Source organism: Nocardia sp. NPDC102475, from assembly GCF_055584605.1.
On the sequence record NZ_JBVJLS010000035.1, the window covers coordinates 1 to 57,671 of the forward strand.

At 63.2% G+C, this 57,671-nt stretch carries 52 protein-coding genes and 4 pseudogenes (1 of these 56 running past the window's edge); 24 read left to right on the plus strand and 32 right to left on the minus strand.

Translation table 11 applies throughout. The features are described from left to right. Positions 1 to 294: 294 nt before the first annotated feature. From ACZ60G_RS39650 to ACZ60G_RS39735, 18 genes are all read right to left on the minus strand, one after another. Positions 295 to 1,092 (minus strand): SDR family NAD(P)-dependent oxidoreductase, encoded by a 798-nt coding sequence (locus tag ACZ60G_RS39650; protein ID WP_465817105.1) that lies wholly within the window; start codon positions 1,090 to 1,092, stop codon positions 295 to 297. Between the two features lie 190 nt (positions 1,093 to 1,282). Next, a complete protein-coding gene (locus ACZ60G_RS39655) occupies positions 1,283 to 2,428 on the minus strand; it encodes an acyl-CoA dehydrogenase family protein (RefSeq protein ID WP_465817106.1) in 1,146 nt (381 codons plus the stop codon). Between the two features lie 48 nt (positions 2,429 to 2,476). Then, the gene (locus ACZ60G_RS39660) at positions 2,477 to 3,328 is read right to left on the minus strand and encodes a DUF6282 family protein (RefSeq protein ID WP_465817107.1); all 852 of its coding nucleotides are present in this window, start codon (positions 3,326 to 3,328) and stop codon (positions 2,477 to 2,479) included. Continuing rightward, complete coding sequence (locus ACZ60G_RS39665; RefSeq protein ID WP_465817108.1) at positions 3,310 to 4,761, minus strand: AMP-binding protein; 1,452 nt, start codon at positions 4,759 to 4,761, stop codon at positions 3,310 to 3,312. The genes ACZ60G_RS39660 and ACZ60G_RS39665 overlap by 19 nt, the downstream gene beginning before the upstream one ends. Positions 4,762 to 4,768: 7 nt before the next feature. After that, positions 4,769 to 5,917: an acyl-CoA dehydrogenase family protein gene (locus ACZ60G_RS39670; RefSeq protein ID WP_465817109.1), complete on the minus strand. Its 1,149-nt coding sequence runs from the start codon at positions 5,915 to 5,917 to the stop codon at positions 4,769 to 4,771. Further along, complete coding sequence (locus ACZ60G_RS39675; RefSeq protein WP_465817110.1) at positions 5,895 to 6,887, minus strand: sugar phosphate isomerase/epimerase family protein; 993 nt, start codon at positions 6,885 to 6,887, stop codon at positions 5,895 to 5,897. The genes ACZ60G_RS39670 and ACZ60G_RS39675 overlap by 23 nt, the downstream gene beginning before the upstream one ends. Then, positions 6,770 to 7,888, minus strand: coding sequence for an acyl-CoA dehydrogenase family protein (locus ACZ60G_RS39680; RefSeq protein WP_465817111.1), 1,119 nt, complete (start codon positions 7,886 to 7,888; stop codon positions 6,770 to 6,772). Before ACZ60G_RS39680 ends, ACZ60G_RS39675 begins: the two co-directional genes overlap by 118 nt. A gap of 34 nt (positions 7,889 to 7,922) precedes the next feature. Further along, positions 7,923 to 9,140 carry an acyl-CoA dehydrogenase family protein gene (locus ACZ60G_RS39685; RefSeq protein ID WP_465817112.1) on the minus strand — a complete coding sequence of 406 codons (1,218 nt, stop codon included), beginning with the start codon at positions 9,138 to 9,140 and terminating at the stop codon, positions 7,923 to 7,925. After that, positions 9,137 to 10,033 (minus strand): enoyl-CoA hydratase, encoded by an 897-nt coding sequence (locus tag ACZ60G_RS39690; protein ID WP_465817113.1) that lies wholly within the window; start codon positions 10,031 to 10,033, stop codon positions 9,137 to 9,139. The genes ACZ60G_RS39685 and ACZ60G_RS39690 overlap by 4 nt, the downstream gene beginning before the upstream one ends. A 13-nt stretch (positions 10,034 to 10,046) precedes the next feature. Then, on the minus strand, positions 10,047 to 10,739 hold the full coding sequence (locus ACZ60G_RS39695; RefSeq protein ID WP_465817114.1) for a VOC family protein: 693 nt from the start codon (positions 10,737 to 10,739) through the stop codon (positions 10,047 to 10,049). A 336-nt stretch (positions 10,740 to 11,075) separates the two neighbouring features. Continuing rightward, positions 11,076 to 11,819 (minus strand): SDR family NAD(P)-dependent oxidoreductase, encoded by a 744-nt coding sequence (locus tag ACZ60G_RS39700; RefSeq protein ID WP_465817115.1) that lies wholly within the window; start codon positions 11,817 to 11,819, stop codon positions 11,076 to 11,078. A gap of 94 nt (positions 11,820 to 11,913) precedes the next feature. Next, positions 11,914 to 12,690, minus strand: coding sequence for an SDR family NAD(P)-dependent oxidoreductase (locus tag ACZ60G_RS39705; protein ID WP_465817116.1), 777 nt, complete (start codon positions 12,688 to 12,690; stop codon positions 11,914 to 11,916). A 45-nt stretch (positions 12,691 to 12,735) separates the two neighbouring features. Further along, positions 12,736 to 13,683, minus strand: a complete 948-nt coding sequence (locus ACZ60G_RS39710; RefSeq protein ID WP_465817117.1) for a PDR/VanB family oxidoreductase — start codon at positions 13,681 to 13,683, stop codon at positions 12,736 to 12,738. Continuing rightward, positions 13,676 to 14,800: a Rieske 2Fe-2S domain-containing protein gene (locus ACZ60G_RS39715; RefSeq protein WP_465817118.1), complete on the minus strand. Its 1,125-nt coding sequence runs from the start codon at positions 14,798 to 14,800 to the stop codon at positions 13,676 to 13,678. Before ACZ60G_RS39715 ends, ACZ60G_RS39710 begins: the two co-directional genes overlap by 8 nt. A 383-nt stretch (positions 14,801 to 15,183) precedes the next feature. Continuing rightward, positions 15,184 to 15,849, minus strand: a complete 666-nt coding sequence (locus ACZ60G_RS39720) for a TetR/AcrR family transcriptional regulator (protein WP_465817119.1) — start codon at positions 15,847 to 15,849, stop codon at positions 15,184 to 15,186. Positions 15,850 to 15,890: 41 nt separating this feature from the next. After that, a complete protein-coding gene (locus ACZ60G_RS39725) occupies positions 15,891 to 17,105 on the minus strand; it encodes a thiolase family protein (protein ID WP_465817120.1) in 1,215 nt (404 codons plus the stop codon). Next, positions 17,102 to 18,784 carry an AMP-binding protein gene (locus ACZ60G_RS39730; protein ID WP_465817121.1) on the minus strand — a complete coding sequence of 561 codons (1,683 nt, stop codon included), beginning with the start codon at positions 18,782 to 18,784 and terminating at the stop codon, positions 17,102 to 17,104. Before ACZ60G_RS39730 ends, ACZ60G_RS39725 begins: the two co-directional genes overlap by 4 nt. A gap of 83 nt (positions 18,785 to 18,867) precedes the next feature. Beyond that, positions 18,868 to 20,049: a thiolase family protein gene (locus ACZ60G_RS39735; RefSeq protein WP_465817122.1), complete on the minus strand. Its 1,182-nt coding sequence runs from the start codon at positions 20,047 to 20,049 to the stop codon at positions 18,868 to 18,870. Positions 20,050 to 20,127: 78 nt separating this feature from the next. On the opposite strand from ACZ60G_RS39735, the pseudogene ACZ60G_RS39740 reads away from it, so the two are divergent. The 7 genes and pseudogenes from ACZ60G_RS39740 to ACZ60G_RS39770 all read left to right on the plus strand — a co-directional run. Beyond that, positions 20,128 to 20,274, plus strand: a pseudogene (locus tag ACZ60G_RS39740) (zinc ribbon domain-containing protein); the annotation flags it as partial. Between the two features lie 15 nt (positions 20,275 to 20,289). Beyond that, positions 20,290 to 20,574, plus strand: coding sequence for a Zn-ribbon domain-containing OB-fold protein (locus tag ACZ60G_RS39745; protein WP_465817183.1), 285 nt, complete (start codon positions 20,290 to 20,292; stop codon positions 20,572 to 20,574). Between the two features lie 35 nt (positions 20,575 to 20,609). Beyond that, positions 20,610 to 21,464, plus strand: coding sequence for an alpha/beta fold hydrolase (locus ACZ60G_RS39750; RefSeq protein WP_465817184.1), 855 nt, complete (start codon positions 20,610 to 20,612; stop codon positions 21,462 to 21,464). Positions 21,465 to 21,856: 392 nt separating this feature from the next. Next, positions 21,857 to 22,657, plus strand: coding sequence for an enoyl-CoA hydratase-related protein (locus tag ACZ60G_RS39755; RefSeq protein WP_465817123.1), 801 nt, complete (start codon positions 21,857 to 21,859; stop codon positions 22,655 to 22,657). Positions 22,658 to 23,196: 539 nt separating this feature from the next. After that, positions 23,197 to 23,361: pseudogene (locus ACZ60G_RS39760) on the plus strand (site-specific integrase); the annotation flags it as partial. A gap of 138 nt (positions 23,362 to 23,499) precedes the next feature. Next, positions 23,500 to 23,631, plus strand: a pseudogene (locus tag ACZ60G_RS39765) (IS110 family transposase); the annotation flags it as partial. A gap of 210 nt (positions 23,632 to 23,841) precedes the next feature. Further along, entirely contained in the window at positions 23,842 to 24,000 is a 159-nt protein-coding gene (locus tag ACZ60G_RS39770; RefSeq protein WP_465817124.1) for a VOC family protein, read from the plus strand. 1,111 nt (positions 24,001 to 25,111) lie between these two features. Here ACZ60G_RS39770 and ACZ60G_RS39775 read toward each other — a convergent pair. From ACZ60G_RS39775 to ACZ60G_RS39785, 3 genes are all read right to left on the minus strand, one after another. Next, complete coding sequence (locus ACZ60G_RS39775; RefSeq protein WP_465817125.1) at positions 25,112 to 26,122, minus strand: MaoC family dehydratase; 1,011 nt, start codon at positions 26,120 to 26,122, stop codon at positions 25,112 to 25,114. After that, positions 26,119 to 26,973, minus strand: coding sequence for an HpcH/HpaI aldolase/citrate lyase family protein (locus ACZ60G_RS39780; RefSeq protein WP_465817126.1), 855 nt, complete (start codon positions 26,971 to 26,973; stop codon positions 26,119 to 26,121). The genes ACZ60G_RS39775 and ACZ60G_RS39780 overlap by 4 nt, the downstream gene beginning before the upstream one ends. A gap of 73 nt (positions 26,974 to 27,046) precedes the next feature. Further along, positions 27,047 to 27,676, minus strand: a complete 630-nt coding sequence (locus ACZ60G_RS39785) for a DUF8020 domain-containing protein (RefSeq protein WP_465817127.1) — start codon at positions 27,674 to 27,676, stop codon at positions 27,047 to 27,049. Positions 27,677 to 28,058: 382 nt separating this feature from the next. Between ACZ60G_RS39785 and ACZ60G_RS39790 the strand changes: the two are divergent. After that, a pseudogene (locus ACZ60G_RS39790) lies at positions 28,059 to 28,247 on the plus strand (aldo/keto reductase); the annotation flags it as partial. 83 nt (positions 28,248 to 28,330) lie between these two features. Here ACZ60G_RS39790 and ACZ60G_RS39795 read toward each other — a convergent pair. Beyond that, a complete protein-coding gene (locus ACZ60G_RS39795; protein ID WP_465817128.1) occupies positions 28,331 to 31,546 on the minus strand; it encodes a protein kinase domain-containing protein in 3,216 nt (1,071 codons plus the stop codon). Between the two features lie 654 nt (positions 31,547 to 32,200). Between ACZ60G_RS39795 and ACZ60G_RS39800 the strand changes: the two genes are divergently transcribed. Next, positions 32,201 to 32,533, plus strand: a complete 333-nt coding sequence (locus tag ACZ60G_RS39800) for a hypothetical protein (protein ID WP_465817129.1) — start codon at positions 32,201 to 32,203, stop codon at positions 32,531 to 32,533. Here the strand turns inward: ACZ60G_RS39800 and ACZ60G_RS39805 are convergent. Beyond that, a complete protein-coding gene (locus ACZ60G_RS39805; protein WP_465817130.1) occupies positions 32,491 to 32,994 on the minus strand; it encodes a hypothetical protein in 504 nt (167 codons plus the stop codon). The two genes, ACZ60G_RS39800 and ACZ60G_RS39805, sit on opposite strands and share 43 nt — an antisense overlap. A gap of 468 nt (positions 32,995 to 33,462) precedes the next feature. Here ACZ60G_RS39805 and ACZ60G_RS39810 point away from each other — a divergent pair, with 468 nt between their 5' ends. The 11 genes from ACZ60G_RS39810 (at position 33,463) to mobF (ending at position 48,198) form a co-directional block, all read left to right on the plus strand. Further along, the gene (locus ACZ60G_RS39810; RefSeq protein WP_465817131.1) at positions 33,463 to 34,512 is read left to right on the plus strand and encodes a hypothetical protein; all 1,050 of its coding nucleotides are present in this window, start codon (positions 33,463 to 33,465) and stop codon (positions 34,510 to 34,512) included. Then, positions 34,500 to 35,285 (plus strand): class II glutamine amidotransferase domain-containing protein, encoded by a 786-nt coding sequence (locus tag ACZ60G_RS39815; protein WP_465817132.1) that lies wholly within the window; start codon positions 34,500 to 34,502, stop codon positions 35,283 to 35,285. Before ACZ60G_RS39810 ends, ACZ60G_RS39815 begins: the two co-directional genes overlap by 13 nt. Positions 35,286 to 35,381: 96 nt before the next feature. Further along, a complete protein-coding gene (locus tag ACZ60G_RS39820) occupies positions 35,382 to 36,587 on the plus strand; it encodes a hypothetical protein (protein WP_465817133.1) in 1,206 nt (401 codons plus the stop codon). Continuing rightward, positions 36,575 to 37,330, plus strand: coding sequence for a hypothetical protein (locus ACZ60G_RS39825; RefSeq protein WP_465817134.1), 756 nt, complete (start codon positions 36,575 to 36,577; stop codon positions 37,328 to 37,330). The genes ACZ60G_RS39820 and ACZ60G_RS39825 overlap by 13 nt, the downstream gene beginning before the upstream one ends. A gap of 79 nt (positions 37,331 to 37,409) precedes the next feature. Further along, entirely contained in the window at positions 37,410 to 37,544 is a 135-nt protein-coding gene (locus ACZ60G_RS39830) for a hypothetical protein (RefSeq protein ID WP_465817135.1), read from the plus strand. Beyond that, positions 37,541 to 37,795 carry a hypothetical protein gene (locus ACZ60G_RS39835; RefSeq protein WP_465817136.1) on the plus strand — a complete coding sequence of 85 codons (255 nt, stop codon included), beginning with the start codon at positions 37,541 to 37,543 and terminating at the stop codon, positions 37,793 to 37,795. The genes ACZ60G_RS39830 and ACZ60G_RS39835 overlap by 4 nt, the downstream gene beginning before the upstream one ends. Positions 37,796 to 38,237: 442 nt before the next feature. Then, positions 38,238 to 38,516, plus strand: coding sequence for a hypothetical protein (locus tag ACZ60G_RS39840; RefSeq protein WP_465817137.1), 279 nt, complete (start codon positions 38,238 to 38,240; stop codon positions 38,514 to 38,516). Between the two features lie 515 nt (positions 38,517 to 39,031). Next, a complete protein-coding gene (locus tag ACZ60G_RS39845; protein WP_465817138.1) occupies positions 39,032 to 40,216 on the plus strand; it encodes a DUF4192 domain-containing protein in 1,185 nt (394 codons plus the stop codon). 401 nt (positions 40,217 to 40,617) lie between these two features. Then, positions 40,618 to 41,106 carry a single-stranded DNA-binding protein gene (locus ACZ60G_RS39850; RefSeq protein ID WP_465817139.1) on the plus strand — a complete coding sequence of 163 codons (489 nt, stop codon included), beginning with the start codon at positions 40,618 to 40,620 and terminating at the stop codon, positions 41,104 to 41,106. A 351-nt stretch (positions 41,107 to 41,457) separates the two neighbouring features. Then, a complete protein-coding gene (locus tag ACZ60G_RS39855) occupies positions 41,458 to 42,663 on the plus strand; it encodes a hypothetical protein (RefSeq protein ID WP_465817140.1) in 1,206 nt (401 codons plus the stop codon). 843 nt (positions 42,664 to 43,506) lie between these two features. Then, a complete protein-coding gene (gene mobF, locus ACZ60G_RS39860; protein WP_465817141.1) occupies positions 43,507 to 48,198 on the plus strand; it encodes a MobF family relaxase in 4,692 nt (1,563 codons plus the stop codon). Positions 48,199 to 48,633: 435 nt separating this feature from the next. Here the strand turns inward: mobF and ACZ60G_RS39865 are convergent, their stop codons facing one another. Further along, complete coding sequence (locus tag ACZ60G_RS39865; RefSeq protein WP_465817142.1) at positions 48,634 to 49,515, minus strand: phosphotransferase enzyme family protein; 882 nt, start codon at positions 49,513 to 49,515, stop codon at positions 48,634 to 48,636. Then, positions 49,512 to 50,768, minus strand: a complete 1,257-nt coding sequence (locus tag ACZ60G_RS39870; protein WP_465817143.1) for an XRE family transcriptional regulator — start codon at positions 50,766 to 50,768, stop codon at positions 49,512 to 49,514. Before ACZ60G_RS39870 ends, ACZ60G_RS39865 begins: the two co-directional genes overlap by 4 nt. 228 nt (positions 50,769 to 50,996) lie before the next feature. Between ACZ60G_RS39870 and ACZ60G_RS39875 the strand changes: the two genes are divergently transcribed. The 3 genes from ACZ60G_RS39875 to ACZ60G_RS39885 are packed head-to-tail and all read left to right on the plus strand — an operon-like array spanning position 50,997 to position 53,800. Then, the gene (locus tag ACZ60G_RS39875) at positions 50,997 to 52,103 is read left to right on the plus strand and encodes a Gfo/Idh/MocA family protein (RefSeq protein WP_465817144.1); all 1,107 of its coding nucleotides are present in this window, start codon (positions 50,997 to 50,999) and stop codon (positions 52,101 to 52,103) included. After that, positions 52,100 to 53,353 carry a DegT/DnrJ/EryC1/StrS family aminotransferase gene (locus ACZ60G_RS39880; RefSeq protein WP_465817145.1) on the plus strand — a complete coding sequence of 418 codons (1,254 nt, stop codon included), beginning with the start codon at positions 52,100 to 52,102 and terminating at the stop codon, positions 53,351 to 53,353. The genes ACZ60G_RS39875 and ACZ60G_RS39880 overlap by 4 nt, the downstream gene beginning before the upstream one ends. A 6-nt stretch (positions 53,354 to 53,359) precedes the next feature. Continuing rightward, on the plus strand, positions 53,360 to 53,800 hold the full coding sequence (locus ACZ60G_RS39885; protein WP_465817146.1) for an NUDIX hydrolase: 441 nt from the start codon (positions 53,360 to 53,362) through the stop codon (positions 53,798 to 53,800). 108 nt (positions 53,801 to 53,908) lie between these two features. Here the strand turns inward: ACZ60G_RS39885 and ACZ60G_RS39890 are convergent, their stop codons facing one another. Genes ACZ60G_RS39890 through ACZ60G_RS39910 form a run of 5 tightly spaced genes read right to left on the minus strand, consistent with a single transcriptional unit; the run spans position 53,909 to position 55,501 of the window. After that, complete coding sequence (locus ACZ60G_RS39890) at positions 53,909 to 54,190, minus strand: hypothetical protein (protein WP_465817147.1); 282 nt, start codon at positions 54,188 to 54,190, stop codon at positions 53,909 to 53,911. 3 nt (positions 54,191 to 54,193) lie between these two features. Then, entirely contained in the window at positions 54,194 to 54,391 is a 198-nt protein-coding gene (locus ACZ60G_RS39895; RefSeq protein WP_465817148.1) for a hypothetical protein, read from the minus strand. Positions 54,392 to 54,406: 15 nt separating this feature from the next. After that, positions 54,407 to 55,027 (minus strand): hypothetical protein, encoded by a 621-nt coding sequence (locus tag ACZ60G_RS39900; RefSeq protein ID WP_465817149.1) that lies wholly within the window; start codon positions 55,025 to 55,027, stop codon positions 54,407 to 54,409. Positions 55,028 to 55,067: 40 nt separating this feature from the next. Continuing rightward, positions 55,068 to 55,280: a hypothetical protein gene (locus ACZ60G_RS39905; protein WP_465817150.1), complete on the minus strand. Its 213-nt coding sequence runs from the start codon at positions 55,278 to 55,280 to the stop codon at positions 55,068 to 55,070. A gap of 5 nt (positions 55,281 to 55,285) precedes the next feature. Continuing rightward, positions 55,286 to 55,501, minus strand: a complete 216-nt coding sequence (locus ACZ60G_RS39910; RefSeq protein ID WP_465817151.1) for a hypothetical protein — start codon at positions 55,499 to 55,501, stop codon at positions 55,286 to 55,288. Positions 55,502 to 55,798: 297 nt separating this feature from the next. Between ACZ60G_RS39910 and ACZ60G_RS39915 the strand changes: the two genes are divergently transcribed. Beyond that, a complete protein-coding gene (locus ACZ60G_RS39915; RefSeq protein ID WP_465817152.1) occupies positions 55,799 to 56,311 on the plus strand; it encodes a helix-turn-helix domain-containing protein in 513 nt (170 codons plus the stop codon). Here ACZ60G_RS39915 and ACZ60G_RS39920 read toward each other — a convergent pair. After that, on the minus strand, positions 56,224 to 57,354 hold the full coding sequence (locus ACZ60G_RS39920; RefSeq protein ID WP_465817153.1) for a CocE/NonD family hydrolase: 1,131 nt from the start codon (positions 57,352 to 57,354) through the stop codon (positions 56,224 to 56,226). The genes ACZ60G_RS39915 and ACZ60G_RS39920 overlap by 88 nt on opposite strands. Before the next feature lie 265 nt (positions 57,355 to 57,619). Next, positions 57,620 to 57,671, minus strand: the end of a protein-coding gene (locus ACZ60G_RS39925) for a hypothetical protein (RefSeq protein ID WP_465817154.1). 320 nt of this gene lie beyond the right edge of the window; the window shows 52 of its 372 coding nt (coding positions 321-372); the start codon falls outside the window, past its right edge; the stop codon is at positions 57,620 to 57,622.

A 57,671-nucleotide genomic window follows, 5' to 3' on the forward strand; every position in this document is an offset into this window, starting at 1 on the left:
GCACCCACCACCCGGTGGCCTGCGGGACCAACTGAACACGGAACGAAATCACCTGGGCTCAATTCCGGGTGGTCTCGTCATCGGGGACCGCTCACCACCATCCCTATGATTCAGAGCATCGGGTGCCAGGCCGTACGTGTGATGGCGTTGTGCGCATCAGCTCTTAAGCGGAAGTGAACTTTCGAAGCGCACGCCTCAGCAAGCCCGGGCCGCCAACCCGGACAGGCAGAACCTGCCGCACCCGAAGTGACGGCACATCGTCCCACTAACGAAGAAGTGTGGCGCGCAATGCAATTACGAGCACGCTTCGACTCTAGACCAGGTTCGTGGGCCGCCGCCGACATGGATCATTTCGCCTGTAATGAAGCTCGCTGCGCGGCTGGCGAGGAACAGGATCGTGTACGCGACTTCATGTGGGCGACCGGGACGCCCTAGCAGTACGCGGTCCCCTTGGTCTTCTGGGTCTCGGCCGAGCATTTCCATCCCTTTGACGAATCCTTCGGATGCCACAACGCCTAGCACGACACCATTTACCCGGATGTTTTCGGCTGCGTATTCCGCGGCAAGGTTCTCGGTGAGACTGTTGACACCGGCCTTGGCCGCGGCGTACGGAGCGTGATTTGGCATCGCACGCCAGCTTGCAGTGGATGACACGTTGACTATGGCGCCGGCGCCTTCACGAGCCATATGCGGAGCAGCGAGGCGAGACAGATTCCATACACTCGTGAGATTCAAGTCCAGCATGTTATGCCAGTCCTTTTCGCGCCAGACCCCGTCCTGCGCCGGCTTGCTACCGCCTGCGTTATTCACGAGAACATCGACGCGGCCGTACTCCTGCACTGCACGATCGATGAGCGCTTCGCAGTCCTCGACCCTCCGCACATCGGTTTTGACAGCCGTTGCACGTCCGCCGAGTCCTTCGATCTCGTTGACTGTCTCTTTGAGAGGCAGACTGCGGCGGCCAGCAACGACTACATTCGCCCCCCTGGCGCTGAGGATCGTGGCGGTGGCTTTTCCCACTCCCGTTCCGCCGCCAGTGATAACGGCCACGGTGCCCCTCATGTCGAACGGGTCAGCCGACGAACTCTGCACTGTATGGACTCCTCTATATCGGGGGCGCGTGAAAGTGAAGGCGCCGTGCAACAACGCTTGGGATCAAGCGACGGACGGCGAACACGTGACTCGAGCGAGACGTGATGACGCTGCTCTACAGACCAACTGTTCGTGCGGCCACCCTCGGACGGGTAGTGTTATTGTCACACTGCGAGTGACTTTGTGTCAATCAAGCAGCTGGCGATCGGGCTGCGCGTATGAGTCTCTTGGCGATTGTGTTCTTGAGGATTTCGTTCGATCCACCAGCGACCTCATACGCCTTGGCGTCGCGAAAGTAGCGGCCGAACGGAGACGTCTCCTGAGTGCCGCGCGCGCCGCAGACCTGAACGGCCATACCCGCTACTTGCGTCGCCAGCCGAGCAGCCACCAACTTCGCGGATGACGACGAACGTTGGTAGTCCGTGTTGTCATCTAGGTCGCGAGCGGCCTCGTAACACAGCAACCGTGCTGCGTCGATGTCGGCGGCCGCCTCGGCGAAGTACCACTGGATTCCCTGCAGGTCGAGGATCTTGCCGCCGAAAGCCTCTCGGGACCTGACGTGCTCGAAGGCGTCGTCGAAGGCGGCCCGGGCAATACCGAGCGAGATCCCGGCGGCGAGCGTCCTGCTGTTGGAAAGCGTCACCATTGCCTGCTTGAGTCCCTGACCTTCGACCCCGATCAGCGCGTCCTGAGGCACCTCGACCTCGTCGAGGATCAGATTCACGTGCGGGCCATTGCGCAGCCCAAAGGTCTCGGCCTCGCGCGTCTCCCGGGTCGAAACGCCGTGAGCATCTCGTTCGACAGCGAAGGCTGATACACCCACGGGGGTCTCCGCCAGTACGACGAAGAAATCGGCGGCCGAACCCGATGTGATGAATGCCTTTTCGCCCTTGATGACCCAGCCGCGGTCGGTCGGATGCGCCTTGGTGTCGAGCGATGTGATGTCGCTGCCGCGACCGCTTTCGGTTAGTGCATACGACGCCCGTAGTCCTTGGGCGTATCGGGGCAGGACGCGCTCCTTGAGGCTCTCGGTCCCGTACAGCTCGATGATCTTGCTGCTCTGCAGGATGGTGATCAGCGAGACGCCCAAACTGGCGCTCGCGGCTCCTAGTTCTTCGAATACTGCGAGAGCATCAACCATCGATGTACCACCGCCGCCGTAGCGAGCCGGCAGGGTCATGGTGTTCCATCCGCGCTTGGCTGTCGCTGCGACCAGTTCGATGGGATAGACATCGTCGTTGTCGATCTGGTCCGCAACTGGTCGCACGACTTCTTGGGCAAAGGTGCGAGCTGGAGCTGCAACCTCATGGGGGGCGAGGTATTTCCAGAAACTCATATGTCTTGACCTTTCGTGTGAGTGCTCAAAGGACCATGGCCAGGCCTCTCAGCCCAGCAACAACCGCCGACCGTTCTCGACCAGGATCTGACGGGCGATGCTCTCACCGGCAGCTTTCTCTAGAGATCGGAGCCATTTCGGCATCGCCTCTGCCGCACCCGGATGATCCGCATGTCCGAGATCGGCCCCGAAGGCAAGAAGCTCTGCCGGGTACTCCGAAACGAGCTGCTGGCTCGAGTCGGCGGGCGCCCCCAGGAGGTCCGGGAGGATGCCGAGCTCGAGGTATGCATCTACCTCCCGAAGTCGTTCTGCCGCATCGTCGTTCCAGCCCAAGAAGGACATCTTCGGGTGATTCACCAGCAATCTGCGTGCGCCTCGTCGATGGGCGATCTCGAAGAGTTCGGCAGTTTCCTGGGCCGACAGATGCCCACTGGCCAGGACCAGGTCGTGCTCAATCGCCACGTCGAGGACGTCGTACCATTCCGGTCTGAGTGCGCCCTCGCTGAACACTTGTACCAGTCCCAACTCAAAGCCCTTGTGAACACTGAGCTCAGGATTGGCGGCGCCCGCCTTGTGTGTGGCCGACGAGACGGTGGGCATCCACATCACTCGGCCGCCCAGTCGTGCTGCCACCTCGACGGCTTCGGGGTTTGCACCTCCCACAGGTGTGTTCAGGACAATCCCGCCGTAGACATCCGGGCCGGCCAGGCATGCGCGCTCGACAGTTGATCCTTCGTGTGCCTTCAGCACCACCACGCTGCACCCGAGCTCCTTCTCGAGCGCGACGGTAGAACGATCGTCGCCATGTCGGGGCAAGAGACTCGGAGAAGCATGAGCATGCAGATCTACCATTCCCTGCGCCCACGCAGGGACCTGCGCTTTCAGCTCATTTGTGTCCACGACGTCACCTCCTGCTGATGAAGCAACCGTCGCTGGGACTTGCCGGCTGCAGCGTCGCGAGGAATGGACGCCACCTGCGCGATCCAGCTAGGTCTCATGAAGGCCGGAAGGGTCGCCGACACGGTTCGAAGATGTTCCATCGGCAGCTCATCCGCCACGACAAATAGAACAAGCTCATCGTCCACGAGATCGCCCGGCCGCTTCCACAGTGCCAGATCTTCCAGCTGCGCGACCTTCCCGAACTGTTCTTCCACATACGGGATCGGAACGAATTCACCCTTGACCCGAATGCTTTCCGCTGCCCGCTCGAGAAAGACCAGATCACCGTTCGGCGTGCGACGGCCGAGGTCACCGGTCGCGAACCAGCCCTCGTTGTCCACCGCGACGCTGACGCGTCCCGCGCCGAAGTAGCCGGCGAACAACGTGTGCGGGGCGCGTTCGCGAACCTGGATCTCCCCCTCCTCCGTGATGCGGTCCTCCACGTCACCGCGCGGGGTACCTCCATGCCGTGACGCGTCGTCGGGAATGTCGTCACCAAGGCGCCACTGGTGCAGATGACTGACGCCCGCGGCTTCGGTGGAGCCGTAGCCCGAAACTGCTTGTCCGATGCCAAAGCGGGTCATGAACTCGCGGTCGGCATAGAACATCGTCCGGACTGCATGTCCGTCCGCGTCGGCGCCGGTGGTGGCCCGTTTGAGGATCTCGACGGGTGGCGCGTGCAGGGCGAGCGCGGTGATGGCGTGCTCTCGGACATCGGGCCAGAATCCGCGGGCGGAGAACTTCCGGACCGTTAGGGCATCGGCGCCAGCGGTGAGGGCGCCGACGATGCCGTATCCCAAGGGGTTGATGTGGAAGAGCGGGAGTGGGGCGAGCATTCGGTCTTTGGGAGTGAGGCCGAGGCTCTCCGACATTGCGCGCCCGAGCCGCAGGAAATACATATGTGTCTGCGCGCAGAACTTCGGCACGCCAGTAGTCCCGGAGGTGTGCATGAACGACGCGATCGCGCTCGGATCGACGGAGAGGCCGGGACAGTCGTCAGGGTCACCGTCCACCCAGGTAGTCACCTGTTTCAACGACCACACGTAACGGTTACCGGCGAAGCTGGTGTCCTCGGCATCGGTGATCACCAGGCGCGGGTCCAAGATCTCAATCATCTGGGCCAGCAATTCGGACGGATACGTGGGGTTGATCAACGCGACGGGGATACCGGCGAGAAGGCAGGCTTGCCAGACAACTAGGTAATCGGTGGACGAGGACGCCACTAGTGCTACTCGATCCGGCGCCGCTAGTCCGAGATCACGCATCTGTGCAGCTCCCCCAGCTGCACGCCGGAGAGCCACATCGAGGGTCACCTGGTCGTCAACGGTTCCCAGTCTCAGATCCGGGCGTTCCTGCGCGCGCCGCATCAACAGTGCGGCCAGATTCTCAGGCATAAGGTTCCTACCCCGTCAGTTTCATTGCGCGACCTACGATTTCGCGCATTACCTCGTTGGAGCCTGCGTAGATGCGTTGGACCCTGCCGTCGCGCCACAACCGCGCGATTTCGTACTCGTTCATGTATCCGTAGCCACCGAACAGCTGCAGGCATCGGTCCAGTACGTCGAACTGACGTTCCGTGACCCAAAACTTGACCGCCGCCGCGTCTTCGGCGGACAGGTGCCCAGCGTTGACTTCCAGGATCATTCGGTCCACCCACGCCTGAGCGGCCATTGTGTCGGCCAGCACGTCGGCCATGGTGAAGCGGGTGGCCTGAAGGTCGCCCAGTCCAGCGCCGAAGACCTTGCGATTGCGGACATGTTCTGTCGTCAGCTCGATCGCGCGGCGCATCGAAGCCACCGCGACGATGGCTGCGGTGAGGCGCTCCTCGGCGAGATTGGTCATCAAATGGTAGAAGCCGCGGTCGAGTTCGCCGAGCAAGTTCTCGGCTGGGACACGGACGTCGTCGAAGAACAGTTCTGCTGTATCGCGTGAACGGAGGCCGATCTTGTCCAACTTCCGTCCACATTCGAAGCCAGGATATGAGGCTTCGACCAGAAACAAACTGATTCCTCGATGACCGAGATCGGGTGACGTCTTGGCAGCGACGACAACGAGGTCGGCGAGGTATCCATTGGTGATGAACGTCTTGACACCGTTCAAGACGTATTCCTCCCCGTCCCGTTTCGCCGTGGTGCGAATGCGTGCAACGTCCGATCCGGCGTCGGGTTCCGAGATGGCTATCGCCGAGATGCAGGTTCCATCGACGAACCCGGGCAGGTACCGCTTTCGCTGGTCCTCGTTGGCCAAGCGCGTGAGGTAGGGCCCGACGACGTTATTGTGGGTGGTGAAGCCGACGCCGACCGCCCCGACGGCGTACATCTCCTCCGCCACAATGGCGTTGAAGCGGTAGTCACGGACGCCCAATCCGCCATACTGCTCGTCCGCTTCGAAGCCGAGCAGTCCCGCCGCGCCCGCTTTGCGCCACACCTCGCGCGTGACGTGTCCCTGTGCCTCCCACTCCTCGGCGTAAGGGACGCACTCCTTCTCGTAGAACGCCCGCGCGACTTCACGGAAAGACTCATGTACCTCATCGAAGATGTTGCGGTCCAACGGTCTCGACCTCCTGTGTCGTGGATGCTTGTTCGAGGGCCTGCTGCGCGGCGGTTGCAGCCGATAAGGCGGCTTCCGCGGCAGGAAGGTTTCGAAGCGTGTCGGAGAAGACCTCCACGGCCCACGGCGCTCGCACATCGGACCGGAGCAAGGCACGGAGCACGGGCAGGATGTCGACCGCATCCTTGTCGCCTGGGAGGTGCCGCCGGTGCAGGGTCTCGAAAATGGGATCGTCTGCAGGCTCCAGTGCAGGGGCAGAGATCTGTATCCCCAGGACCAGCTCCGGGTCCATGGCAGCGAGGTGTTCGAGCGTTCCGCCGGCCCGCAGGAAGTGCCAGACATCGATGATGATGCCCGCGTTCGATGCAGCCGCGCGCCGGGCCAGCTCCTCCGCTGCGGGGATGCTGTTGACACTGACCCACGGCAGGAACTCGACGCCGACGCCGACACCATGTCGGCGCGCTTCCGCACAGATCCACGTCAACCTGTCCGTGGTTTCGGAAGTGTTCGTGGTTGGAATCTCGGTGCACGCGAGGAGGTACTCGCCTCCCAACTCGTCCGCGATCGTGAACAATTGCTCGCAATGACGCTGGAGGGCGGTTCGCTCCGCGACGGCCCAGTCGACAACAGAGTCAAGCTCGACCACTCGTAGTCCGCAGGAGTCGAGCAGTGCACGCATGGACGACCAGTCCCACTTTCCCTCTCGTGCGCGCCGGGCGACCCCGACCGACATACCTATGCCGTGATAGCCTCCGGCAACCGCAGCCTCGACCCGTTCCCCGAAGTCGACATCACCGAGCGTGCCCACGGAGAGCACGAGGTCGCGCCGCGTTCCAGCGCTGCTCCGATCATTCATTTCGCGGGCACCGCCCGCGCGGCGAATGCCTGCCTGCGCGCATGGGCGGGCCGCTCCCCGATCGCCTGGCTCGTTCGAGCGCGACGAAGATAGTGGTGAATTGGCGCCTCCCATGTGAATCCCATGCCGCCGAAGACCTGCATGGCAGAGGACGCGGCTCGATTCGCCGCTTCGCATGCCTGGGCCCAGGCGAGCCGGGCGGCGCTAAGCAGCTCCGAGGCACTGAGGTCGTCCGCCGCTGTCGCGACGTACATCACCGCAGCATTCGCCAGATCGTTCTCGATTGCCACTTCTGCAAGTCGATGCTTGATCGCCTGAAACGAACCCACCGGACGACCGAACTGGTGCCGAGCGAGACCGTGTTCTGTGGCAAGCTCGAGCGACCTGTCGGCGACACCCACTAGATCCGCCGCGAGTAGCACCAGTGCCGTCGCATACACCGCTGCCACGTCATCGGTCGAATCGGTCGACTTGCCTCTTTCAGGGGCCAGCGTCTGGCACTCGGCGGCGTCGAACGACACGTCGGCACAGGGTCGCGTGAGATCAAGAGGCGGCGCGTCACCGATCCGAGCCGTTCCCGCGTCCGGTCGAATGAACACCACCTGAGGCGCGGACCCATCGCCCGGCTGCGCAAGTGCGATGACGCCATCTGCGCGGTGCGGGTCAATCACCGCTCGCGCCACGCCCGACACCTTCGCTACCCGACCGTCGGTATGCAGTCGCAGCGGAACGCCCGGGCGAGTCTGGAAGCTCGACAGCGCAACCGTCGCGCGCGCCTCACCCTCGGCGATCGCCGGCAGGAGCGTGGCTTTTTGTTGCTGGCTGCCCAGCCTCAGGATCGCCTCGGCGGCAATCGCCGTGGACAAGAACGTGCCGGCTGAGAGCTCACGTCCCAGTTCGGACGCCACAAGACACCAGTCGAACACGGTTCCGTCGGCGCCGCCGACATGCTCGGGCAGCCTGGCCGCGAAGGCCCCGAGCTGGCATGCCAGCTCATTCCACCCCGCCAACTCGTCAGCCCGATCGTCCGTCAGTACGTACCCTGGTCGGTTCTGGGCGAACTTACGCACCGCGCGTGCAAAGTCCACTCGTTCCGAGTCCATCCTCAGCTGCATTGGCGTTCCTTCCACTGTTCCGGCTCTGCCTTCGTCATGCCGGGCGTGGCTCCTTAGGCAGACCCAAGAGCTGCTGAGCGATGACGTCCCGCTGGATCTCCGAGGTTCCTGCGTAGATCGACGCCGCACGGGCGTAGAGGTACTCGTCAACCCATCTTCGTGCACTGTTCGGTGTGCCAGCTTCCGGAATCTGCAGTGCTACACCGTTACCCGGGCCATCCGGCGCAGCAGCGCGGTCACCGAGTATCTCGAAGGCCAGTTCCGTGTAGGACTGAAAGAACTCGGACCAGATCACCTTCGTCATTGCTGACGTTGCCGCGGTGGTCTGGCCGTCCAGAAGCTCAGCCAGAGATCGGTAGCCGCGCCAGCGCATCAACTCCACCCGAGAGCTGCACCAGGCCAATCGGTCCACGATGTCTGGGTCTTCGAGCATCCCGTGCTCGGTGGCCAGCTCGACCAGGCGAATGATGTCGGTACCGAATCGAATGGCGTCGGTCGTGACCCTACTGCCGCGCTCGAAGGACAACAGAGTCATTGCGACTGCCCACCCTGCACCCACTTCGCCGAGATAGTTCTCGGCGGAGGTTTCTGCCTCCGACAGGAACACCTCGTTGAAGCCATGGTAGCCAGCGGCATTGACGATCGGCCGCACCGTCACCCCGGGCTGGTCCATCGGTAGCAGCAGGAAGGTCAGCCCCCTATGGCGGGCTGATCCGGGCTCGGTTCGGGCAAGTAGAAACATCCAGTTGGCGGTCTCGGCTGCCGAGGTCCAGATCTTTTGACCGGTCACGTACCAGCGGTTCCCGCGAAGCTCCGCGCGCGTCGACATAGCAGCCAAGTCGGAGCCGGCTCCGGGCTCCGAGAAGCCTTGACACCATTTGTCCTCGCCAGAAAGGATCCTCGGCAAGAATCTCCGCTGTTGTTCGGCATTACCCAGTGCCAGGATTGTATTGCCTAGCAATCGGATACCGAAGGAGTCGTTCTCGCTGAGCTCTGGTACGCCAGCTTTGGCGAACTCCTCGGCCACGATCACCTGCTCAAGCAACGACAGGCCGGCGCCGCCGACCTCACGCGGCCACGACACAGCCAAAAGGCCACTCTCAGCTAGTGATTCGCGCCACGAACGTCGAACGCGGTCACGGCTCTCTGCGGGCAAGGCTCCTATTCCCGCCCAGTCCGGAGGCAACGCACCGTGCAGGAATTTTTGCACGTAGTCCCGGAAGTCGCGCTCCGGGCCCCCAGTGCTCATCATGGCCGGTCCTTCTCGGCCCAGCGCACGCCACCTCGGGTCCGCCAGTCGGGAACGCCGAACTCAGGAGTGCCGTTGTAGGTTTTCCCTCCGGACACCTCCGCCCAGTGGGCGTGGTTGAGCTCATGGAGCGCGAATGCGGTGTTCAGCGCCGTCGGGAACCCCATGGCGTCCACAGAGTGGTTGACGGAGTCCTTGACCAGTAACGAGGTCATAGTTGGCAGCTCGGCCAATCTGCGCGCGAAGGCGAGTGTCTGATCGTGCAGCGCATCCGCGGTGAAGACCTTGTTCACCATGCCCAAGGAGTACGCACGCTCTGCGTCGATAGCGTCACCCGTCAGGAGCAGTTCCTTGGCGAGTCGAGGACCGAATTCCCAAGGGTGAGCGAAGTACTCGACCCCGCACATACCGAGGCGAGTCGCAACGACATCGGCGAACCGTGTGTCGTCGGCGGCGACAATCAGATCGCAGGCCCACATCAGCATCAGGCCGGCCGAGAATACGTTACCGTGCACCTCGGCGACCGTGATCTTGCGCAGTTCGCGCCAGCGCTTAGTGTTCTGCCAGTAATAGTGCCACTCTTGACGGTGGCGGCTTTCAGCTCCGGGACACGTGGCACCATTGGTCCGGTAGCTAACGTGTTGCTCCGGGCCGGGCGTGGATTCGCGTTTGCGATCTTCGGAGCCCAGGTCGTGACCGGCCGAAAATGATGGGCCCGCGCCGGCGAGAATGACCACTCGCACCTGGTCGTCGTTCTCGGCGGCGAGGAATGCTTCGTCGAGTTCGATCAGCAGTCCTCTGTTCTGAGCATTGCGGGTTTCCGGCCTGTTGAGGACCACCCGGACAATCGCGTTGTCGTCGTAGGACTCGACCTTCAAATATCGGTAATCGCTCATGTCTGGTTGCTCATCACTTTCCGCGAACGGCCAGGCTGTTGGAGGTGCCGCCACGCTCTGTTTGGTTCCACTCGCGCCAATCCACCAGTCGGATCGGAGCCTCGCCGGTTTCTGCGCTGTTGACGTCGATGTAGCGGTGTCCGGCCTGCTCCCCGCGCCCGTACACACCGACACCGGAGGCGGTCAGGCGCGATTCCATCTCATCGATGTCCCGGACGGACAGGGTGATCAGGTACGGTCCCTGCCCCCAGGCGTGTAGCACTGCACCCTCGGCGCTGCCGCTCGCTGGCTCGACGACCTCGATGTCGGCAGAGTGGGCGAGGGTGAAACCAAAGATGGCGCTGCGCCCGGCTGGGCCGGTACGCACTTCTCGAGGCTCCCAGTCGAAGTTGCGCTTCAGTGTCGCCAGGATATGATCGAGGTCGCTGGTCAAAAACGACTTGCGTTCCACACGGACCAACATGCCGCTGGCCTGCAGATCGGGGTCCGCGGCAAGGACCGTGTCGGCCGGCAGCTGAAGTGCCGCGGTAGGGACAAGCTCCAAGTAGAGACCGCCGTCGGCGGCCGGGACGTACAACCCCGGTTGTTTGGGGTCGTGTCGGCCGGCCCATAGTCGTGGAAACGGCATGACGGCGTCGGGCGGGTCGACACGAAAGGGGACACCCTTTCTAGCCAACCGGTCGGCTATCGCGTCGATGTCCGCCACGCCCACCGGCGTGGAATGGGTTTTGACCGGACGGCCAGCCTGACTCCGATGGATTGCACCGATCCCTGGATGAGCCACATCCGGTGACGGTTCTCCCTTGGGGGAGATCACCTGCAGCCGGGTCGGGGCGGTAGCCAGATTGGGACTGACTCGGCACCAGTAGGCTTCGAAACCCCATCCCTCCCAGGCCTGTCCCCACGACGCGCGTGGCGCCGGCAGGAGAATAGACCGCTCCAACTGGCGGAGAACGGCAGTGGCGTCGTCTACAAATATGTCCGCCGACATGAGCAGGTCATACAACTTGTTCTACCTCCAATTCGAACTTCGCCCGATCGATCAATCGACCATCGTCATGCCGCCGCTGACACTGAGGACCTGACCGGTGACGAAAGACGCTCCGGGACCTGCCAGAAACGTCACGGCTGCGGCGATCTCGTCGGGGGTCGCCATCCTCCGGAGTGGCGTGGATCGGACGATGGCGTCACGGACATCGGGTTCGTGGCTTTGGAAGAGTGCGGTGTCGGTGGCCCCCGGAGATACGCAGTTCGCGCGTACTTCGTACCGGGCGAACTCGCGGGCGATCGATTTCGTAAAGCCGATGACCGCAGCTTTGCTCCCGGCGTACACTGACTCCGCCGCCCGCCCTGCGGGACCGCCGACTCGGGCCGCCTCGCTGGCAATGTTGACCACGGACCCTTTTGTGTCGATGACCTGGGGCAGGAAAGCATGCGTAACACGCACTGTGCCAAGAAAATTGGTCTCTACGATCTTTGTCCAAGTCGTCGGCTCGCTGTTGAGGAACGGCTCGATTTGGTCCCAGCCAGCGTTGTTCACCACCACGGACGCGGGCCCGTGCGTCGCTACGACGTCGTCCGCGGCCCGACGAGTAGATATCTGGTCGGTGACGTCGAGCAGCTGTGGGTGGGCCTTTCCGCCGGCAAGCGTCACGTGCCTGCACGTTTCGTTGAGGGCCTCAGGATCTCGGCCGGCGGCAACTACGGTGTACCCCGTCATCGCGAGGTTCACGGCGATTGCTCGTCCGATGCCTCGACCGGCACCGGTCACGACTGCAATGGTCATCCGATCATTCCTCCTCTACTGCGCCGATACTTCAGCGAATTCTGTCGCTCGTCAGCTCTGTCGTGGGCCGCGGTTGCGAAGTGGGTCAGGACTTTCACTTGGCAGGCATCCGGATTCCTCCATCGACGCGGATCACCTCCGCGTTGAGGTAGCGGTTGGTCAGGCACTCGATCACGACGCGTGCCAACTCATCAGGCGCGCCCAGACGGCGCGGGAACAGCACGCTGTCGCCGAGCCGCGCCTTCAAGGAGGTCGCCCGCTCACCTTCGCCGTAGATCGGTGTATCGATGAGTCCCGGAGCGACTGTGTTCAGACGGATGCCCGCTGCGGATAGGTCTCGCGCGATGGGCAGGGTCATCCCTACCACTCCGCCCTTTGATGCCGAGTACGATGCCTGCCCGATCTGTCCGTCGAAGGCTGCGACGCTGGCGAGATTGACAATTGCTCCGCGGCTCCCGTCTGCGTCAGGTTCGTTGCGGCTCATGGCGGTCGCGGCGAGGCGCGTCATATCGAAGGTCCCGATGAGGTTGATCTCGACGATTCGACGAAAGGCTTCGAGATCGTGGGCCGTCTCGAACGTGCCGTCGCGCCCGATGGTGCGTTGCGCTTTGCCGACGCCGGCCGAGTTCACACATGCCCACAGTGGCGCGATATCCGTTGCGGTGTTCACGGCGGCGGCAACCTGGGCAGTCTGAGTGACGTCCGTTCGGATAAAGGCGCCACCGATTTCCGCGGCCAGCGACTGCCCAGTGTCCGCTTGGAGATCGGCGATGACCACTGTCGCACCGAGCGCGGCTAGTCGACGAGCGACCGCCGCACCGATACCTGACGCACCACCTGTAACGATCGCGCTTGCACCTGAGATGTCCATGTCTAGTTTCCCTTGTTGATTGAGACGGGTTGCGAACAGTGAGTCTCAGAGATCGAGTTCGAGCGCGCCGCGCGCACGCGAAACGCAAATCATCATTACGTCACCGGAGGCTCGCTCCTCGTCGGTGAGGTAGTCGTCGCGGTGATCTATTTCTCCTGAGACAACCGGTGTCTCGCACGAGCCGCAGATGCCCTCGCGACATGAGGACATCACGAAGACTCCCTCACGCTCGACCGCATCGAGGATCGATTCGCCCGGTTGAATTTCCAGGGTGATGCCGGCGGAAGTGAGTGTCACCTCGAAAGGTTCGTCATCGGGACGATGCGCAACCTCGTTGTTGCCGGCGAAACGCTCGCAGTGAAATGACCAAGATGCTTCAGCTGCTAGTCCTTCCAGAGCCGACAGCATGCCCTCTGGCCCACAGGCATACACAGCGGTCTCGGTCGTCAGGTCCGCAACGATGCCGGCCAGATCGAGCAGGCCTTCACGGTCCTGGGGACACAGCGTTACGGAGGCGCCGTAACGCGTCGTTAACATCTCGGCGTAGGCCATGTGCTCCATCGAGCGTCCGCCATAGGTCAGATGCCATGGCACGCCATGTCTGGACACCGCCTCTATCATTGGTAGGAGCGGGGTGATTCCGATCCCACCAGCGACAAACTCATATCTCTCGGCTTTGATGAGCGGGAACCGATTGCGGGGCCCCTGCAGCACGATGCGCGATCCTAATTGCAGGTGATCAACGATTCGACGCGCGGCGCCGTCTTGGTTCGGTGACCGGAAGACCGCAATGGTCCACGTGTCGCAGTCGTTCGGGCTACCGCACAGAGAGTATTGGCGCACCGTGGCGTCAGCGAGAATCACGTCGACGTGGGCACCCGGCTCCCATGCTGGAAACTGACCAGTGTCGGGTTCGAACGTGAACTCCACTACGTCGGTGGCCACTTCCCGCCGCCCTGTCACCCGAACTGGCAGCGTTTGCTGTTCAGCCACCTTGCAGCGTCTCCGCGGTGGGGTGCACAGCCGGCGATTCGGATATCGAGCCAGACGCAGTGTCGAGATCGTCTGCGATCGTAGGCTGCGGGTATGGGGTGCCCTCAGGCACGGGAAGCGGAGGCGGAGTCGGGGGCGGGGTGTCGCTTCGGAAACGCTGGAACCACGCGCGATGTACGCCGATCGTTTTTCGCTCGTCGCCGACGAGTGCGGCGTTGTCGAGGTAGGCCATGTGGTCCCAGATGATCCGGTCGTTTCCCTCGGCGTTCAACGCTTGGCGTCGTTGTTCCTCGATCACTGCTTTGGCTCGACCGACGGGCACTTCTCCCTCACCAATCCTCTGTACCCATACAGACATGCTGTACGAAGAAGTCTCGTGGTCGATTGGGGTTGCCGCCGTGATCTGGCCAGTGGGATGCAACCCGTGAAGGCGGCTGTAGATCAATCCCGGCCCCCACTGCCAGTTTTCGTTTCGCACTGTGGCGCCGCCCGACCGGGTGGGGACAGTGCCTGTGAAGTCTGTGTGAAACATGTCTCCGTAGGCGCCGGCCCCGTTCAACTCGGGCACTTCTGCCCACCTGTGCACTGTCCGGAGATGGCTCAGGTCTGCAACGTTCTCAAATGCGAATTGCGGCGGGAAGGTCACTTCGACCTTGAGTGCTCCGTGCGGATAGACGGGATAGAAATCGGATCGGCCGGCTTCAATAACTTTTGGCGGGAAGTAGGTGGGCTCCTCTGAACCGGTGCGGGAAAACCAGAAGTAGATCAACCCATCCTGTTCGTGGACGAGCCATGTCTTCAGCTGCTTCTTGATGCAACGATCTAGATAGGGAATGTTCGAGTTCGCTCCGTCTGCGCCTCGCCACTGCCAGTTGTGAAACGGGCACATAAGGTCGTCTCCTACGACCTCGCCTCCGTAGCCGAGGTGAGCGCCCATGTGCAAGCAGTGGGCGTCGAGGATGAAAGCTTTGCCGGAATCGCCTCTAAAAGCGACGAGGTCCCGTCCGAAGTACTTGAGTGGGACGACGTCGCCTTCCGTAAGCTCGCCACTCCACAGCGCGAGGTACCACCCGGTTCCGTATTGCCGCGCCGTGGGAATGTTCTCTTCGACCTGCATCGGACCTCCTTCGGTATGGCACAAGATTACGATTTGTGTGCCTTTATGTCAATGAGTTGTTCGGTGCTGCGCTGTCGACGCGCGTCCATCGACGAGAGGCCACTCGGCGTACTTGAGAGCGCACAAATGGATCACCAGACCCGGGGTCCAGCGATGAACGGGACTGCTCGTCCGCGCGGGACAAGAGCGACGGGCAGGCTTACGCGCCTTCCCCTCATCCAAGTGCGCGTGTGAATTGACGCGATGCGCCAGACGGTCGGGGCCGACTAGTCGGCCCCGACCGTGTTGTCAGCTGACAACCCACCGCGAATTGCAGCTGTCTGGGCGCTCGTGCCGGCGTCTCGCGAATGACGAGCAATCAACACCCAAGGAACGCTGCCCGTCTAGCGTGTTGATGCGAGCGCCGACTGCGCTTCTTGCAAGTCTGGAACGTGCCCGGTCAGGCCTGGTAAGACGAAAGTCCGAAGCAGCTTGCGTACATGCTGCTCGTCGGTCATCCGAACCGCCGCGCTCGTACCCAAAAGCGAGAAGGCCACATGCGTCACCCACTCGACGGCGTCGTCGATGTCAAGCCCGGGACGCAGCTCGCCGCGCTCCTGAGCGGCGCGGATGTACACCGCCAAGTACTGGCGAACAAGATTTAGGAAGTCCTGTTCGCCGAACAGGACGTCAAGTGTCTCGCCGGCCATGCTGGCGGTGAACAGCCCCGCTAGCGTGGGACTCTCTGCGACGCGTCGATTCATGGTGAGTGTCGCTTCGACCAACGCGTCGGCGAATGGCAGCTCTTCGTATAGGTGCTTGCTCTCGCGACTGAGCTCCTCCAACTCGTGGGAGACCACCGCCGAGAAGAGCTCATTCTTGGTTTCGAAGTACCGGTAGATGGTCCGTCGCGAAATCCGAACCGCGGCTGCGACATCGTCGATTGTGGTCTTGGACACTCCGTACTTGAGGAAGCATGCAGTCGCGCCCTCGATGATGCGCAGGCGGCGTTCCTTCCCACGGCGGTCGGCAACCCGGGCCGGCGAGTCGTCAGTGTCGTGCTCGCTCATTTCGTACCTCCGTTGCCAAGGTTCCGCGGGTGACCGACAGATCACGAAACCCGCTCGACGATCATCGCATTGGCCATCCCGCCTGCCTCACACATTAGCTGGAGGCCGAATTGCTGGTCACAGTCCTCGAGGGCGTGAAGCATGGTAGTGGCGATTCGGGTTCCTGAGGCCCCAAGAGGATGGCCGAGTGCAATCGCACCACCCCGTGGATTGACTTTCGCTGGATCGATGGGATACTCCGCCATCCAGGACAGCGGAACAGATGCGAAAGCCTCATTGACCTCGACGTGGTCGATGTCGCGCATACTGAGTCCCGACCTGCTGAGTACCATCTCCGTGGCGGGAAGTATCGCAGTGAGCATCAGGACCGGATCATCCCCGCGGACCGCAGTCGTATGGATACGGGCGCGGGCAGTTAGGCCTAGAGCATCGCATGCAGCCCGGCTCATCATGAGTAGTCCACTCGCGCCATCGGTGATCTGCGACGAGTTGCCAGCTGTCACGGCGAATTCAAGCTGGGGGAATCGTGCCCGCGAGTCGTCCGACGCGAAGGCCGGCTGTAGAACACTCAACGTGTCCGCAGTGGTGTTGGGTCGGATCGTTTCGTCTCTGAGAAACACACCGCGCTCGGTATGGACGGGGACGATCTCTCGGTCGAACAGTCCACTGTCCTGGGCCGCTGCGGCTCGCCTATGGGACTCGGCGGAGTAGATGTCCAACTCTTCTCGGCCCAGCTTCCACTTCGCCGCCACAAGCTCGGCCGCTACACCTTGAGACACCAGACCGGGGGCATAACGCCTGGCAACCAGCGAACCGAATGGGTCTGCATCGCCTTTGGCGGAGCCCATGCGCACTCTACTCATGGATTCGACGCCGGCAGCGACTACGATGTCATAATCCCCTGATTTGATCCCCTGTGCGGCGAAGTGAACAGCTTGCTGGCTGGACCCGCATTTGCGATCGATCGTCGTGGCCGGGACCGAGTGTGGGAAACCGGCCCCCAGCCACGCCATCCTGCCGGGGGTTCCGGCCTGCTCGCCCACCTGTGAGACGCACCCAACCAGAACGTCGTCGACGGCCGCTGGATCGACGGATGTACTCGCTAGAAGGTGCGTGAACACCTGGGCGAGCATGTCGACAGGGTGGACGTCGGAGAGCCCCCCACCGGGTTTGCCGCGGCCACTCGCCGTCCGTGTGGCGGCAACGATGACCGGATCGCGAGAATTGTCCGTCGATGATACGCCTGCTCGTCTCACTCGAGCGGCCCAGCTACATCGGCGGTTTCGAGAGCACCGGCATCTCCGAGCAGCGTTTTCGACTCGGTATCCCAGGTAAGGGATGTCGTACCACGCTCGCGGAGGCGGAACTTCTCGATCTTGTTATTACTGTTGCGCGGAATCTCATCGACCGCTTCGAGGTACCGGGGCACCATGAACCGCGGCAACGCCTCAACGCAGTAGGCGTGCAGACTTTCATAGTCGGCCACAGCACCCTCGACCAACTCGAAGACGACAAAGATATCGTCTTCCAGCACGTCACTGGGAATTCCGATCGCGGCAACATCGAGCACACTCGGGTGTTCTCGGACGGCGCTCTCGAGTTCCACCGCAGAGACGTTTTCCCCACGCCGGCGAAGCGCATCCTTCTTGCGACCCTCGTAGAAGAGGAAGCCGTCCTCGTCGATTCGGCCCAAATCCCCGGTATGATACCAGAGATTCTTCATGCTCTCGCGAGTCGCCTCAGGGTTGCGCCAGTAACCCTCGAACATGACGTAGGGACGTTTAGGTCGAACCGCGATTTCTCCGACAGTGTCGGCCGGAACTTCTTCATCTCGATCGTCGACGATTGCCACCTCGAGAAGCTCGCTGTTCACGCGACCGGCCGAGTCCAACTTGATGTTGTCGTCGAGGCCACCACCAGTCACCGTGCAGACTTCGGTTTGCGCGTAAGCCGTCACGATCTTGCAACCGAACCGCTCTTCGAATGCGTGATGCAGCGAGCCTGGCACAGGGGCTGCGTAGAACGCCCGCATCGGCAGGTCGCGGTCCCGCGGCTCGGGGGGAAGATTCCAGAGCATCACCATCATCGAGCCGAGCATGTGCACCACCGTCGCGCCGGTGTCGCGCACCCGATCCCATGTCGTGCTGGTGGAGTACTTCGCGTCGATCACCGACTCGTACCCGGCCAGCAGAGCTCCGAGCACACCGGCTCCACGCGATGCGAGATGGAAGAGCGGCATTGAGCCGTAGTAGACGTCGTCCTCGCGTCCCTCGTACAAGCGAACCTGCTCATAGCTTGACGACAGCACGTAGTTGTGGCTGTATAGCACGCCTTTTGAAGGACCTGTCGTGCCCGACGTGTAAATGACGGATGCGGGATCACGATAGTCGTGAGACGCGTCGAATGTCAGGGCGTCGACAGAACCACCAGACAGCTCTTCCCACGGCAGAGCTCGGAATCCCGCTTTGGCCAGCTCCCTTCTGCCGTCTTCGCTACCACGAAAAACGACTGTCTCGATGCCCCCGTCGCGTCCAGCCGCCAGAACCTTCTCTAGGTATTGCTCGTCCAGAAGAAGAACACTCGCTCCCGTGTTGCTGAACGTCCGCCGCAGAAAATCAGCCGAGAACTGCGTGTTGACAGGGATGTCGACAGCGCCCAACCTCGAGGACCCAAACCAGCTATTCACCAGCGGCACTGTGTTATCCATCAGCATGACGACAGGGTCACCGCGGCGCACCCCAAGAGAATAAAGGCCGTTGGCGTACCCGATTGACTGGCTCGCCAAGTCACTGAAAGTGACTGTTTCCCCAGCCACGGTCAGGGCAGTTCGATCTCCAGAAACGTTGGCCCGACGCTCGATGAGATCGACCAGGGTGCAGTTGTCGCCCGGAGACCAAATCAGTTCAGTTCGCCGTTCGCTTACGGTGTTCGACATTCTAATCACCTTTCATTGTGATAGCTATCACAAACGACTTTCGGCATGACGGTAACGGCACACGACTGATGCCGTTGGTGGTTCTAGTCCCGACGCAGCATGATTGTCCCGGCCAACGGGCCTCCACCAGCCGCGACGAGTCCGACTCGCGCATCTGCGACCTGTCGTGCACCCGCCTGCCCACGAAGCTGAAGAGCTACTTCGTGCAGATGCCCGAACCCGTGTAGGCGACCGGCCGAGAGTTGTCCACCGCCCGTATTGATCGGGATGGCACCGTCCCGGGCTATCCGCGCGCCGTTCCCTAAGAAGTCTCCGGCCTCGCCACGCGCAAAAAAACCGAAGGCCTCGAGCCACAGCACGGTCAAGATGCTGAAGCCGTCGTATAGCCCCGCGACGTCAACGTCTTTCGGCCGTAGGTCCGTCCGGGACCAGAGGTGCGCCGCAGCGTCTGTGGCGGCCATGGTTGACAGCGATGACCGCTGGTCCCAGGAAGGCCGGTCCCGTAGGGCCGTTCCGATGGCCTCGATCGCCAGGGGTGCGGAACGGAGGTCGGGTGCGGATTCTGCGGCCGAGATGATGATGGCAGTGGAACCGTCAACTGGGACATCGCAGTCGAACAAACATAGCGGCGTGGAGATCATGCGCGCCGCGAGGTAGTCGTCCAACGTCAACGGCTCACGGAAGACCGCTTTGTCGTTGAGTGCCGCGTTGGCGCGAAGCGTCAAGGGCACCTGCGCTAGCTGTTCACGCGTGAGTCCGAACTCGTGCATATATCGCGAGGCGTACTGGGCAATCCAGGTAACCGACGAGATCGCACCGAAAGGCACCGACCACTGTTGATAAGTAGGTAGTCGCGGCACATCGACGCTCAGTACACCGGCTCGTCCGGCCCCGTCTTGGGCACTCGATTCGGTGACGGTCCGATAGACAAGCACGTGTCGGCACAGGCCGGTGGCCACCGCCATCATCGCATTGACGACAGCTCCCAGTTGGCCAGGCGTTTCTGGACCACCGGTGTACCAGGTGAGCTCGAGTCGCAACGCGTCCTGGATCTGGGAGATGCCTGGCCCACTGAAGCCCTCGGACACGAACACGTCCCCGGGCCATGCACTCAAGCCATCAATGTCTCCTGGGCCCAGCCCGGCGTCGTCAAGCGCATTGCAGCACGCCTCCAACGTGAGATCAAGACCGCTGCGTCCCAGCCGACGGCCAACATCGGACTGTCCAAGTCCCGACAAGATGGCGCGGTCCTCGAAACGGTCCACCTCACCCTCGCTTTCGTTGAAATGTCTCTACGTCACGGTTAGTATGCCATTGTGACTACCGCGACACAACGAGGAGATGTGGCCTCGGACGATTGGGAGGCCGGACTCGCGCCACGGCTGACCCCAGAGACATATGACTTCTTCACCGGCGGCGCCCGGGGAGAGCTGATGATCTACCGCTGCTCGGCGTGTATGCATTTCACCCACCCCCCGAGCCCGCGATGCCCGACGTGTCTGACCATGACCATGCGGCCGGTACCGGTGTCCGGCAGAGGCGTGGTCATCTCCTACTCGGTGAACCACTATCAATGGCACCCGGCGTTCCGCGCGCCGTATCCCATCGCCATCGTTGAACTCGACGAGCAACAAGGATTGCGATTGACGACGCGGATCGTCGGCCCTGATGCTCTAAATGTTCAGATCGGGGCGCGGGTGCGCGTGACATTCGAGGCTCACGACCAGGTCTGGCTACCGCTGTTCGAAGTCGAGAACCCCAGCACACCGGGAGCGAGCAGCATCCAATGAGTCGAGACACAGGCATCGCTATCACGTCCGCAACGATGCGGGGCGCAGATGACCTTCTGCTAACCGGAGACACGTGGGGCAAACCGCCTTGGGACGTAATCCTTTTGCACGGTAGTGGGCAGACTCGCCGAGCGTGGGGCAAGGCGCCCGATGCACTTGCCCGACTGGGCCTCTCGGTTCTGAACCTCGACCTGCGCGGGCATGGTGAAAGCTCGTGGGACCCCCAGGGACGTTACTCACACCGCGATCACGCACGAGATCTCGCCGCGATTCTTCAGCCCGGACACCGTACCGTTCTGATCGGCGCCTCCCTGAGGGGTGTCACGTCTCTGACGGCCTCGCACCGAGCTCGCGATAGCATCCGAGCAATCGTTCTCGTAGATATAGCGCCGACGACGCAGTCCCAAGGAATCAGGCACATCCTTGACTTCATGACTAGTAACCCAGGCGGCTTCTCCAGTATCGACGAAGCGGCCGACACAGTCGCAAAGTTCCTACCCCACCGCAAAGCCCGGCCATCCGCGCAGCTCGAACACAATCTTCGCTACTCCCCCGATACTGCGCGTTGGACCTGGCATTGGGACCCGAAGACTCTCGACTTCGCCACCGATACCTATCTGCGTCAACAGTCTTCGGATATGACGGCTGCTGTTCGCAACCTCGATGCGCCAATGGTCCTCGTCCGGGGACAGTTCAGCGATGTCATCGCATCCGACGATGTCAGACACTTCCTCGAGCTCAGTCCGCGCGCACGCGCCGCTGAGGTTCCAGGGGCCCGCCACATGGTTGCGGGCGATGCGAACGATGTCTTTCTGCAGCAGATACAGACCGAGCTGGAAACAGCGCTCCCAGGCTGGCCTCGCCGAGATGAAACAGCCAACAATGGCTAACCCCGAGTACATGTTTGATTGGCGTGCCGAGGCCGAGCGCGATGGATGGTTACTAGGCTCAGACGGCAACTGGCGCCACCGAGTTACTGATGAGGTTAAGTCTGACGCAGACTATGTTTACACCGGTGATGGGGTGTGGGCAGAGACCTGGCCGCACCCGCCAAACCGCACTACCGTCGGGCGCGCTCGCGACGCCGCGTTCGTCATATCGTGAAGCTGGGGAAGCTAGGCGTCGCCGGCCACTGAGCAGCTAGTGCCACCTGTTCGTGTTCATCGACGAGGCATCTATTGCGACCGATCAGCTCGGTCACGAATATCAGACCAGTTGATGACAAATGTGACCACCGCTGCGCCACTTTCATCTACTCGCCGATTCAGGGAGACATACTAAAATGACCACCAATGCCGCCGCTTCCCACTCTTCGGTGCAGGTCGCCGTAGCGAACGGGATCGCGACTCTCACGCTTGCCAACCCCAGCCGCAAGAACGCTATAACGCTCGAAATGGCGGACCGGATCAAGTCGTTCTGCCACGAAGTAGACGAGGACGAGTCTATTGGTGCGGTCATTGTGGACGCCCAAGGCGACTACTTTTGCAGTGGCGCAGATACTCGAGACTTGGCGGCCTCGTCTGCATCGCCAGCCTCCACGGATGCAGTTCAGCGCACTTCTGCGGTCTACGAAACGTTTGTCAGCATAGGGTCGCTCCCGGTTCCGTCTGTCTCAGTGGTGGTCGGGGGGGCAGTAGGCGCCGGCCTGAACCTAGCGCTTGCTACTGACGTGATGCTGGTGACGCCTGATGCCGTGCTCGATTCTGGATTCGCTGCGCGCAGAATTCACCCAGGCGGCGGCCACTTCTCCCTGTTGGGCCGAAACCTCAATCGACAACAGTCGATGGCCCTGGGTGTTCTAGGTGTACCTATCTCCGGCTCCGAGGCGGTACGTCTGGGCCTGGCATGGAAGGCAAGCCTTGAGAGCCATATCCGAGAGGATGCAACAAGACTGTTGGAACAGGCTCGGATCGACCCTGAGCTGACACGCCGAACGAAACGCAGCGCCCACCTGGAACTCGGCCCCAATGCCGTCTCCTGGTCTGCTGCTGTCGAACTCGAACGCGGAGTCCAGATGTGGTCGTTGGCCCGTAAGAGCGAATCGGGATGGAGCACCAATCCTCCACGTCCCTCTGTTAACTGAGCACCGGCACAGCCCTGCTTGCGCCTTGCACACGTCACAGAGCCGCCAACCAGTCGATAGACGGTCAGCATACTAGAGGGACTGCCGCAGTTCAGTTTCGAGCCGTCGAAATATAGCCTCCCGGACACTGAAAGAAAGTGAAAGAAAGTGTCTGAGTCGAGGACGAACCCGCGATTGGCCCTGTGCGAAGCATCTCTCCGCATCGCGACTCGGGCATACGCCCACTCGCATCATCTGCCCCCACGGTGAATAAAAGCAGCTATTTCGAACCTGCGTATTTCGCGCTGCTAGAAATGCCGATAATGATCGTTATGACATATTATATGACTTCTTGATGGAAGAAGGTTGGCGGGAATCCAATCCGGTGGGCCACGGTCGCTATACCCCGGGTCGACGGGCCGGCGCCACACAGCGAGGTATGGTGCCGCGGCTGGTGAAGCTGCCGTGGATTCCCAGCGAGGAGCAGTGGCTGCGGTTGTTGGAGGTCGCCCGGCTCGAGCCGATCCGCAATCGTGTGATGTTGGCATTGGCCGCTGTTCTTGTCGGATTCACGGCGCAACCACGGTCATCCCCTGAGTTTATGGACGTGGTCGAAAGTAGTGCGGCGCATCGCAATTGCTGCCGAGGTTCCGCAGTTTTCGACCCGTACCACTCGACATCTGTGCTTGACGGATCTGGCGCGGTCGGGATGGGAGGTGCATGCGATCGCGGCGTTGGCCGGCCATCGGCACACGGACTCGACGCTGCGCTACATCCACCTGTCGGGCCGGGATCTCGCCGACATACTCGCCCGCGGCATGCAGCACATCCATGCCTCATGCGTCGCGGCCCTGACCGGCGCCGATCATGTGTTGGCAGAGGGCAAGAAACACAACGCCGCCCTCATATGCCTGGCTCGACGACGCTGCGATGTCCTCTACGCGATGCTCAAAACCAAGCAGTCCTACAGATCTCCCGCACCGATTCCGGCTTGACGAAGAGCACCGAGAACCCGATTCGTTCATGCTGGTAGGCATGGAAATCGATGGGTTGGGATCACGATCGACTGTGCGAATCCCAAACCAGTGGCCTCGTTTTGGAGCGCGATCCTGAGTATCCCCGCTACCGCCGAACATGGCGATGATCCGGGATAGGCAACCGTCGGCTCGCGCTTTGATAGCAGGCCACGCTTAACCTTTCAACGAGTGGCCGAGCCCAAGATCGGAAAGGTCCGCATCCACCTTGGCATCGAGGTTGACGACATCGAAGCCGGTCGCCGTCAGGTACAGAGCTTGGGAGGCCGCTGGTCCGGCGAGCGGCACGACTACGACGAAGGAGTTGTCATGGTCATGCGTGAACCCTAGGAGCACGAGTTCTGCCTGGTCCAACACTTCCATTGAGACGCTGACTGGTCACTGCACGGTTTGACGAAACCCATAGGGACCCCCCAGCCCACGCCCCGTCCCCGCTCGACATTGCGGTGCGGGCCGTCTCACCGTCCACGATCGGCGTGACGGTTCCGCAGCGAGCAACTCAACCTCGGTAGCGAGGTTGTCGGCGACGCGCACGCCACGCCTTCGAACGGACGACGTGCGCGAACCCGCGTCGTCCACGCCGTCGCCCCTTGGTCATTAACCCGGGAAATCGGGAGCCAACTCGCCGGACGGGACCGGAGGCGACCACGGTAGTCGTCGGGCCGCCGCCTCGATGAGCATGGCGTATCTCTGGGCGAGACTAGCCGTTCTATCGCACAACACGAGGACCCGCTCGTCCGCACCACCTCGGTAGCGGAGGGCACGATGAAGTTCGACTGACGTTTGGGATATCCGCTCGATCATAACGCGGATCTCGCGCCGATCCGAATCGGTGATGTAGGGCAGTCCGGTCGCAAGGATCTTCTCGATGTAGTCGAGCAGCGACGCTCTAACCATAGGGATGCCGGGGTTTGTGGCACCGCGTTTTTCGGCGACGTGCAACTCGGCGAGGTCCCGTGCACACCTAGCGACCGTGTCGGCTACAGGCCGCCCCCCAGGGGGAACCGAGTGGCCACGGACCGCGCGCAATAATTCCCACTGTGTCGGTAAAACCGTTGTGACCGCAACGACATCGGCTGCTTCCCACCTCATGGCGCGTTCGCCGCAGCATCGAGATGCGGGGCCGCGCCCAGAACGCGAGCGAAACGTAACTCTACATCTTGGACCAAAGATGCCTCCAGGGCTTTCGTCATCGCTCGGGTGTTGGGTCGCAGTTGGACGATTCAAGATCGTCCAGCGATTGTTGCAGGAATAGGTATTCAAGAGCGCCGCGACGATCTGTTCGCGCGGTTGGTGCGTTACCGGAAACCACTGGTCAGCCACATCCTTTCCGTTATCAATGCAAGCCGTGCCGCTTAACTGCATCGATGATATCACATTATCAACCAACTAGATAGTTATCACGATCCGAGTTTAAGTGACGGGTGGGTTGCAGTTCCTGTCAGGCAAACAGTGCTGTGAACCGCCAGTCCAGCACCTGCACCGGCGACTCTTCCCGACGATGGGCAGAGACGATCGCGCGTAGGTCGAGGATTCCCCCGTCTGCAAGCGCAGTTGCGTTCTCGACGTGCACGTCGCTGGTCAGGATGTCTCCCTCGTACACGGCGGCCGTATGGTCACACGATCGCCAACCGAGCAACGTGACCATATTGGGTAGTGCGCGTGTCGATTGGGCGAGCGCGATGCCGATCGTGTGACCGCCGTACACCAGACGACCACCGGAACCGAGGCGTTCGTCGTGGTGGGTGGCGGCGATGTTGAGGGTGAGCCGCGCCAATTCCGGTGCGCTACTGACCACGTCGCCACTCGAGGTGAATCGAACCCCGGCCAGCGCGGGATCGAAATGTGTGCCGGGAACGGCGGATCGATAGGCGTCGAGGTCGATTCCTTCGGGCACAGCGTGATTCGGGCTACCCGTGTCGCCGATCGTGGACAGGTCGTCGGTGCGTATCACCTCGGCCGGATCCACGGCGGGATCGAGCGGCAGCATCGCGCACCGGTGGAAATCGAGCACGGTCCGCTCGTGCTGGTCCACTGTGCTGATGCGGAGTGCGGCCAGTCCTGTCGCCGGACGCCCGGCTCTGATCGCGTTGGTCTTCAGGCCGACGACCTCTGTGGTGGTCGAAAGGGTGTCGCCGATCAGGGGCAGGCGGTGTAGCCGCAGTCCACGGTAGAAGAGGTTGGCCTTCACGTGGTGGGTGGCCAGGGTCGATTGGCCGATCGCGATGTCGGTGACCAGTCCGGGATGTGCGAGTGGGCCGCCCGCGACCGCGGTCGACAATCGGGCATCGAGCGGCAGGCGCAGTCGGTCGCCGAGGATCGCCTGGTGGGCGGCGGCGAGCCCGTCGGTCAGGGTGACCGCGGGCGCGGTGTCGAAGATCTGCCCGACGGTCAGCTGGTCGAAGTACGGGCCGCCCACGGCGATGGTGCGGGTGTGGTCGCCGAGTGTCATGTCCGGGCTCCGCTTCTGCTCAGGGTTCGGCGCGCCGCGACGGCGACGGCTTCGTCGAGCATCCGGTCGTCGAGTTGCACGGCTCCCGCGCCGCGTTGCCGCGCCTGTTCGAGCGCGGCCAGCACCCGCCGGGCGAAATCGGCCTCTTCGCCGCTGGGCGTGAATACTTCTGTCGCGCAGTCGATATGCGCCGGGTGAATCACCCATTTGCCGTCGAACCCGAGATCGGCGGCCCACTGCGCCGCACGGCGAAATCCGGCGTCGTCGGCGATGTCGAGGAACGGCCCGTCGACGGCCTGGACGCCGGCCACCCGCGCCGCGTGCAGTACTCGATCCTGGACGTAGAGCCACTGTTCGGGCCGAGCCGCCGCCGATCGTCCGAGCGCGGCACCGAGATCGGCGTACCCGATGATCAGCGCCTCGATCCGAGGCTCCGCGGCGATCGCGTCGACATTGCGAATTCCGGAGGGTGTTTCCACCAGCGCCTGCACCCGGACAGCCGCGCCACCGCCGTCGCGCAGCATGCGATCGGCTTGCTCGAGGTCTGCGACGGTGTCGACCTTCGGAATCACGATGGAGGCCAAGGCATCCGCGATTCGGCAGAGAACAGTCAGGTCGGAGCCGAACCATCGGGTTTCCGGACCGTTGACCCGGACGGAGACCGGCCGTCGAGGTCCGTACTCGGCGGCCAGCGCGGCCACCAACTCGCGCGCTTCGTCTTTGCGGGTCACAGTCACGGCATCCTCGAGATCGAGCACGACCTCGTCGACCGTTGAGTCGAGTGCTTTACGCGCGGTGCGCTCGTCGGATCCGGGTGCGACGAGGGTTACACGTCGGCGGGTTGCGATCACTTCGGAGTCCTTCTCGGTGATCTCGCGGGTGCCGTTTCCGGGACCCGCATCGGAGTATAGGTACGGTCAGGTTTCATTTCGGTGCCGGGAACGGCTGATTGATCGTGGTGAAGTACTGGATCCCGGCCATGATCGCCACCGGGGCGGTGACCAGCAGCTGGCCGGCCAGCGTGCCCAGTGCACCGACCGCGACGATGCCGCCCAGGCAGCCCACCACAGCGGCCGGCACGAACGCCCCGAACAGGCCGACGATCGCCCCGGTCGCACCGGCGATGCCGCCCAGCAGACATCCCACCGCACCACCGGACAGCCCTCCGACCAGCGTGCCGACCGTGGCTCCGGCGGTGATGGTGGTGACCATCCGGTTCCAGGCAGCCTGCTCGCGGTCGTACGGCGTCTTGAACGGCGCCTGGTCCTCGAACGGCAGCGCGACGGGACGATACCGCGCGTGCGCGAGGTCGAACTGCGGCGTCAACGTCGCGGTGTGCCCGTTGATCTCGACGGTGATGGGGAAGACGAAATCATCGACCCGAAAGGACAATTCGGTCCCGGCCAATACGGTGCCGTCCGCAGCCTTGATCTTGAACGCGCCGCTTAGCGTCGTGACGCAAAGGACAAGTGCGATCATCAGGGGGATCCGGTGCACCAGGGCGTCGATGCTGTCCTTCTGAATAGCGGGCTGGCCGCCTACAAGTAGTGTCATGTTGTCCGGAATCGGCAGCGATCGCAGGTAGTCGACAGCCTGATCTGTCGTGGAGCTGGCCGTACGTATCCCGAAGTGTCGCCTGACTGGTCCATACGTTGGCCCTGTGCGGAGGTTGTGCTGGAACGTCGAATTCGCCGTTGAGCGCTGGGGCTTTGTTGGCCTGCTCCAGGAGCGCACCGATGTCGGTCGGGGTATCCGTCACGATGACCAGCTGCAGCGGATCGGTCTTGCGAAGTGGAAAGATCGAGTCGAATTGCTCCTGCGCGAGCCGTGTCGAATCTTCAGGTGGCAGGTAGGTTTCGCTGATGCCACCGAATGCGAGACTTCGTATGGGAAGGATGAGAAGAATCAGTAAACAGCATACCGGGACTCGTCGACCATGCGCGCGTGGGAGTTCGCTCAGGCCGTCTACCTTCAGCGACAGCACGGACGGGCTCAGTTCGTGTCTATGCAGAACTACTACAACCTGCTGTTCCGCGAGGAGGAGCGGGAGATGATCCCGTTCTCGGCCGCACACGGTGTGGAGGTTACGCCGTGGAGCCCGCTCGCGCGGGGTCGCCTGACCCGGCCGCGGGGGCAGACCAGCGCGCGTTCGGAGAACGATGTTTTCGGCCAAGTCCTCGTTGTTTCCGCCGGTGCGCCGCCTGCGATTCAGGACCTTTTCTGCCTGCTGGCCCATGCCGCGATCTGGGCGCGGGAGGTGAAGTCGAGTTTGGTCAGGATATGTTCGACGTGCCCCTCGGCGGTGCGTTGTGAGATCACCAGTCGAGCGGCGATTGCCTTGTTTGTCAGACCTTCGGCGACGAGGTCTGCGACCTGGAGCTCGCGCCTGGTCAATGTTGATGTTGGCATTGCCGATGCGGCGGCCGACGAGTTTTCGTCCAAGGCGAAGGCCACCGCGGTGTCGAAGTTCATCGCGGTACCTTCCTGGCGGGCGGCCTCGAATACTCGGATGCCCAGTGTCGTTCGGGCGGCTCGCTCGGCCTTTTCGCGATGGATCTGCAAATCGGGGAGTATGAAGGTGGAGATTCCGGCAGCGTAACCCAACATGTCGGCGACGCCCATCAAAACCGTCGCTCGGTGGTAATGGTGCTGCTGTGCGGCTGTCCAGGCCAGTGTCTCCGAGCACACCGCCGCGACGAGGGGGTTGTTCACCTGGCGGGCGGCTTGTACTCCTCTTCGGAGCATGCGCGTGGCCGTGTCGAGATCGCCTTCTCGCCACAGGGCGAAACCGGCAGGCCACAACGCCCAAGATCGGAGCATTACTTCGCCGGTTGATTCGGTGATAGCCAGTGCTTCCTCGAGGGGCGGGAGCGCTCGATCGTGGTCGCCGCGAAGGGCATAACACCATCCGAGCGAGACCTGGGCGTCGAGTTGCAAGCCGAGTTCACTGTGTCTGGTGTACAGGGCGATCGCTTCGGTCAGAAGGTCGATCGCATGCTGGAGCTCGCCGTGGCCGCCGGCAAGGTAGATATGGGCTTCGGCATGGGCGAGTAGTGCCTTGGTCAGCGGGTCTGCTGCGCTGTCGGCCAGGGTGGCGAGTTCTCGTAGCTTGTCGGAAGCAGTCGGCAGGTCTGCCTGTATTACTGCCGCCGCGCTCGCGGCGTAGAGCGCCTTCGGTCGGTAGGCCTGCGGGGAGCGAATCGGCTGGGCCAGTTCGCGTTCCAGCCAGCGGCGGCCTTCGCTGAGCCGGCCGCCCAGTGTCCAGAACTGATAGAGCGTGCTCGTGATCTGCACAGCGCTTTCGTTCGATTCGGAAAGGCCGAATTCCATTGCTTTCCGCAAGTTCGGTAACTCCCGCTCCAGGCGGGCTATCCAGGCCAGTTGATGCGGGCCGACCCACTCTTTCTCAGCTTGTCGGGCCATCTGCTCGCACCAATCGTGGTGGCGCTGCGCAGCTTCCGGATAGGTGCCGTGTGCTTCGGCCAACTGGCGGCCGTACTGCTGGACGGTGTCGAGCATCCGGAATCGGACACTGTGGTCGGTCTCGTCGCGGAGCAGGATCGACTTGTCCACCAGCGCGGCCACAGCGTCCAACAACTCCGCGTCGTCGAGGTCGCTCCCGCATACGTGTTCGGCGGCGTCGAGCTCGAATCCACCAGCGAAGACCGAAAGTTGCTCCCATAGGCGTTGTTCGGCCGTCGTGCAGAGGTCGTAGCTCCAGGCGATGCACCATTGCAGGGTTTGCTGCCGCTTCGGTGCGCCGCGGCTGCCGCGGGTCAGCAGCGCGAATCGGTCGTCGAGACGGGAGTCGATCTGTTCGAGCGACATGCTGCGCAGCCGTGCGGCGGCCAGTTCGATCGCCAACGGCAGGCCGTCGAGCCGGGCACAAATGCGGGTGACGATGGAGCGGTTGCGTTCGGTTACCGCGAAACCCGGTACGGCCGTGGCGGCTCGTTCGGCGAACAGGGTGACCGCGTCGTCGCGGGCGGCCCGTCTTCCGGACTGGCCGGGAATCCCGAGGGGCGGAACCGCAAATACCGATTCGGCGCCGATGCTCAGGGCCTCGCGGCTGGTCGCCAAGATTCTCACGCCACGGCAGGTTCGCAGCAGTGACTCGGTCAGTTTCGTGGCTTCGTCGACGACGTGTTCGCAGTTGTCGAGGACCAGTAGAAGGTCTTTGCCGGATAGGTACCGAATGAGGACATCGAGTGTCCTATCGGCACCGCGGTTCTGCAGGCCGAGGGTGGCGGCGACGTTTTCGACTACCAACGCCGGATCGCGGAGCTCGCTCAATTCGACCAGCCACACACCGTCAGTGAAATCCGATGTGAGTTTGTGGGCGACTCGCAGGGCGAGCCGGGATTTGCCGACTCCGCCGATCCCGGTCAGGGTGACAAGGCGTGAGCCTGCCAGCAGGTTCTTGACCTCGGCTACCTGGACGCGGCGATCGATGAAGCTGGTCAGTTCGAGAGGAAGATTTCCCGCGGTGGTTCCCGCTGCAGTCGGTGACGGCTTGGGCCCGGTGTCCGAGGCGTGCTGCAGGGGTATTTCGTCCACTGTGAAGCCGTGCTCGTGTTCGATGCGTCGGAGTTGTTCCCCGATCATCTCGGCAGTAGGCCGGTCGGAGGGATCACGGGACATCGCTGCCTCGATCACCGCGCACACGTCGTCGGGATAGCCTCGCTCCCGCAGGTCGGGGACGGGTTGCTCGGTGATGCGCAGGAACTGCGCGACGACCTGCTCGCCGCTGCGGCGTTCGAAGGCCGCATGTCCGGTCAGCGCGCAGAACAAGGTGGCGCCCAATCCGTAGACGTCGGAGGCCCGGCTCGCGGCGCCCGAACTGATCACCTCGGGTGCGGTGAACGCCGGAGACCCGGTGATCGTGCCGGCCGAGGTCTCGAATCCACCGGTGATATGGGCGATGCCGAAGTCGGTCAGCGCGGGTTCGTCGTAGTCGGTGATCAGGATGTTGCTCGGCTTGATATCGCGGTGCAGCACATCGGCTCGATGCGCGGTCGCAAGCGCACCGGCGATCTTCACGCCCAGACGCAGCACCTGCGGCAGCGGCAACGGGCCGTCCCGGCGGATGCGGGCATCGAGCGAACCGCGCGCGTAATAGGGCATCACCAGGTACGGGCGACCGGCGGAGGTCTCGCCGACTTCGAGCATCCCCGCGATATTGGGATGACCGGTCAGCCGCCCCATGGCCCGTTGCTCGCGAAGGAAGCGCTCCCGATTCTCGTCCAGTTCGGCGGTCAGCACCTTGACCGCGACCGTGCGGTCCACGGCGAGCTGAGTGCACCGGAACACCTGTCCGAAACCACCCCGCCCGATCTCCTTCGCGTCAGCGAAACCCGCAGCGTCCAGCTCCGTGACGACATCGACATCATCACGCTGAGTCTTGAACGGATCGCTCTCGACCATCGGCCACTCGTGAAATTTGCCAGCAGGTGAATCCAGACTATCGCCGCCGGTGGCTTCGCAGGGTGCCTTTCTTCCCTCGGTTTCTCTGCGGAACCGAGTTGGCAACGTGCACGGTTGGTCGAGTCTCGGGGCCATATCACCAAAACAAGGTTCTGAATACTGGGAATCTGGCACGGGTGGACTGCAGCGACAACTTCACTCACGGCTGTTCCATCGACAGCGGGTGAAGTTCGCCTTCGATCATCGTGTATATTTGGGGTTTATCGGAAGACTTGCGAATTAATAGTCGATATTGAAAGTGGTCGGAACTCGTGGAATAACTCTCTGCAAGTAGTCTCGACGACATAACCAGGTCATCGAGAGGTGAACGCCGGAACGTATGCGTAATAGGTGCCCTCCCTCGCGAATTTCACCCGTTACTTTCAGCGCGCAGACTCGCTTCATCAGAAATTTCTCTGTGGGAGGTTTCACGGTCTGTCAACGGCGTCGCCGCGCGCAGGCGAAGTGGTGCACCTCCGGTTGGTCGGGTACGTCAGAGGATCCGGAGGGGTACCAGTGCCCAGGTGCCGAGGGCGTGGCTGATGGTAAGGACGACCTGGTGGGCGCGGCGCCGTCTTCGAGATAGCTTTGCAACTTGTTGCTTCGATCCTCGCGTTGACCGCCGCTGTACTGGTCAACGCAGCCGGACCGGCCAGCGCAACGACCAGCATATGGATCGGGAGAGCGATCATAGCCGGACACAGCGAAGCCTGGGAGTCGGTCGCCGCCGAGATCACCTACGTCTGCGAACCCGGCCAGGCGAACGTCCTGTGGGTCAAGGTCGAGTCCGAATGGTTCAAAAGCCCGGAAGGCCAACCCCTCCGGATGAAAGACGAGGGTCTGGGTCAGGTGACCTGTGACGGCGAATCTCGGCAGACGAAGGTCAGCGTGCCCTTGGGCTACGACTACGGCGAGGGCGTGAATTCCGGACATGCTCTCGACGGGTGACTGCGCTCATCGAATCTTCGGCGAGCGCAGTCACCGGTTGGGCCGTGGACTGTTGCGCCTGTCTTTGCGGTGTCGTTGGCGGCAGCTATCAGCTGGCGGGCCTGCTTGGGCGTGATTTCGAGCAGTTCGGCGACTTCGTCGTCGGTGTTGCCTTGCTGGCGGATCGTGGCGGCGGCGAGCGCTTGCCGTTGTTGGTGCTCGGCTTTTTCGGTGGCTGCTCTCTCCTTCGCGGCTGTTATCTGCTGATGTAGCGCAGCGATTCTGTCATCACGCGCCCGCTCGATGTTCGTGATCTCTTGCCACGCGGTGATGTACTGCTTGACCGCTGCGGTAACAGCCTGTTCCCGTTTGCGAGCGGCATCACGGCGATCACGGATCAGCGCTCGAGAGCGTCGAAGTCGTTCAGCAGCTTCTGGTGACCGAGTGCCGCGGGCACGACGGGGCGCGATGTTGTCGTTCATGCCGATCCCTAACCGGCTGATCCGCGCGTCAATCCCCAACCAACAGAATACGCGCCGATCCGCCGGTGACGGATCTGGTCTTCTGCAATTCCGTTGCCCAATCGCTGCGCCCGATCGGTGCGGCTACACCGTCCAATTCAATTCTGATTCTGTGTCTTTCGATACACGCGGACACGGACACCGCCAGCGAGACATCTCGCCTTGTCCGCGACGTTCCACCATCTGCCAGCAAGTAGCTGAAATCTCCCGCTGATCCGAACGCCAGGCCGAGCACACGCGTGGGCCTGGCGTTCTTTCGTGTCCGGAAGGTGTTGAGCCATGCCCGAATCCCCTCCCCCTGCAGTGCGATGTGTCGTGTGCCGGTCGACCGATACCGGCGGCCGGTACCCGGTTCAGGATCAGTGGGTTTGCCAGCACTGTTTGTCGGATCTGCCTCGCTGTGACGGCTGCCGTCACCGGGTTGTCGCGGTGAACGACACCGCGGAGCAGTACCGGCTGTGCGCGCGGTGCACCGCCGGGTGGGTCGGTTGCGTGTCGTGTCAGCGCCTGACCGCGCCGTACCAGCGCACCGATTCCGGTGAGGTGGTGTGCGGGCGGTGCGCGGAGGTGTTCTTCGACCTGTGCACCCGTTGCAGCCGATACAGCGGTAGCAGCCGTTACCTCTCCGGTGGCGGGCGTGTATGTGGTCGATGTGCCGAGCATTACGCGAGCTGCCGTGGCTGCGGCACCTTGACCCGTGTCGGCGGTGATTGCGATACCTGCGATCACCCGCATCATGTGTGGAATTACAGCTACAAACCCGACCCCCGCTTCCACGGGACCGGCCCGCTGTATCTGGGGATGGAACTGGAAATCATTGTCCCCGAACACCACTACCGGCAATGCGTCACACTCGCCGGCGAGCACCTCGGGCTATTGGGGTATCTGAAGCGTGATTCCTCGATCGAGCCCGACGGGTTCGAGTTGGTGACCCATCCGATGTCGTACGAGTACGCGATCGGCGAGTTCCCGTGGCCGCTGCTGGGACAGCTCGCGGAGTTGGGCTGTGAGACCGACTCGAGTGTCGGTTTGCATATCCATGCCAGCCGTGCCGGATTCGCCTCGCCAGCGCACATCTATCGGTGGATGAAAATGCTGTACCGCAACGAGTCCGCGGTCACCACGATCGCGCGCCGCCGCTCGTACTACGCGCCGTTCGATCAGCACGCGCGAGCCAAGGTCAAAGACACCGCCAAGGACCCGCTGCACGCGTTGGAGTTGAGCCGATATCAAGCGATCAACCCCTACCCACGAAAAACCCTGGAACTCAGGGTATTCGCGTCCTCACTGGACGTTCAGCAGGTCCAGGCCGCGCTGGCGTTCACCGCCGCCTCCATCGACTACACCCGGCACCTGCGTGTCGCCGATGTGCGGGCGGGGGCGTGGGAATGGTCGCGCTTCGCCGCCTGGGTCACCGCACATCGCGGCCTGTATGGGCCGCTGTTGGCGGAGATGGAGGACCTGTCGTGTGCTTGCTGACCTACTTCCCGCCCGGCGCCCCACCGGATCCGGTCGCCTTGTCGGTCGGGGCGAGGGTGAACGCGCATGGTCACGGTTTCGCCGTCATCGCTGGGACCCGCATCATCACCGGCCACGGTATGGACGCCACCGCCGTGATCGACCACTTCACCGCGATGCGTCGACGCTATCCGCGGTGGGCGGCGCTGTTTCATTCCCGTTATGCCACCCACGGCGACCGCTGCGTGGACAACTGTCATCCATTCCGCCTCGGCGGTGACCCGCGAACCGTGTTGGCGCACAACGGCACTCTGCCCAAACGCGTCCATCCGCGCCCGTACGATCGCCGTTCGGACACCCGCATAGCCGCCGAGGAATACCTGGCTCGGCATCCGTTCGGGCTGATCGACACCCGCCGCGGCGCGGGCGGTCTGCGATCGTGGCTGGGCAGCAGCAAACTGGTCATCCTCACCGTCGATCCCGCCTACCACCACAGCGCCTACCTCTTCGGTGAACACGCAGGCCAATGGGATGGCGGCATCTGGTACTCCAACACCAGCTACCAGCCACGGCCGTGCCGTCCGGCGCGCCGCTACCTGTGCCGGTCGTGCCTAAACGTCGACTTCGACCGCACCAGCCGCTACTGCACTCGGTGCGGCTGGTGCTTCGACTGCGATGCCGTGTTCCCCGACTGCGAGTGCGCCGGGCACCACCGCACTGGCGGTCCCCCTCCCCGGCGTGGCCGGCTGGTCCTGGCTTCCTCCGCGTCGCATCGGCCGCCGAAGTCGCCGTGAGGCCTGTCCGACGCTGATTTGTCCCCCAAGAACCCCGCGCCCAGCGAATCCCGCTGGGCGCGGGGTTCTTTCCATTTCACCGAAAGGTCTCCCGTCATGCCCACATCCGTGGTCGCCGACTCCGCGTGCTCGCACTGTGCCGATCCCCTGCCGCCGGTGAACCTCACCACGACCCTCGACGGCGAATGCCTGTGCCGCTCATGTCTGCCCGATCTGTCGGTGTGCGTCGAATGCGACGGGCACACCCGCAGCCCGCACCTCACCAGCGACGACACGCTGCTGTGCGCGCGGTGCGTGTCCGGATGGACGCGGTGCGCGGACTGCCACACCTACACCCGCACCACGACGACCGCGCTCGGTGCCCGCGAGATCTGTGAGAACTGCGTAGGCGATTACCAAACCTGCGACGACTGCGCCCGGCTGTGCACCGACACCTACGGCGTCCACGGCGGAAACCGAGTCTGCGACGCGTGCCTCGATGAGGACTACCGCGAATGCGCCGAATGCTTCGACCTGATCCCCTACGGCGACACCTACTGCCAAGACTGCTGCCGCCCTGGTCATCCCGCGGTCTACGGCTACGACTACAAACCTCAGCCTCGCTTCCACGGTGAGGGCCCGCTGTTTCTCGGCCTGGAACTCGAAATCAAAACCCCCACAAACCATTTCAATGATGCGGTCGATACCGCCCTGACTCACCTCGGCGACCTGGCCTACTTGAAGGAGGATTCTTCGATCAGCCCGTGTGGGTTCGAGCTGGTCACCCACCCCATGTCGTATGAGTACGCGCGAACCGCGTTTCCGTGGGGTTTGCTGGCGCGGTTGCGGTTGCTGGGCTGCTACACCGACAGCGACGTCGGTATCCACGTCCACCTCTCCCGCGACGGGTTCGACTCCCCCACCCACGCCTACCGGTGGCTCAAATTCGTCTACCGCAACCAGACTCCGGTCACCCGGTTGGCGCGCCGGTCATCGAGCTGGGCTGAGTTCTCTCCGCAGGCGCGCTCGAATGTGCTGGCTTTCGCGAAGGGTGAGCGCGGCGCGGCGCGCTATCAGGCGATCAATGTGCGCCCCGAGCACACCTTCGAACTACGCATCTTCGCCAGCTCCCTGCAGCCACGACAGGTGCAAGCCGCACTGGCGTTCGCGGCGGCATCCGTGGAATACACGCGCGGTTTGACCGCGGCCGATATCGCGCGCCGCCGCGGCTGGGAATGGGCCGCCTTCGTCACCTGGCTACGCGCCCACCCGTCCTACTCACCGCTTCTGGCCGAACTGGAGGACCTGGCATGTGCATCCTGACCTTCGTCAAACCCGGTCACAACCCTGACCTCGACGCCCTGCGCGGTGGGGCGCTGGCCAACCCCCACGGTCACGGTTACGCCATCATCACCGGCACCACCATCACGGTCGGTCACGGCCTCGACGCTGAGGCGGTGATCCTCGAATTCGCCGCTGTCCGACAGCAGTACCCCGACGCGGCGGCGTTGTTCCACTCCCGCCTGGCCACCCACGGACCACGCACCCTCGACAACTGCCACCCCTTCCTCGTCGGTGGCGACGAACGAACAGTGCTCGCACACAACGGGATCCTGCCCGAGACCGTGCACCCCGCCCCCGGTGACCCACGCTCGGACACCCGCATCGCCGCCGAGGAATTCCTGCCGCAGCGCCCGTTCGGGTCCCTGGATTCCTGGACCGGACGCCAACAGCTCGAAGCTTGGCTCGGCATGGACAAGATGGTGCTGCTCACGGTCGACCCCGCCTACAAGCACAGCGCTTACATCTTCAACGAGCACCGCGGGCATTGGGACCAGGGCAGCTGGTACTCCAACCACACCTACCTGCCCGCGCTGTGGGCCAGCGACACCGATTACTGGGGCTACTGCAGCGAATGCGGCGAATTCAACGACGACCCCACCGGCCCGCACTGCCTAGTCTGCGGGTTCTGTTCTGAGTGCCTACAGGTGTTCCCGCAATGCGACTGCCCCTCCTACGACGGTGAGGAACGCTACGCCGACCTGTTCGACCTCGAAACCGCCTGAACCCCAACCCATCCACCCACCACCAACGGGCTCACGGTGGCGGCTCCCCCGCGGAAAGGCGCGAATTCGCATGAGACACATGCCCAATCCAGCAGAAGCCCTGAGGCGACTACGCGATATCGATGTTCACCCCATCACCGCCGCCACCACGATCGCCGTGGTTGATGTGCACGACCACGACCCGCATACCGGTCGGCACTGGATCTCGGTGTGATCGCCAGCGGCGCAGACCTGTTGGCCTGGATCGAAACCAACCTCCCCGACCTCGAGGAGGACCGGTTCGGGCCCTGGCGAGCCGAACCAGCGGCCACCCCCGGTGCGCGCACCGCCCACATCCATGTGCGCATCCACAGTCCCGAAACCGCTGACCGCATCACCACGATCGTCCTGTCCGCAGAACCCGATCCACCGGATGTCCGTCGCGCGCCGCGCAACCTCAATGCGCCACAAACAGATTCGAGGTGACCATGACCGATACCCCACCTCCCCGCCGCACACGTACACCCGCGCAGCCTGCGGTGCCGATGCGGTTGATGCACGCACCAACCTCGCATGGGCTCGTGGTTCCGTACATCACGCTGGCGCATCGCGATCGCAGCCACCCCGTGTGGGGAGCTCTCGATCCCGTCCGTCGACTGCACGCCTTGACCCGCAAACTGTGTCAGGTCTGCGGCGAACCCCTGCAGATCTACGGAGAACCGTTCGGCGACCGGGTCGTACTGCAACTGCGGCCAGTGACTACCTGCGAGGAATCGCGGTCGAGCCTGGCGTCCATCCCGAATGCGGGCACTATTCCCAGCGCGCGTGCCCCACGCTGGCTGGGCGCAGCAGCCGCTACAACCCGGCCTCCCTCGGCGAAGGCCTCAGCCGCTGTGAGGATCCCGAATGCGGCTGCGCCCGCTGGGCCGTGACCGAAACCCCGCCCACGACACCTTCGCGGGAAGGTCAGCCCGCCGAAGCCTGGTATCAGGCATGGCTGGCGCTATCGGACTACACCATCATCCCCGACCCCGGCAACGACAGCGTCGCACCCGCTCTCGGTGTCGACATCCGCAACGCCCGGCTGTTGAAACTGCGCAAGATCCGCAACGCCGCACCCACCGACACCGGTGAGCGGCCGACGGATCTACTCGCCGCACTCATCACCGCACGCGAACTCTTCAGCGACGCAAGCCATGTGTGGTGACCACACCGAAGCTGGGGCACACACCGTTCGCGGCTGCGTCAGAGCCGACAGCACCGAAACCACTGTGCCGGTGAACAACCAGCCACTCTCCCGCTGCTGGATGCGTTGACCCATCACCGGTAACCCCCCGCCCATCGCAAGAGCCGGGCGCAACGCTTCGGGGTCTTGCGCGCACTCGCTCGGCGGTCTCACCAGATCAGAAGCCTCGTGGTCGATCCGGATCACCCTGGCCGACACCGGACGCCGCCGCGAACAAGCCCGACCCCGCGGCCAAGAAACGATCGACACCCACCTCGGCACCGCAAAAGACCATGCCGTCGCGCCCGTGCACAGAAGTTGAGCGTCTCTGGTCGATGAGTCGTCGAGTCCCGGCGCAGCAGCAGCGGCCCTATCCCCTTCGGCCCCGCCCTCGGCGACGACATCACAGCCGTAACCGCGTCCTCCGCCGGTCAACGCACATCCATGACCACCAGCATCCGTGACCCACCGACACAGGAAGGCAGGGACTAAATCCCATGTCCGACAACACCGATGACGATGCCCGCTCCCAGTCCACCGGTCCTGGGCTCTCCGAGCCGGGTCAGCGTGCCGAGCAGCCTTTCTCGGCGGATGCGTTGCATGTCGACGATCCCGGCGAATTGATCGTGGCGATGCCCGCCATGGTCGGGTTCGTACCCGAACGCTCGCTCCTGGTCGCAGTCCTGCGGGACGCACCCGAACCCGACAGCGCTCCGATCATCGACGCGGTCGCGCGGTTCGACCTGTACCTCGACAGCGACGGCGACCAGCGACCGGGGTCGGCCGTCGCCTACGCCGATGCCGTCGCCCGGATCTGCGCCACGGACGGCGCGGGCGAGGTACTCGCGGTGATCATCGATGACCGGGCACTGCCACCACACCCGGACCGGCGCCACTCGAGTGCGGGAGGCCATGCTGGGTTGATCGAGGAGTTCGCGCAACTGCTCGCAGACCATCAGGTGCTGCTGGCCGGAGCGTGGGGGGTGCGATCGATCGAAGCGAACGAACCATGGTGGAGCCTGCTCGACACCGAACACGTTGGAACGTTGCCGGATCCGGCGGCCTCGATGGTGACCGTAGCGCACGTGTTCCACGGGCGAGCGATCCGAGCCGCACGCTCGCAACTGACCGATCTACTCACCCCCGACACCGAACTGACCGCCCAAGTCGCCGCGCACCTCGAACAGTCCATGGCGGCGGCGCATGACCGGTACGCGGCGGCGGTCCGCGCTGGCGATCCCGACTCCTATCACCGGCAAACGCTCGAGCGGGTGCTGTGGCATATCGCCGACACTGACTCCGGCACAAACCCCACTGCCCGCGAATACGCTGACCTGGCGGTAGCACTGCGGGATCGGGTGGTGCGTGACGCGTTGTTCGGCCTCGCCGACGGTGAGCACGCCGACGCCGCCGAACGCCTGTGGCTTTCGCTCTCGCACGCGACCGCGGGCACCGACCGGGCCGATGCCGCAACACTTCTCGGATTCAGCGCCTACACCCGCGGCGACGGCGTCCTCGCGGGGATCGCTATACAGGCCGCCCACCACGCCGACCCAACCCACTCCATGGCAATCCTGCTGGCGACCTGCCTGACCACCGGGATGCGACCCGAGACCGTGCGCCGCCTGGCTCACTGCGGGCATGACATCGCCACCGACCTGGGCATCGACCTCACACACTGACCTTCGGTTGCCGGAAGCCGATCCCGGACAGGCACTGCCTGCCCCGTGGCGGTCAATGCTCGCTCACCGAAGTTATCGGCTGCTGCACGATCGCGATCCGAACATGTTGCCGCAGCGGCTGATAGCTGCTCGCGTCGCCGGTCCCGTCGCCTTTCACACACCGCGCACCTGGCCGAATTGCGATCCCGACGCCTGGCTGCCGTACCCGCACTGACGTTCACGCCCGTTCCCGTGGATTCACCCATTCCGAAGGGCGTTCACGCGGAAGGCAACGGCGAACTGCGTCCGACAGCCCAACTGCACCCCGTGGGTTCGAGAAGCCTGCGGGTGTTCCTCAAATCTCCTGCTGCCTTGTGCATCCGGGAGCAAGCACTGTCCACTACTATCCTGGGAGGATCATCATGGCCGCAGAAACGGTCATTACCGTCATCGGAAATCTCACTGCCGCACCCGAACTGAGGTTTACGCCCGCGGGAGTCGCGGTCGTGAACTTCACGGTCGCCTCGACCCCACGCTACCTCGATCGCACCACCAACGAGTGGACCGACGGGGACCCGTTGTTCATGCCCTGCAGCATCTGGCGCGAGGCCGCAGAGAACGTGGCCGAGTCGTCGCTACCCCGTGGTGCACGGGTGATCGTGACCGGACGACTCAAGCAACGCAGCTACCAGACCCGCGAAGGTGACAAGCGCACCGTCGTCGAGCTCGACGCCGACGAGGTCGCCGTATCGTTGCGCTTCGCCACGGCCACGGTGACCAAGACCAGCCGGCGCACCACCCCTAGGACCGACACCACCATCGGCTCCAGAGCGAGTTCCGATGATCCGTGGGCGTCGGTCGGCTCGCGTGAACCGGCGTTCGCCGGTACCGGTGAGGAGCCTAGCTTCTGACCCGATGATGCTTCCGCTCACCTCTCGTAGGGAGGTGAGCGGGAGTTATCGGGTGGGCGGGGGATGCCCGTCTGGCCGTTCGTCCAGCCCGGACCGAGGGCTACCAGAGCGTCGCTCGACACGGCAGGGCCCGCGCCCGGCACCACCGAATTTCGCTTCCGCCACATAGCTACGCGGCGGTCGGTAGTTCGAAATTCGGTGGTGCACGCCCCGGCGCGTTCCCCACCACGCCGAACACCGCCCCGGTCGAAAACGCCCTCGGGCTGGCCACCCGGCCAGCCGACCATCCCTGTGGAATGTCACCTCCCCACGGGGAAGGGTCGTCACGCTCGCACGAAAGGGAAAACTCCGATGGCCAACACCGAATCCCCGTCGTTCCTCGACGCGATCACCCACATCAACTGGCAACTCGAAGCCGGTCTACACGACGAGGCCCGAGACGCGTTCGAGCACGCCCTCACCACTCTCGCCACCACCGAGGACCTCCACCGGCTCGTCCGACTCGCCGACACCTTCACCCACGCCCTCTACACCAGTGCGCGCGCGCAACTGCGTTCGTTGTGGCGACGTTCGGATCCCGACCTGCGGGCGTGGCTGGACGTGTTCGTCACCCGCACCGACCCCGGCCTCTATCGCCCCACCGAGCAGCAACCCCGATGGGTCACGACCGTGCCGCTCACCGCCATCGACTCGGATGTCCGGCGGGTCCTCGCCACCGACGACACCCCCGTGCTGAACCGCGAACCCTCTACCGCCACCGAGATCGCGGCCAAACGCGCGAGGCGGCGCGAGGAACACATCGAGGCGATCACGACAAAACGCCGTCGCGTGCACGAGGACCGGGTCGTCACCGACTACATCCGCACCCGCTTCCTGCTCGACACCGACCGACCCTACGAACCCTCAGCCTGGGATCGGCACTACGTGCGCCAGGTCGCCGAGCAGGTCCGCGCCGAACGCGACCGCGCCGGGGCACGCACCCACGAGGACTTCGACACCGACGCGATCGCCCGCACCCGAACCGGCCTCGACATCCGCGACGACGCTCGACCCGCCTTCCTACCCAACGGCAACGGCCTCGACTACGACCACACCACACTGCCGCCACTGCAAGGCTGGGTGTGTGTCCACTGCTTCGGCGAACGCGCCTGCAGCGACCACTTCCGCACCGACCCTGACGGTCGCCGCCTCAGCGACGACGGACTCTGCCAACACTGCCGCGACCACAACCGCACCGGAATCCCCGCCCTCCCGGCGGGTTTCACCCTCGCCGACGAAGTCGCCGCCTACTGCCAACACCTCACCGACCACTACCCCGCCGCCGCACCCGCACTGCTGCACGACTTGCAGCAACGCTCCACCCGGATCGTGGCCGGGCTGGTCATGGCCGTCCGCGACCGGGCCGCGCAACCATCGGCACCGAGCACGCCGATCACGACCTTGACTCCGGTGCAGTTGCGGACCGGACGGTGCTGCTCCTGCCACACCCCCGGCCGCGACATCGACATCGACGACCTGTGCGGCGACTGCCGCGACCTCTACCGCACCGCCGCCTGACCATCAGGTCGTCTCCACACCGGCCCACCCACAACGGGTCTCACAACCCCGGTCCGCCGCAGTGTCGCGCTCCTGCGGCGGACCGGACACCAACCACCGGACTTCCCTCAGTCCTAACCGCCTTGGCGGTACACGCCGTGCCTCACCCCTGGCTCGACTTACTCGCCGACCACTACTCCTCGATCTGGGTCCTGTGCTGGCTCGCCATCCTCGCGTACTGGGCGCGGCGCCTGACCGAAATCTCGGTGCCGCCGCCGGTGTTCCACCACCGCTGCAGAGCGCGGCGCGAGGTAGCCCAGAACCGCTCGCGCACAGCGATTCCCCGCCGCCCGGGATCATCGGCGCCTCGCGAGACCCGGTCCGTCGCGGTGCCCACTCCCCCGACGGACCGGCCACCACCAACCCGCACCGATCACCAACCCCACCCACACCCTCACGCCCACAACTAAACTCCCCTCCACGCGCAAACCGCCACCACACAACCCCACTCACCCCTGCTCCTCCTCACTTTCACCCTCACCACCCCACTCCCCCTCATTTTCACAAGCACACCTTTTGCATCCGAGGCACCACTACTTTCCGGACTGTAAGCGCAAATGCGACAAGCTAGCGGTCTCCCAGGTGGACTATCCGGAGCGGTTTCCGTGACACGCTTGCACCGACTAGGGGATCGTTGACACGACAAGCTTCATCGCTAGGAGCGAGGTTGCAGGGTCCGATTGCGCCGTCTTGTTAGCCTCCACCGTTGCGATTCGGTAACGACCAGGGGTTTTGTTTGATTTGACGAAAAAATAGTCAAATCCAACCCTGGCGTAAATGGCCGGTCGAGTGCTTGATGGATATATGACCGCGACGATTCATAAAGTCGTGGCAGGCAATGGGTATCAATATTATCTGCGCAATGTCGCCGCGAATGACGTGTCGGCTCGTGGCCGTTCCAGCCTCGCCGATTATTACTCCGCTCACGGGGAAGCTCCGGGCCGCTGGCACGGCACGGGCCTGGACACGCTAGGCCTGCAACCGGGCGACGAAGTCACCGAGGAACAGATGAAATCCCTGTTCGGACTGGGGCGTCATCCGAACGCGGAGGTGATCGAAGCCCGCGTCTACGACACCGAGATCGGCAAGGGGGCTACGCATAGAGACGCCGCGCGTGCTGCCGATCAGGCGTCGCGTTTAGGTAATCCGTTCCGGGTTTATGCCGAGGTTTCCGAGTTCCGTACACGGTGCGCGGACGCTTTCAAGCGACACAATATCGCGCACGGATTCGACCCTAATGACGCTATTAGCGACGACGAACGTTCACACATTCGGACCCGTATCGCGTTCGATATGTTCTGCGAAACCTACGATCGCGCGCCACTGAACGAGCGGGAATTATCGGGATGGGTGGCACAAAACTCGCGCCCGAACACCGTCGCGGTCGCCAGTTTCGACATCACTTTCTCCCCGGTTAAGTCGGTGTCGGCGTTGTGGGCGATCGCGCCACGGACTGTCGCGGAGAAGGTCGAACTCGCGCATCAACGTGCGGTGCGCGACGCCCTCGGCCGGCTCGAACAGCATGCGGTGTTCACGCGGTTGGGTCGCAATGGTGTGCGCCAAGTCGATGTGGAGGGCATCGTGGCAGCTCAGTTCACGCACCGCGACAGCCGGGCCGGGGATCCGGACCTGCACACCCACGTACTGATCGCCAACCGGGTCCGCACCGATGATGGGCGGTGGCGCACCCTCGACGGGACCGCGATCTACCGCGCGGTGGTCACCGTCTCCGAGATCTACAACACCCGCCTGGAACACCACCTCGAAGATCTGGTGGGTGTCGAGTTCGCCGAGCGCCCCACCACCGATCCGTCCAAGCGCCCGGTCCGCGAAATCGTTGGCATCCCAACACCGTTGATCGAGGCGTGGTCACGGCGCGAAGCCGCGATCAAGGAGCGTGTCGGGGACCTCGCGGCACGGTTCCAGCATCGGTTCGACCGCGAACCGACCCCCACCGAAATGTATGCCCTCGCCCAGCAGGCCGCCCTGGAAACCCGACCGCCCAAACACCAATTGCGGTCACTGGCCGAGCAGCGCAGCACCTGGCGCTCCCAAGCGATGGCACTGCTCGGCGGCCGCGAAGCACTCTCGTCGATGCTCGTCGCGGTCGTGAATCCGGTGCGGCTCCAGCGTGTTGCGGTGACGACGGCGTGGATCAACCGGACCGCGCAGCGGGTCATCGAGGTGGTTTCCGAGCACCGCTCCACCTGGACTGCCACCAACCTGCGGGCCGAAATCGAACGCCAAATCCGCGGCCACATACGCAGCCGGGACTGGCAACAGGCCACCGAAGCGGTCCTGGCCGAAACACTTTCACCCGAGCATGTGATCGCCCGCGGTGACCCCGATCTGACCGACGAACCCGAACTACACACCGTGCCAGAGCTGTTGCGTCGCCGCGACGGCACCAGCGTCTACACCACCTCCGGCGCACAGGTCTACACCTCGGCACGGATGCTGTCGATCGAGCAGCAGCTGATCGACCTGTCGGTGCAGCCGGGCGCACGACAATTACCGATGGACGCGGTCACCGCGGCGGTGCACTGCTATAACACCCGAAATCCCGAACGCCCGCTCAACGCCGGGCAGATCAGCGTGATCCGAGGATTCGCCTCCTCGAGTCTGCGGGTACGCACCACGAACGCGCCAGCGGGAACAGGCAAGACCACCGCGATGGCCGTGCTCACCGACGCCTGGCATTCCAGTGGCGGCCGGGTCCTCGGGTTGGCGCCGACCGCGTCGGCGGCCGCCCAGTTGGGTAAAGCGATTGGTGCGCGGGTGGAGACAGTGGACAAGGTCCTCGACGTCCTGGACCGGCACACCCCACGCTCGGACAACCCGGCGCTGGACCGGGATATACCGCCGTCGCTGCCGCAATGGATCCTCGACATCGACCCCGACACGTTGGTGATCGTCGATGAGCACGTCAAGATCGGCAACCTCAAACGCCTACGCCTGCTGCGATTCCTGCACGACCGCGGCGCGACGATCCGCTGCATCGGCGACCCACACCAGCTCGCCTCGATCGAAGCCGGCGGCGCCGACACCGACATGGATCACGCAGCACCCGAGGCGAGCATGACGCTGACCCATGTCGTACGGTTCGCCTCGAACGCCGAAGCCACCGCGAGTTTGCAACTACGCGAAGGGGATCCGGCCGCGCTGGGCTGGTATCTGGACAACGGCCGCATCCACGCCGGACATTCCGGGGCCACCCACGATGACGCTTACACCGCCTGGATCGCCGACCACCTCGCGGGCCGCGACACCATCATGTTGGCCGCGACCCACGACGTCGTCACCGAGCTGAATGCGCGCGCTCGCGCCGACCGCATCGCCCGCAATGGCGGTGTAGTGAGCGAGGAATGTGTTCTCGTCGACGGTCTTCACGCATCGGTTGGGGACACGATCCGTACCCGCCGCAACAACCGACGACTACGACTCGGTACCGATGATTGGGTCCGCAACGGCTATTCCTGGACCGTCACCGCCGTGCACGCGGATGGCAGTCTGACCGCCGCACATCTGCGTTCGGCCAACAAACTTGGTCATAGTGTGTGGCTTCCCGCCGATTACGTGGCCGCGAATGTGCGTCTCGGGTACGCGGCAACGATCGATTCCGCGCAAGGAATCACCGCCGATTCGTGTCATGTCGCGCTCACCGGAGGCGAGTCCCGGCAACAGCTTTACGTCGCACTCACCCGCGGAATTCACGCCAACCACGCCTACGTACCGACCGCGTTGGACGGCAGTGAGGGCTCGTTTTGGAGTGAACCGGCGGTGTTTCCGCGCACAGCTGTCGAGCTTTTGCTGCGCATTTTCGGGCGCGACGGCGCACAAAACTCGGCGCACACCATGCTGCGCGACGCGCTCGATCCGCACAAACGGATCGGTCGCGCGCTCGATATCTACCTCGACGCGATCGGTGTCGCCGCCGAAAACGCCCTCGGCCCAGACGGACTCGAACGCCTCGACGCCGCCGCCGAAGCGCTGCGACCCAATCTCACCGACAGCCCCGCCTACCCCGTCCTGCGGCAACACTTGGCGATGATCGCGCTGTCCGGGCGCGACCCCATCACCGCCTTACGCACCGCCGCGAACGCCCGCGAACTCGACACCGCCGATGACGTTGCCGCCGTCCTGGACTGGCGACTGGATCCCTCCGGCACGCACTCCACCCGCAACGCACCCCTGCCATGGGCATCTGGCATCCCGCGCGGGCTACGTCCCGAACTCGACTCCACCCAACTCGCTGCTCGCGCCCGCATCGTCACCGACCTTGCGACCCAAATCCGTGACGACGTCCAGACCTGGACACCCGCGTCCGCACCGCACTGGGCACGCCCGCTCATCGGCTCGGATCCACGACTGCTCGCAGACCTCGCCGTGTGGCGGGCCTCCCTACACATCGACGACCGCGATCCACGGCCAACCGGACCCGCCCGCTACACCGTGGGCGAACGCGAACACCAACAGCTGCTCGACGTACGCGTCACCGACGCCCTCGGCGACCTGAACCTGCCCGCCACCACATGGGCGCCGCTAATCACACACCTCGAATCCCGCATCCTCACCGACCCATGGTGGCCGATCCTCGCCGACAAAATCGAGGTCGCCCACCGATCCGGTATCGACATCAAAGCCCGATTGACCCACGCCGCCGCGCTCCGGGCGTTGCCCGACGACATGCCCGCCGCAGCCCTGTGGTCGCGACTCGAGCTCGAACTCTCCGCCGTCGAAGTCACCGACACCGGCAACCTCACCCCCGACTGGACCACCGAACTGCACCAGATCATCGGCGCCGACACCGCGCACCGCGTCATCAACGACCCCGCCTGGCCACGCCTGGTCGCCGCGATCGACCGCGCCACCGGCACCGGCACCGGCACCGACTGGACACCAGCCGAACTCCTCACCACCGCATACGAACTCATCCTCGCCGCCCAACCCGACCCCACCGCGAACCTTCGTCCAGACCAGTACGCCAGTGCCTTGGCCTGGCGCATCGACGCGCTCCTGCACGAACACACCCACCCCCCGGAGCCCGCCATGCACCCACCCGAGCATCACCCCGAACCCGAACCACACGACCACTCGCACAGCGACAGCACCGCACAACCGACACCACCCACCGGTACTCCCCTCGATGCGGGCGACCCCGTGCAGATGCTCACCGACGACCAACTCACCCAAGCCATCACCGACATCAGCCAGCGCATCGATCTCGCCGAGACCGAAGCCATCCTCTACGGACCCGCACCAGGCACCGCATCCGCGGACACGACAGCAGTCGACACCGCCACCTGGCTGCAAGACGAACTCACCGACCTCAACACCGAACAACAACGCCGCGCCCAACTCACACCCCAACAAGCCGACGCCGAGGACGCCTTTCGCGCCCGCCACCAGCATGACAACGCCACCGAAGATCCCCCGGAATACGAGCTCGACCCGGTCATCGATCCGCCGTTCGGCTACGACGATCTCGGCCTGTAGAACGGTTCACCAACGACATCGAATTCCGTTCGGCTATCGGCGAGTTCCAGCAGCCACCCGTCGGCCAGCAGCGCGGTCCTCGGCCCCAGCAGCGTTCGTATTCGCATTCGGCGAATAACGCGGGCAGAGCTGGCCAGTTCTCCGGTAGATGCGCCTCTGCTCAACTCCCGCCTCACATCATGTTGGTGCTGGCGCAGCTGAGCGAAGCGACCCTTACGACCGGATCAACACAACTCAGTTCACCGCGCTGACAGTGCCTGGTGACCCAGACCTCGCCTCAGCGCCGCGCCGGTGACCTACCTGTGAGCTTGGACCGCATCCGCACGGCCCGGTACCTGCAAGAAACTCCTGGCCCGGTGCTCGATCTACTGCACTGCCGAGCCGTGTTCAGCGTCAGCAGAAACCGCTATCCGGGACGTCGATGCTGCCACCGGCTCAGAGTGCCTTCCATACCCACGGTTTCGGTATTTGCCCACGCACGCAAGCAATTCGATGCTTCGCTTGTTGCGCCGCACTCTCGTTCGCTCCTGCTCGCTCTAACGCGAACCCCACCCAACGTAGCTCTTGGATATCGGCGAAGAGTCTGAAATCCGACCAATCTGTAATGTCCTGGCCGCCATAAGCGTTCACCAGCGACAGGTAGTCAGCGGCGGGAATCCGCGCGAAGTCGGTGTAGTCGACGGCGAGCTGAATGAGATCCCATTCCGGTCGGCCAACCGACACCTTGTCCAAATCCAGGACTATGGGAGTGCCCGATGGCGGCACGACCAGGTTGCCTTGCCAGGCATCACCATGAATTACCGCGAGCCGTAGCGGATCCGGCAGCTTGTCATATCGCTGGTGTAGTTCGTCGTATCGCGTCAGTAGCCACGTGCGGTCATCGTCGGCCACCGTGCCCGCCGTCGCCAATCGTTCGCGAAGATCACCGAACGGGTCGTAACTCGGCAGCTCAAAATCGGCCGGTGGTGTCAACGAATGCAGTGCTCGCAGCATTGCTCCCAGTTTGGCAGGGGTGGCGGGCCGATGATCCGGGATGAGACGCCACCAGGTGACGGGTCGGTCGTCGACAACGATCGGTTGAGGCAGTTCCGAGACCGTCTCCACCGTTCGGATGCCAGAACTGTTGAGCCACTGCGACACTCGTAACTCCCGCTCAGCATCCTTCAGGCTGCCCGGTCTCCCGATCCGTGCCACGATGTCGCCGATGCGGTAAATGGCGTGGGATCCCTCGCGGATCACCTCCGGGTCATTCAGGGCAAGTCCAGCTTGTCGGGCAGCCTTCGCCAGTATTGCCTCCGATGACGATGTGGCGTTCATAGCGCTGCTTTCGCCGCAGATCGGCGGGTAATGACCTCGCACAGTTCCACGACGTCGCTCATTCGCCGGTGACGAGACGAAGCAGCGGCCAATCGCTGCAGTTCCTTCTGGATGCGATGGGAATCGAATTGGATCGCCTGCGTGGCAGCGCGGGTTCCGAGGGCGACTGCTTCTCTCGGGTCGCCTAGCCGCATGGTCAGGGTAGCCAGTCGGGTGAGCGAGAACGTCTGGGAACGGGGGTATTCCGCAGCTTGAAGTTCGACGGCTTGTCGAATCCTCGGGGCCGCCAACTCGATTCGATTGCGAGTCCTCGCAACCGGAATCAGAGCTTTGCCGGTGCTACCGAGGTGCTCCGCCTCGTCGTAGAAGCACAGCCAGGGCGGGTCGGTGGCGGGGCTGCGCTGGGCAAAGTACTCGTCGGCGCGTCCTACTTCGGAGAGTGCTTCGTCAGGTCGTTCCATGGAGGCCAAGTATTGGGCGCGCAAGGCGCTGAGCATGGCGCGTGCTGTGGCAGACAGCCGGTCGGATCGCACCTGGGCCAGCTCTATGAGCGACAATCCGCCATCAGGGTTGCCGATATACGCCAGCTTGCGCGCCATGTCGGCCAGTGTGCTGGCGCGCAGTTCCCATGATCCGGCTGTGTCGGCGCACCACAATGCGAGCCGGAACCTGCGCTCCGCCACCGCGTGATCGCCGATGTCGAAGGCGGCATACCCAGCGACACTGCCGAAGTTGCCAATCGCTTCGAGCAGAGCCCGGCGAGTGCCCGGCGACGCCTTCGCATCGAGTAGGCGGACGAAGTGGCCAAGTTGTCTGCCCGCGACAAGGCTGATCGAGCCGCCACCACGCAGGTTCTCCGCCGAAGCGATTGTGCGCGTGGCGGTTTGGACGTCGACGACCTCGGTTGTGCCGACACAGCGGATCAGCTTGTCGTCGGCGCTAGGTCCGAAATAGTGGGCGGGACCGATGCCTGGATCGAAAGGGCTGAACAGGTTTGTCGCGAGCAACCCGTCTGGCTGTGCTACTGCTTCACGTCGCCGACGACTCGGTACGAAACCCAGTTCACTGTCGGTGGCGTGCAGGATGGCGCGGAAGGCTTCCCGATAGAGCTCGTTGGGCCAGCGGACAGTGCCGCGCTCGTAGCGGGCGATGGTGTGGGCATCGAGTTCGCGCCGTTGACCGTGCTTGCGCCAGATGTAGGTGTTGACGGCCTCGGCCAGCTCGGCGCGGCCCATTACCTGACCAGGTCTCACCCGCGACGGTGTAGCTTCCCGTCGCTGCTGGAGTTGCACGTTTGGTTGCATGCGTCCCTTGCCGGTATCGGTCGCGGCTCAGTCTATCCAGCGGCACCGACGCTGAGTCGGGGCAGACTATCTGCCCCGTAACTTGCCCTCTTTTAGAAGCGTCGCGTGCGTGAGGCTGGAACAACGGCTCCGATCTGGCGGAGGCGTCATGCACAACGTGATCAATTGGGGGATCCAATGAGACCATGCGAATCGGTCCGAGGTGCTCTCGGTGCGGCACCGGTGTCGCGCATCGTCGGCCCGGATGTTGAAGCTGGGTGGCGCACATCGCGCCGTGTCACTGACCGCAGCGCAACACTGCGCGCCGGTGTAGTGGGCCTCGGGCATCAGGCAATAAACGATCACCTACCAGCGCTCGTGGCGTCACATCATGTCGAGCTCGCCGCCGTCTGTGACGAGGATGCGAGTGTCGTGCGCGAGCAGCAAACAGTGCATCAGGTGCCCGGATTCGCCGATTACCGCGAAATGTTCGAAGCCGAGGCACTTGACCTTGTAGTGGTTTGCGTGCCGCACGACGTCGGTCGAGCGGTGATCGAGTCAGCCGCGGAGCACAAGGTCCACGTCCTCAAGGAGAAGCCGTTCGCCACCAACCTGATCGAGGCCATTGACCTGGCGGAGTTGTGCGATCGATCCGGTATCGAGCTGATGGTTACGCTGCAGCGGCGATTCAATCCGATCTATTCGAGCTTCCCGCAGCTCGCTGACCAGGTCGGCACGCCGTTTCTGATCGACGCGCGCTACACCGTGCATGTCGATGATCCGTCGGAGGGTTGGCGCGGGCAGAGCGCCAAGGCGGGTGGCGGCTGCGTGATCGACATGGGCTACCACCTCATCGACCTACTTGTCTGGTACTTCGGATTGCCCGACAGCATCACAGCCGAGCTGTCGGTCGGTGCGCGACCGGACCGACGCTACGACGCCGAAGACACTGCGCTCGTTCACTTTTCCTATGACAGCGGCCTCTACGGCTCGTTGCTGCTCTCGCGGTTCATCGGACCGAAGACCGAGGAGATCCGGCTCGTCGGGTCCGAGGGCGTCGTGCATCTGGAGCGTGGCCGCATCCGCCGACTCACCAACAGCGGCGAGGTCATCGAGTCGCTGCATCGTGAACAAGCCTGGCCCTCGGCCGCGGCCTGCCAGATCGACTACTTCCACCGCGTCATCGACGGCACCCGACCCAACCTCAGCGGTCCAAACGAAAACCTCGACCACATGGCCTTCGTCGCCGCCTGCTACGACGCCGCACGCACCCACACCCACATCAACCCCAAGGAGCTCTTGTGACCTCACCACTCGCGCTGCTCGGCGGCCCACCCGTCATATCCGAAGCAGCACCGCATTTTTCATGGCCACCACTGACCGAGGCCACCAGCATCGCCATCCTCGATCAGCTCGACGAGGGCATCTCGATCTACGACCGCTCCGGTGTCATCGCCCGACTCGAAGACGCGCTTCAGCACTACTTCGGTGCCCGCTACGCCGTCCTCACCAGCTCAGGCACCGCTGCACTGTATTCGATGTACGCCGCCTGCGGCATCGGGCCAGGTGATGAGGTGATTGTGCCTGCGTATACCTTCTTCGCCACTGCCACACCACTGCTGCACTTAGGCGCGACTCCCGTCCTGGCCGATTGCGACACCAGTGGAAACCTCGATCCAGTCGATGTGCCGCGACGCATCACCGAGCGCACTAAAGCCATTGTGGTAACGCATATGTGGGGGATGCCCGCGCAAATTCGACGACTGAAAACACTGGCAGACGCTCATGGGCTGCTACTGCTCGAAGACGCTTCCCACGCTCACGGGGCCAGCATCGGTGAGCAGAAGCTCGGCACGTTCGGACAAGCCGCCGCTTTCAGCATGAACGGGCCAAAACCGCTGTCAGCCGGGGAAGGCGGCTTCATCCTCACCGATGACGAGCAGGTGTATCACCGCGTCTTGCTGCACGGCCAATACAACAAGCGTTGCCGAAACGAAATCCCAGCGCATTCGGACCTCAGTCGCTACGCCGTGACGGGTATGGGACTCAAACATCGCATCCACCCACTGGCCGCGGCCCTTGCACTGCAACAACTTTCACATCTGGATGACTACCTCGACGGGCGGCAGCGGATCGCCGAGCACATCCACGACGAACTCCAGCGAGAACCGGGACTGACCATCACCTGGCACGAACCACACACACGACCAGCCTGGTACGGATTCACGATCCTCTACGACAGTGAATTCTTCGATGACGTGCCGGTCGAACGCTTCCACGCCGCGTTGCAGGCCGAGGGCTGCAACGAATTCGACCGGCCGGGATCGACCTGTCCACTCAATCTCCTGCCGCTCTTCCAGGAGCCAGGTCCGTTGTTCCCGGCCTTCACCGGCAAACTGGCCTACGCTGCGGGCGACTACCCACGAGCCGAAGAGCTCCACCACGCCACGCTCAAGCTCCCTGTTTGGCATCGAGACGAGGACCTGCCCCTCGTCGACCGCTACATCGAAGCGCTCTACAAAGTCATCACCCACCACGCCGACCTGAAAGGGTAGAACTCGATGATCGAAGCAACACTGCTGGAGAAGCTGACGCGCGAAGCGGACCGGGATGAGGTGCAACAACTCGTTGTCGGTGCAGTCGTCCAACACGACGGAAAAGTCCTGCTGCTGCAACGGCCCTCCGACGATTTCATGGGTGGGATCTGGGAACTTCCCAGCGGCAAAGTCGACCCCGGCGAAGTCATCGACCAAGCCCTCATCCGGGAAGTCAAGGAAGAAACCGGCCTCGACGTCACCGCGATCACGAACTACCTCGGTGAGTTCGACTACCAATCCGGCAGCGGCAAGAAAAGCCGCCAGTTCAACTTCACCGTCGACGTCGAGCGCGCTGAGCCTGTGGAGCTGACTGAACACGACGCCTACACATGGACCAGTCTGGTCGAAGAACCACCAGTCACCGATGCTGTCAAGCAGATTCTGGCGCGCTACCGGGAGATCTGAACGGGCACAGGCAATTCGGCGGCGCCGAGCGACGAGACTGAAGTCCCTATAGCGCCAACAGCCCGCTCCTGAAACGGAGCGGGCTACCGTTGATGGTGCATGTCCCAGCTACTGGTCGTCTGCGGTGTCTTCGCTCACCAGCAGTACGTCGGTGTCGTCATCTTCGCTCCACCACCGCCGCACCCTCGTCGGCGATGAGGCACTCATCGATGCTTCGTCGCCGTGCTCATTCTCGTCGGACTTCCACGGATCGTCCCGCCTCAACACATTCCCTACCGCGTGCCGCCCCTGTAGTTCCGTCGTCTTCCACCAGTACCCCAGCCGAAAGCACAACACAGCCATGAATACGACTGAACCGCCCCACGGGATAGCGACAAGCAGCGTTGGCATCGTTCAGGATTCCTCCTCGCACACAAGCAGATACGCCGCCTCCGAATGCACCACGCAATCATCGGGATGGTGGTAGCGGTGGATTTTGAGGAGCTGCCTAGCCCGCTCAGAGGTGAGCTCCATCAGGTGAACCTGGCACATGTACTCGGCCAGCACGCCCTCAGCACGAACGAATGTCTTCTGGCTGGAGAGATCTGTCATCAGCACTCTGCCTCGTCAGGCGACCCGCTCGCCAGCGGTGCGACAGCGTCTTCGATGGTCGATCCTTCCCGCCGGATCGTCTTTCGGCGGAAGCCCATCCTTCGCTGTGTCCAGCAACCGCACCCGCCCGGCCCGTACATCGGCGACCAGCTGGTCGAGCGCTTCGATCTGCCGATTCAGTTCCGCCGCATCATGTTCGGCGTGGGCGGATTGGTCCTGCCGCAGCGCCAGCTGTAGGTACTTCCAGCCCAACCAGGCCACCATCTCGCCATACGACGACGGATTGGTAGGAGCGTCGGCATCGACCGTAACCCCGCTGACGTGCCCACCCGCTTCACGGTCGATCAGCCAGGTCAACAGTGACAAGTGCTCCTCGGCAGGGGCACCCGTGTTGCGGCCATGCTCGTAGATGTAGCGGCAGATACCGATGTACTGCTGAGCGCAACGCATCAAAACAGTTGTCGGCTCGTCCACACGTGCGAACACCCGAAGGAAAGATCCGGAATCCGGCAATGGTTGATCGGGCTGGGCCTCTACCACTGGGGCTGAAAACAACGCCGGTCTGTTTGGCGGGAACCCAAATACACCATGATCCGGTCGTTGATGGTCAAATGACACAGTGAAGCGTCCCTTCATATTTCGCAGATGACTGGTACTTGATAAATGGCCGGTGCGGTCAGTCCCAGAGTTCGCCGCACGGCAAAGGCGGCAGATCGCCGCGCACATCGTCATCGACGGTGACGTTCAATTCGGGAAAGCCTCGGGCCAGTTCATCGGCCACGTTTTGGGCTTGTTCGGCGCTGGCCTGGTAATCCAAGTTCAACGCTCCGGATTCGATATGGATGTGGCGAATTCGGCGCGGCGGCGGGATACGCCGCTGGCGCGTCACCACCATCACCGTGGCCTGTCCACGGCAAGCACTATCCGGCCTGCCTCGATCAGGATCCGCTGTGCGGCCGCCTTGCGCGGGCAGCGCTTCGCTCGGCAGGCAAGGTGGATCTGCATGACCTCGTGCGCTTGGGCGATCGTGAACGGCAGCATCGGTGCCTGATGGGCACCTGCGTCGCACAAGGCGATGAGTTGGTACATGGCAAGGGAATTCGTAGGCATCGCGCATCGCTTCTTTCCGGTCAAAGAACGGTTGGTAAAGGTGAAGCGGTGCCCGACACCGGGTGCTGTCGCCACCGGCCCCAGCTCACAGGGGCCAATGCGCCGCCCGAGGAGATAACAGCGTCGGCCCGATGCCGGGTACCGAAACCGACCGTAAACCCGCTAAAACGCCAGGTGCCCGTAGAAATTTAGGTTTCCGTTTTATTTATACGAAAACCCATATATTCTGCGGGGGAACGGTTTTCAGGTAGACAGCTCGGGCAAATCAGCCGACAATCGGGGAAGCTGGATATGTATATGACAACCGGCGAAGTCATCCGCCGGATCAGGAAATCTATCGGTATGACCCAGGCAGAGCTGGGAGACTTGCTCAACTTCTCCCAGCCCGCAATCTCGGGCTTGGAGCGCGGCGGCCCCGCCTCACACGACGTCCGTGTCCTGCGACTCGTCGCACGCGCACTTCAGGTTCCGCTTGCCATACTGATAGTGGAGTCGGACGAGGAGGCAGACGTGGACCGTCGTAACTTCTTCAGAGCAGGGGCACTCGGGGGCGCAGGCGCCGCCATAGTTGCGGCAAACGCGCCAGCCCACACTGCGTCATCCGGGATAAAAGTCGGTGCCAGCGACGTCGCTCAAATCACGGACAGTATCAACCAAATTCACGAGTTGGATCTCGTTGTTGGCGGTGACCGGCTGTGCCATCTTGCAGCTGGCCAGGCTCGCTACGTCCAGCAGTCTGCCCCCGCGGCTTCGACCCAGAGCCGAAGTTTGCTGTTGCCAACGATTTCGGTGTCGGTGTCGAATCGGTAGTCGAAGACGATGTGATCATATTCGTTTGTAGCTATGTAACTGGCTGACCCTTCCATCTCGGACGGTTCGCGCTGTAGCGTTTTTGTGCCAGCATCGAGGTAGAGCCGCTGGTATTCGGTAGCGGCCGGGGGCCACTGCTGTTCGTCGCGGACGTGCCCCTCGTAGTAGCGATCTCGGATTTCCAGGCGCACTGGCGGCCACTGACCGATATCGGTGTCCTCGCCTTTAAGGAAGTGGTCGAAGAATGTGCGTTGGCGCGAGTTGCTCTGCGCATCATAGTAATAGCCCCATTTTTTACGTCCGTGGATTTCGAGCCACTTCTGGCTCGACCCCAACCCCTTGTAGGCTTCGAGGGTGCCGCGGGTGTGGAGTCCGTGATCCGACCAGCTGGCGACGACGTAGGCGGGAACGGTGATTTGGGAGAAGTCGGCGCGTTTGGTCGCCCAGTAATCGTCATCGAAGGGGTGTTCATCGCGCATCGCGACGGTGTCTTCGACCTTCGTGCGGGAGAACAGCACGCCTTCGTGCCACCACGGATGGAATTGGGTTTCGGGCATACCGCCGTGGAAGGCGAAGTCTCGGTAGAGGTCGCTCACACCCTCCCATGGGTTCATGGCAGCCAGGTGGGGCGGTTGTGTTGCGGCGGTGAGCCATTGAATGATGGCCAGGTACGACACTCCGGCCATTCCTACTTTGCCGTTGCTCCAAGATCGGGTTCCGGCCCATTCGATCAGGTCGTGGTAGTCCTGGGCTTCTTCGGCGCCCCAGAATGACTCGGCGACTCCTTCTGAGCCCCAGGTTCCGCGAGGGTCGACGAAGATGACGGCGTATCCGGCGGGACACCAATAGGCAGGGTCGGGTGATTCGAAGGCGACGTACTGCGACAACACTCCGTCGGGTACACCTGTATCGGCCGGAAAGTCAGCGAGCTTTTGCGGTGAGTGTTTGCCGTACCCACTCCAGGCGATGAGCACGGGCAGGTCGGCCCCCGAACGGTCGGAGGGCCGGAACATATCGATGTAGATGTTGACGCCGTCGCGCATGGGGACCGTCACATCACGCTCGATGAGTAGGCCGTCGGCGACGGTGCGGGTGTATTCGAAACCGGGATATCCGCCCTTCTCCGGTTCGACGCCTTCTTTGTACCGTCGTTGAAATGCGCTGGCGGTCATGAGGTTTCCTTTTATTCGAGTGCGGCCTGTGTCGCAAAGTTTCGGGAGTTAAGACTTCCGCAAGAGGGATCCGGTCCGACGATCTGGGCATTCTATTCGTGGGTACGAGTGATCCGACTGCCAGAAACCGGGGTTGTCAGGTGGTGACCGAGGGGTATGGCTTTCCGAGCCAATGTTGCAGTTGCGCA

What these genes read in the sequence shown, in the direction of transcription:
- ACZ60G_RS39655 (WP_465817106.1), bottom strand. Translation starts at nt 2,428, where the DNA reads ATGAGTTTCTGGAAATACCTCGCCCCCCATGAGGTTGCAGCTCCAGCT.
- ACZ60G_RS39665 (WP_465817108.1), bottom strand. Translation starts at nt 4,761, where the DNA reads ATGCCTGAGAATCTGGCCGCACTGTTGATGCGGCGCGCGCAGGAACGC.
- ACZ60G_RS39675 (WP_465817110.1), bottom strand. Translation starts at nt 6,887, where the DNA reads ATGGGAGGCGCCAATTCACCACTATCTTCGTCGCGCTCGAACGAGCCA.
- ACZ60G_RS39680 (WP_465817111.1), bottom strand. Translation starts at nt 7,888, where the DNA reads ATGCAGCTGAGGATGGACTCGGAACGAGTGGACTTTGCACGCGCGGTG.
- ACZ60G_RS39685 (WP_465817112.1), bottom strand. Translation starts at nt 9,140, where the DNA reads ATGATGAGCACTGGGGGCCCGGAGCGCGACTTCCGGGACTACGTGCAA.
- ACZ60G_RS39690 (WP_465817113.1), bottom strand. Translation starts at nt 10,033, where the DNA reads ATGAGCGATTACCGATATTTGAAGGTCGAGTCCTACGACGACAACGCG.
- ACZ60G_RS39700 (WP_465817115.1), bottom strand. Translation starts at nt 11,819, where the DNA reads ATGACCATTGCAGTCGTGACCGGTGCCGGTCGAGGCATCGGACGAGCA.
- ACZ60G_RS39705 (WP_465817116.1), bottom strand. Translation starts at nt 12,690, where the DNA reads ATGGACATCTCAGGTGCAAGCGCGATCGTTACAGGTGGTGCGTCAGGT.
- ACZ60G_RS39715 (WP_465817118.1), bottom strand. Translation starts at nt 14,800, where the DNA reads ATGCAGGTCGAAGAGAACATTCCCACGGCGCGGCAATACGGAACCGGG.
- ACZ60G_RS39720 (WP_465817119.1), bottom strand. Translation starts at nt 15,849, where the DNA reads ATGAGCGAGCACGACACTGACGACTCGCCGGCCCGGGTTGCCGACCGC.
- ACZ60G_RS39730 (WP_465817121.1), bottom strand. Translation starts at nt 18,784, where the DNA reads ATGTCGAACACCGTAAGCGAACGGCGAACTGAACTGATTTGGTCTCCG.
- ACZ60G_RS39745 (WP_465817183.1), top strand. Translation starts at nt 20,290, where the DNA reads ATGACCATGCGGCCGGTACCGGTGTCCGGCAGAGGCGTGGTCATCTCC.
- ACZ60G_RS39750 (WP_465817184.1), top strand. Translation starts at nt 20,610, where the DNA reads ATGCGGGGCGCAGATGACCTTCTGCTAACCGGAGACACGTGGGGCAAA.
- ACZ60G_RS39755 (WP_465817123.1), top strand. Translation starts at nt 21,857, where the DNA reads ATGACCACCAATGCCGCCGCTTCCCACTCTTCGGTGCAGGTCGCCGTA.
- ACZ60G_RS39775 (WP_465817125.1), bottom strand. Translation starts at nt 26,122, where the DNA reads ATGACACTCGGCGACCACACCCGCACCATCGCCGTGGGCGGCCCGTAC.
- ACZ60G_RS39785 (WP_465817127.1), bottom strand. Translation starts at nt 27,676, where the DNA reads ATGACACTACTTGTAGGCGGCCAGCCCGCTATTCAGAAGGACAGCATC.
- ACZ60G_RS39795 (WP_465817128.1), bottom strand. Translation starts at nt 31,546, where the DNA reads ATGGTCGAGAGCGATCCGTTCAAGACTCAGCGTGATGATGTCGATGTC.
- ACZ60G_RS39805 (WP_465817130.1), bottom strand. Translation starts at nt 32,994, where the DNA reads ATGAACGACAACATCGCGCCCCGTCGTGCCCGCGGCACTCGGTCACCA.
- ACZ60G_RS39820 (WP_465817133.1), top strand. Translation starts at nt 35,382, where the DNA reads ATGCCCACATCCGTGGTCGCCGACTCCGCGTGCTCGCACTGTGCCGAT.
- ACZ60G_RS39825 (WP_465817134.1), top strand. Translation starts at nt 36,575, where the DNA reads ATGTGCATCCTGACCTTCGTCAAACCCGGTCACAACCCTGACCTCGAC.
- ACZ60G_RS39830 (WP_465817135.1), top strand. Translation starts at nt 37,410, where the DNA reads ATGCCCAATCCAGCAGAAGCCCTGAGGCGACTACGCGATATCGATGTT.
- ACZ60G_RS39845 (WP_465817138.1), top strand. Translation starts at nt 39,032, where the DNA reads ATGTCCGACAACACCGATGACGATGCCCGCTCCCAGTCCACCGGTCCT.
- ACZ60G_RS39850 (WP_465817139.1), top strand. Translation starts at nt 40,618, where the DNA reads ATGGCCGCAGAAACGGTCATTACCGTCATCGGAAATCTCACTGCCGCA.
- ACZ60G_RS39855 (WP_465817140.1), top strand. Translation starts at nt 41,458, where the DNA reads ATGGCCAACACCGAATCCCCGTCGTTCCTCGACGCGATCACCCACATC.
- mobF (WP_465817141.1), top strand. Translation starts at nt 43,507, where the DNA reads ATGACCGCGACGATTCATAAAGTCGTGGCAGGCAATGGGTATCAATAT.
- ACZ60G_RS39865 (WP_465817142.1), bottom strand. Translation starts at nt 49,515, where the DNA reads ATGAACGCCACATCGTCATCGGAGGCAATACTGGCGAAGGCTGCCCGA.
- ACZ60G_RS39875 (WP_465817144.1), top strand. Translation starts at nt 50,997, where the DNA reads ATGAGACCATGCGAATCGGTCCGAGGTGCTCTCGGTGCGGCACCGGTG.
- ACZ60G_RS39885 (WP_465817146.1), top strand. Translation starts at nt 53,360, where the DNA reads ATGATCGAAGCAACACTGCTGGAGAAGCTGACGCGCGAAGCGGACCGG.
- ACZ60G_RS39890 (WP_465817147.1), bottom strand. Translation starts at nt 54,190, where the DNA reads ATGCCAACGCTGCTTGTCGCTATCCCGTGGGGCGGTTCAGTCGTATTC.
- ACZ60G_RS39895 (WP_465817148.1), bottom strand. Translation starts at nt 54,391, where the DNA reads ATGACAGATCTCTCCAGCCAGAAGACATTCGTTCGTGCTGAGGGCGTG.
- ACZ60G_RS39900 (WP_465817149.1), bottom strand. Translation starts at nt 55,027, where the DNA reads ATGAAGGGACGCTTCACTGTGTCATTTGACCATCAACGACCGGATCAT.
- ACZ60G_RS39910 (WP_465817151.1), bottom strand. Translation starts at nt 55,501, where the DNA reads ATGCCTACGAATTCCCTTGCCATGTACCAACTCATCGCCTTGTGCGAC.
- ACZ60G_RS39915 (WP_465817152.1), top strand. Translation starts at nt 55,799, where the DNA reads ATGACAACCGGCGAAGTCATCCGCCGGATCAGGAAATCTATCGGTATG.
- ACZ60G_RS39920 (WP_465817153.1), bottom strand. Translation starts at nt 57,354, where the DNA reads ATGCGCGACGGCGTCAACATCTACATCGATATGTTCCGGCCCTCCGAC.